We start from the raw sequence: 55379 nt of genomic DNA on the forward strand, positions 1-55379 counted from the left end.
CGTGTTCGGCATCATCGACTTTGTCGTGCAGGCGGGCGCCCTGCTCTGTCAGCTGTTCATCACTGGACGCCTCGCGCAAAAGCTCGGCGTCGGCGTGCTGTTGGCCATGGTGCCGCTGGTCATGTGCGCGGGATTTATCGGGCTGATCTTCGCCCCCGGCTTTGGTCTGATCGCCGCGCTGATGATCGTGCGCCGCATCGGTGAGTACGCCTTCGTGCGCCCAGGCCGAGAGATGCTGTTTGCCCCGCTCGATGCCGAAAGCAAGTACAAGGCAAAGAACTTCATCGACACCGTGGTCTACCGCGCCGGCGATGCCATCAGTGCCTGGGCGAAAAGCGCGCTGGACGCCCTCAGCCAAGGTGCAGGCGTGGCGGCGCTGGTCGGCGCATTGTGTGCACTGCTGTGGGGGCTGCTGGGATGGCGACTCGGCGAACGGGCGGACCGCCGAGCCAGTTTGTCGGCGGCGCGGCAAAACCCCGCCTAGCGTTCAACGATCATTGACTGAGACAGGCATTGCCGTAGAATCGCCCGCCCAAAAATCAGCTTGCAGAGCGAGAAGGAGCTTCGATGCAACGGGTGATGATTGTTGGTCAGCCTGGGTCTGGCAAAAGTACGTTGGCGCGCAGGCTTGGTGAGTGCACGGGGTTGCCGGTCGTGCATATCGACACGATCCATTGGCAGCCAGGCTGGATCGAGCGAAGCCCGGATGAGAAGACCCGACTCTGCCTGGAGGTCGAGGCGCGTGATCGCTGGATATTCGAAGGTGGCCATTCAACCACTTGGGAAAATCGCGTCGCCCGTGCAGATCTGCTGATCTGGATCGATCGTTCGCCACCGCTTCGATTCTCGCGCGTCTTGCGTAGAACGCTGCTCAACCACGGTCAGTCTCGGCCCGACTTGCCGGAAAACTGCCCCGAACAGCTGGCGAACCTGCCGGAGTTTCTAAAGTTCATGTGGCGGACGAGAAAAACCTCGCGAGCCAAAATGCGCCAATTCGTGTCAATGGCGCCATCGGCTTGCCGGGTAGTTCATCTGCGGTCGAATCGAGAGACGAGGATTTTTCTCGAAAACATTCGCCATGCACAGGGCCAGACTTTGCAGACTGACTGACGGCTGACCGCTCCACCAGGGAACTGCCGGTGCCAGGCATCGTCCGAGCTTAAGCGTTTAAGCAAACAGCTCGTCGCGAGGTTTCCGTTTGAAAGCTGCCATCGTCAAAAAATACCGTTTGATCATCAAGACCCTGGGTTACGTGGGCTGGTCTTTGTTCTGGTTGCTGCTCTGGGACATCGCCGTCACCGTCGACTTCATGCTGTTTCTCAACACAAAACTCAACCTGCCGTTGATGCCGCTGACCTTGCTCGGTTCAGCGTTGATCGTGTTGATCAGTTTTCGCAACAGCAGCGCTTACAACCGCTGGTGGGAAGCGCGGACGCTGTGGGGGTCGATGATCAACAATTCCCGCAGCTTCGCCCGGCAAGTGCTGACGCTGCTGGACGACGCAGGTGGCGAGGTTAATCCGGTCAAATCGACGCTGTTGCGCCGCCACGTGGCCTACGTGAATTGCCTCGCCGCGCACCTACAGGGCCAGCCATGTCCCGACGAGGTGCGGGCGTTTATTCCCGCCGAAGAATTCGCCCGCAGTGGCACAACCAATAACTTTGCCAACGATATTCTCACCGGCTCGGCGACTTTGCTCGCTCGCGAATACAAGGCCGGGCACCTGGACAGTATTCGCCTGGCGCGGCTTGAGTCGACGCTGGTGGATCTGTCCAACAGCCAAGGCGGCATGGAGCGGATCGCCAATACCCCGCTGCCCTACCCTTATGTGTATTTCCCACGGTTGTTCATTTCGCTGTTCTGCCTGATCGTCCCGATAGGTCTGGTGGAATCCCTCGGTTGGTTCACGCCGCTGGCGTCGACCGTGGTCGGGTTCATGCTGCTGGCCATCGAACGCATCGGCACCGACCTGCAAAGCCCGTTTCGCCACAGCGAACACCAGATTCAAATGGAAGCGCTGTGCGAAACCATCGAAAAGAATTTGCAATCGATGCAGCGCGATTCGTTGGGGGATGTGCGCAGGGTTGAGGAGCCCGCTTGAGGCGCTGCTTTGGCAGCAGCGCTTTTCATCAGATGCGCAGCGGCTATTGACGAGTGTCCGCCGCCTCGGCCGGGTAAAACTCGCCCTGCTTGCCCATTCCTTCGAGTCGTTCGCGCGCTACCGCCTCAACACGGGCCACTGCGTCTCGATCGTCAGGGTCAACCAACTGCAAGCACAGGCGTCGAACATTTTGGTCATGGGTCCCCTCACTGAGCATTTCGTGGGTGAAGACTTGTTCAGCACGCCATAGGCATAACTGGGTATGGGTCCCGCCGAGCCATATCTCGTTGATTGATCCAAGATCAGTGGTTGCCAGTTGATCCACGGTGATTGTCTTATCCATTGCGCCGTACCTTGAAAATGCTTGTACAGGTACGACTGGCAGGCATAGCGAGTCGTTCAAGTCGTCGACAGTCCACCCACGCCCCACTCTCACTTGTGCGGAAGATTCTTATGAAATCGCCAAAAATCGAAGATTACATCGCTCAATGGCCATTACTGGGCGTGGACTCCGCTGCCCCTTGGGCGGTGGTTCAGGATTGCGAGAGCCGGATTCTGGAATTGCTTGAAACGCTCGGCCCGGGATACCGGCGCCACGATTATTGTGCGATTCATGAAACCGCTATCGTTGAGCAAGGCGCCGTTCTCAAAGGCGCAATCATCATCGGCGAAGGCTGTTTCGTGGCGGCGGGCGCTTACCTCCGTGGAGGCGTTTACCTGGGCAGAAACTGCATTGTTGGCCCCAGCTGTGAGCTGAAAAGTACCTTCATGCTCGATGGCAGCAAGCTTGCCCACTTCAACTTCGTCGGCGACTCATTGATTGGCGAAGCGGTCAATATTGAAGCCGGCGCGATCATCGCCAACTACCGTAACGAACTGGACGGAGCCGATATCAAGATCCGCCACGAAAATCGGGTGATCGAAACAGGCGTCAGCAAATTCGGAGCTCTGGTGGGTGACGGCTGCAAGATTGGCGCAAATGCTGTGATTGCTCCTGGCGCTTTGTTGCGGCCCCACACACGTGTTCCTCGTCTGGGGTTGATAGATCAGTTTGCTTATGAGTGAAACCAATTTTGGCGAGAGTACGTCTTCGGCCAATGGCATCCATCTTCATAGGCGCGTCCGTTATGCCCGCTTTCATAACATCGATTTTTCCTGGCCCAGATCCCAAACACCTCTTGCACAAAGGATGACCGCTTTGGGCCGAAATCGGCCAATAGCAAAAATCCGACCTTCGCCACCCCACCGACTGACACCTTGTTCAATCAGAATGCTTGGGCAAAGTCTGCTTGTGCACGCGATTTCTTGGTTCACCTCGAGCCATTTCGTATGATGAGCAATCTAAGTTTGGGATGCTTGGCGTGAAACCGTCATCAAAAAAAGCTTCAACCACTCCGCCCGTACCAACCGGCGTCACCCAGAATTTAAGCGATGCTGTAAGTCAGCTTTCTTGGGACGACTTGCGAATCATCAAAACGCTAAGCGAATGCGGTAATAGAGCCACGACAGCGAAACGGTTGGGGATCAATGTATCCACCGTATCGCGTCGCGTGGCTCAAGTGGAAAAGACACTTGGGGTCGCCCTATTTGACCACCGTCGCTCTGGGTACATGCTCACGCCAGAAGGCATCGAGTTAAGGGCGCTCGCCGAACGCGTCGAGCTTGATATCGTCAGCGTTACACGTCGGGTTTCTCGGGCAGGTCAAGGGCCACAGGGAAAGCTTCGGATCACTACCAGCGACTCCCTGCTTTTGTATTTCCTCACGCCGATCATCGCCGACTTCAAGGCGCTTAATGAAGGAATTGCCATCGAGGTGCTGGTCGGCAACGAGACGTTAAGTCTCGCCCGCGATGAATCTGACGTAGCGGTAAGAGCGACCAAAAAACCTGCCGAAAGTCTCGTCGGGCGCAAGCTCGCTTCGATCGCATGGGCGCCTTATGGCAGCATAAAACACGCGACTACTACCCCCTTCGCAGAAGGCCAGCGATGGGTGTCGTATTCCGCAGGATTATGTGGACTGAAGGCCAAAAGCTACGTCGAAGACAGAATCGGCGCCGACTGTATTTCTTATCGTACGGACTCCGTCGCGGCCGCGAGCGTCGCCATTGCGGCAGGACTTGGTTACGGCTTTCTTCCGTGCATGCTGGGAGACATTACGCCTGGGTTAACACGCGTAGGGCCAGTTGTGCGCGAACTACAGGACGAGCTCTGGCTGCTTACGCATCAGGACATTCGAAAGTCATGGAGAGTCAAAGCATTCATGACTTTTTGTGCAGCAGCCGTAGCGCATCAAAAGCCTTTGATCGAAGGGCAATTGGATCTCCCGGTTGCGCAGGGCGAAACCGGGAGCGTCTCTTAGTCGGCGCGAGATCCGATGACAGCTTTGCAGACAATTTCAATCAGCTGTGAACGTTGAGCCAACCTGGATACACCGATGATATTGCTCGCGCACTGTGGCCGCTCAGTGCGATATGCGGCTTTGCGCACATCACCTACGACGGCGAATGCCGCGTCCATATCCAATACGTACAGCGTTTCTTCGACGACATCATCAAGGGTTGCTCCATAGAGCGCGAGCAGCTTGGCGATATTGTCGTAGGAGGCGCGCATTTGCTCTCCTATCGACGAGAAATCGCTGGGTTTACCCTCGCTATTCAGGGGCGCGGGAGCAACGAGATTACCCTCCTCATCGTGGTTGAACTGACCCGAGATATAGATCTCGTTTCCGACTTTTCTGGCCTGGGGATAGCCGTAGCCCTCCTCCCATGAGACTCCCCAGTAAGCGGTGTTTTTGCCGTGCGGTTGTGAGGCAGCCATTGCTTTCTCCTTGCAGATGACGAATCGAATGATGTCGATTCGAGTTGTCGGGAGGCAAAGGCTAGCATCGGGAACGCGACTGGGAATGTGCATTTTTGCGCCTCCAGTAGCGCAAAATTGCGCCCCCATCCCGTCGCGCCTTCCGTTAGATTTTTCCCATCGACTGACCGCTGGATTGAGCTGATCAACCGGCTAATGGGAAAAAGGAATCAGGATGAACAAGGAAACATGCGCGTCCTCACAAAAGGATCCGGCTAAACAAACCGGACAATTGAAACCCTGGCAGATCCAGCGCGCCAAGCAGCTGATGCTCGATAACCTGGACGCACATATCTCCGTGGCAGCTATCGCACAGGCGTGTGCGCTGTCGCGCAGCCATTTCACTCGTCAGTTCAAAAAAAGCACTCTCGTCTCACCCAAAGAATGGATGCGAGAGCAAAGGATTCTACGGGGCAAGCAGCTGCTTCAGACGTCAAGATTGTTGGTTGCAGAGATCGCACTAGAATGTGGTTTCTTTGATCAGTCTCACTTCAGTCGAACATTTGTGCAAACCGAAGGTGTGACTCCCAGGGCTTGGAAACAGAACAGTCAATCGCCTGCGCTGTGATTTGATGAGCTGCATAACGGGGCTAATTCGTACTTGCAGATTTAACCCCAGAATGCTGCGAATGGAGATAACAGAATCAGTCCGCCGACGACAACTGCCCAACCCCATGCTAAACCACTCTCTACCTTGAAACGGCCGTCATTCATTAAGTCCAACACGAACACGCCAATCCGATGACCTATCAAATCGATAATCAAGTCCATGGTCCTTTCTCATAACAATCTTTGCATGAGAAGTCAGAACCCGCTTTTAACTCATAGCTGCTGGTCAGGTCAGCAATTGCAACTCTGCGCAGACATTGCACAGGATGTGCGTTGGATTATATCCAGACGTCGTTCAAAGCCGTTCTTTCGCCATCTTCATGCCCCGTGTTCAAGATGCCTCGCGGCTCGATCATCATCAGCTTGGCTTCACCTTGGGCAGCCGTGCGATGTTCCACGCCGCGGGGTACCACATAGAGTTCACCTGGATTCACATAGACACAGCCTTCCAGCAGATCAATGCGCAAGGTGCCTTCCAAAACAAGAAATGCTTCATCGGTCTCAGGATGCGAGTGCCAGATGAATTCGCCTTCGATTCGCACAACCTTGAACTGGTAGTCATTCATCTCTGCCACAACCCTGGGACTCCATTGTTGTTCGATCAGCGAAGCCTTATGTGCCAGGTTTACAGGAACTGATGAATATTGATGACGGAGCTCTGCCATGACGAATCCTCTGTGGTTGAAGTCGCCAGCCTATAGAGCAAGGAATAGGGTCTCTTGTACGATCCTGCAACTCAGCGTGCGGCGCGCAATCGTTCCAGCCAGCGCATGGGCGGGATGCCGTAACAGCGGGTGAAATGTCGCGTCATATGACTTTGATCGTGAAACCCCGCGACGAGCGCTGCATCGACCAGGGTAAAACCTTCAACCACCAATGAGCGGAACCGGTCCAGGCGGCGCAGGGTGACAAATCGGTAAGGACTCGTACCGTAAAGCGTTCTGAAGTCGCGTGACAGGCTCCAGCGTTCGCGCCCGCTGGCACACTCGAGCATCTCCAGCGTGATGCATGAATCCAAGTGTTCCAGGATGAACGCTCTGGCACGCTCGGCTGCGCGGTAATCCAGGCGCTTGCGCCCGCGCGGCTTGCCCGCGACGGCACGCAACGCCATTGCCAAGTCATACAGCGCGTCCTGTTGCTCCAATGCTTCCAGCGGATGATCCACTGCTTGCACAAATGTTTCACTGGCATGTAACAGCCGTGGGTCGTTTGAAAGCCCCCCCGTGATAAAAGGCAAGGGCTCGCCACCCAGGATGTTTTGAATCATTGCCGGATCAATGTAAGCCATCCGATAACGAAAGCCTGCATCAGTCCCGGCCATGCCATCGTGAAGTTCGTCTGGATGAAGCACGAGCGTATTGCCGGGGATACCGTGGCGCAACGAGCCTACATAGTGAAAGCTCTGGACGCCCGCCAACGTGCGGCCGATGGAGTAGGTGTCATGTCGATGAGGATCGTAGCCGTGGCTGCCGAACCACGCTTCAATACGCTCGATTCCTCCTGGTTGAACACTGCGGATGACCCAGTCAGTGCTGTCTGGTTGGCCTTTTTTCCTATCCATGAATGCGTACGTTCCCGAGCCTGTTCGGTCGTGGTGATCTGTATGCCGGGAATATACAAGTGCGAGTATTGGCTGTCTGCTTTTGCCTGAAAGCAGTCCATGGTTCCAGCCTTGTCACTGAACCGTCACACCCGCCTCCTACGCTCGACCGATCTCGACCGTCGCCCCAAGAGCCCGCATTCCAAAATGCCGCCCATCACCGCCACCTCCCCACTCCGCCAAAAGATCATCCTGCGCTCCGACAACCTCACCTCTTCCGACTTCGGCGCCCTGTTCTCCAGGCTCTTCGGCAACCGCTACGCCGATACTCCGCCGCCACCTTCCAACATCATCATCGGCGGGGTCTACGGGCGGCACGACGGGGTGAGTTTTCGGCGTATGCATTACCACGGCGACTTCAGCGTCGCCCTCCCCGATCCGCAGAACGAAATCACTTTCGTCATCCCCACCGCCGGCAAGATCGTTTTCAACCACGCCACCGAGTCCATTGGCATGGCGCACATCGGTCTGGCAATCGACAAGGCGGATATCCGTTCGATGCGCTTTGTTGATGATCACGCGCACCACGGGATTTCAATCAACCGTCAACAACTCACCGAGCGGTTGTCGGCGCTGCTGGAGAAACCGGTCGTGCAGAAGATCGTGTTCGAGCCAAGCGTGGATCTGAATACCCCGGCATTTCAGGGCCTCAAGGCGTTGATCGATCTGGCCACGGGCACTGAGTTCGATGCCTTGATCAACAGCGGCACGTTGATGCCGTCACGGTTGCGCGAGATGTTGATCGATGCGGTGCTGGAGGCGTGGCCGCACAACTTCACCGAGGCATTACGGGGACCGGCGCCGTGTGTGGCGCCGCGTCATGTGAAGGTGGCGATGGAGTTTATTCAGGCGCATCCGCAGCAGTTGGTCAGTGGCGTGGATCTGGCGCGGTTGAGCCATGTCAGCCAGCGCGCCTTGCAGGAAGGTTTTCGGCGTTTTGTCGGGATGTCGATCGTGGCGTATCAGCGGCAGGTGCGTTTGCAGCGCGCCTATGAGGCGTTGGCGCGAGGGCATGCAAGCTCTGTGACGGAGGTGGCGTTGAGCTTTGGCTTCAGTAATGTCGGGCGCTTTTGTCAGTATTTTCAGAGTGCTTACGGCGTAAGCCCAGCGGAGTTGAAGGCCAGGCGTTGACCATTCAGTCCGGTGAAACCTGTATTTGATTGAACAGCAGGAATCTCACGGCGACTAACCCAGACAGGTCGTTTGACGGCACCACCGATTCAAGCGGCGTTTACCTGGCTGCGACCGACGGTGCGTTTCTGCACGCGTCGATGCTGGCTTCGCAAGGGGGTTTCCATGACCGAGGATTTCATCGGCTTTTTCACGGCTCACACGATTTTAGGCATTTCACTGGCGAACTGGGTGCTGGCATTTCTCGCCGCGACGCTCAGTTATCTGCTGACCACCACGGCGATCCGCTTCGTTTTCCGCAAGGTGCAGGCGCGGGCCAGCGCCGGCAACGGGCATCTGACTTACATGGCCAGCGAAGTGCTGGCGGCAACCAGCACCACGTTGCTGCTGTTGGCATCGATTCTGGTCGGCATCGGTTTGCTGGATTTGCCCGAGCGCTGGCTCGGGCGGGTCAGCAGTTTATGGTTCGTGGTGGCGGCGTTGCAGGTCGGCCTGTGGACCAACCGCGCGCTGGCGCTGGGGTTGCATCGGTATTTCTCGCGGCATAACGCGACCGGCACTTTTCAGGCGAGCGCATTGGCGACCCTGAGCCTGTGGGGCGTCAAGGTATTGCTGTGGGCGGTGATTCTGCTGGCGATGCTGTCGAACCTGGGCGTCAACATCACTGCATTCGTCGCCAGCCTCGGTGTCGGCGGTATCGCGGTGGCGCTGGCGGTGCAGAACATTCTCGGCGACGTGTTCGCCTCGCTGTCGATTGCCGTCGACAAGCCGTTTGAGGTGGGCGATTTCATCGTCGTCGGCACGCTGGCCGGTACGGTCGAGCACGTCGGCCTGAAGACCACGCGCATCCGCAGTCTCGGCGGTGAGCAGATTGTCATGGCCAACGCCGACATGATCGGCAGCACCATTCAGAACTACAAACGCTTGCAGGAGCGTCGAGTGGTGTTCGAGTTTCGTCTGACATACGAGTGCACCAGCGAACAGATCCGCCAGATCACTCAACGCGTTGAAAGCATCATCAAGAACGAAAAACAGGCCCGCTTCGACCGTTGCCATTTCCGCAGTTTTGGTGAGAGCGCTCTGGAGTTCGAAACGGTGTACATCGTTCTGGACGCTAGTTACAACGTCTACATGGACGTGCAGCAACGCATCAATCTGGCAATCATGGAAGCGGTGGCCGAGCTGGACGCGACGTTCGCCTTCCCGGCGCGCACCGTGCATGTCGCCTCCCTGCCCGAACCCAGCGCGCAGCCGGCACGCACACAGCAACCTTCGCGTGCGCAGCATGCTTGAGCGCAAGAGCCCGGCAATTTGCCGGGCTCGCTGTGTTCAAAACGCGTAACTGGCCTTGAGTCCGCCATTGAAACCATGGCTGTCACCGCCACCGTTGGCGCCGACCTCAGCGCCCACACTCAGGGCGCCGAGGTTGGCCAGCAGATTAACGCCGCCGCTGAACTGGTCGCGATTGTCGAACGCCGCGCGCTGCTCGATATCCAGCCCCAGCAGGTGGCCTTCGCTGTCGACTTGCTGATTGCCGAGCGCACGTTCATAGCCCACGCGAACACCCGGGACCAACTGCCACGCACCCATGGCCACTGGTGCGAATGACACGTCGAGATTGGCTACCGCGCTACGGCGGGTCTGCTTGATGCCATCGACGTCGAGCGCCAGCTCACTGCCCTTCTCTTTGAAACCTTGCAAGTCGAGATGACTGACGCGAAAGCCCAGGCTCGGTTCGACAATCACGCTGCTGAGCGGCAGGCGATAACCCAACGCCACGGTCGCGCCAGTGAGATTGCCGTGAGTGTCGCCCTTGGCAGTGCCGAGGCCACCGCCAAGCTCGCGTTTGCTGTCGTAGTCGACATAACCGGCGCTGGCGTTGGCGTCGACAAACAAGCCGCGCTCAAGGCTGATGAAGCCGTAACGTGCACCGAGGTTGAGGAAGGTGAAGTCAGTATCGGCCTCGCCACCCGCGCCGCCCACGCTGCCCTTGCTGTAGCCAAAGCCGCCGCGTGCGCTGAGTTGTTCGTTGAAGCGCTGGGTGATGCCGAGCATCAGGCCCTGGCTGTGTTCGTTGCTGCTCTCGGCGTGGGCCGAGCCGTCCGTGCCGAGGTAGCCGGCAAGCGCGGTACTCCAGAGGCGGTATTGGCCGACCTTCAAATCGCTGCCGCTGGCGAACGGTGCGGCGGCTTGTTCGATCATCGCGTTCTGCCGCAGCAGGTAGCTGGCCGCATCAGCGTGGACCTGACCGCCGACTTGAGATTCGACACCGCCCAGAGTGCCGGCGTCGATCGCCGATTGCAGGTAGTAGTTGTAGGCGCTGTAGGTGCCGGACAGCTCGGAGTTCTGCAACTGCCGCAGCAATTCGGCACCAGCGGCGGCGTTGCCGACCAGCCCGGCCTGCCCCGGCAAGCTGTTGTACTCGACCAGTTTGCCGCGCAGTACGTAAATGGTTTCCTGGGACAGACCGAGGCCCTGCTTGAGGTAGTTGTCCATGCTGCCGTACTCGGCGGCGACCTGGTCGAGACCGGCCTGCAAGTAACTGGCCTGCACCCCGAGTAGCGGCTCGTAGACAGCGGCCATGCTCGGCGGCAGCGCTTTCAAGGTCGCGGCGACACGGGCGGCGGTGTAGTCGTTGGTCGCCAGATAATTGGCCATGATCGTCGCCTCATCGACGCCAGCGATGCTCTGCAACACGGCGGCGGTCCAGCCGGTGCGGTCCTTGCCGGCGGTACAGTGGAACAGCTGCGCGGCGTCGACACTGGCCAACTCATTGAACAACTGGCCGAACTGCCCGCGCATGCCGGCATCGCTGACGAAAGCGCGGTTGGTGTCCTCCATCATCGCCACGGCCTCGGCGGCGCTGTGGAACGAGATATTGGTGATGTCCGCACCCGAGGTGGTGCTACCGATGATGTCGATATTGCGATAGGCCGCGCCGCTGATCATCGTGTCAGGCGTGGCGGCAATTTCGCTGGGCGTGCGCAAGTCGTAAATGGCTTTGATGCCGAGACCATTAAGCGTCGCCAGATCCGCCGCCGACGGCGTCAATGCGTTGGAGCGGTAGAACACGCCGCTGCGCATAACGCCGTCGTGGGCGGTGGAGTACGCGGTGGTGATGCCGGCGATGTCGCGAAAGTTGTCGATGCCGGACAAGCGCGGCGTATCAAGGGTGACAGGCTCGGCCGCGTGGGCAGCGGCGATGGACAGGCTTAGAACGGACAGCGAACACAGAAGACGTTGGAACACAGTGCAGCCTCATGAAATCAGCGTTGGGCTGGTCACTATGGGCAGACGAGTGGGAGGGAATATGACAGTTTCGGCTGGCTACAAAATGCCTGCGCGAATGGGCCGTGGAGTGCGTGATCGGTCCATCAATCCTGCTTGGATATGTTGAAGATCCCTGTGGCAGCGAGCCTGCTCATGAAAGCGGCGTGTCAGCCGATTATATTCAAACTGAAAAAAAGCTTTCACGAGCAGGCTCGCTCCCACAGGGTTTGGGGAAGTATCCGTTTTTTCAATTTGTCGCGCGCAATGCCAACCCCTTATAAGACTGCCATCACTTTCAAGAACAAGAGGCTGTACCCATGAGCAACGCCTGGAACGAAGGTTATTTCACCGACGAAGGCTACACCTACAGCTATAGCCGGGAGATCAATCCGGTGTTCCTGCGTTACTGCCTGTTGTTGCGCGGGTTCGCCACGCTGGAAAGCAACGACGGTATGCACTGCGAACTGGGCTTCGGTCAGGGCGTGTCGATCAACATCCACGCCACCGCCAACCCGGGCTCGTTTGTCGGTACGGACTTTCATCCGGGTATGGCGGCCCATGCCATCGACCTCGCGACTGCCGCCAACAACGGCGCCCGCCTGTACGACGACAGTTTCGAACAGCTGCTCGCACGCAACGATCTGCCGCAGTTCGACAGCATCAGCCTGCATGGCATCTGGACCTGGGTCAGCCGCGACAATCAGAAGCTGATCGTCGAATTCGCCCGCCGTCACCTTAAACCGGGCGGCATGCTCTACGTCAGCTACAACTGCTTCCCCGGCTGGTCGCCGTCGGCGCCGCTGCGCAATCTGTTCAGCCTGCATGACCGTTTCGCCAACGCCTCGGCGCGCTCCGATGAGCGTATTGACGCCGCACTGGAGTTTTCCGAAGCGCTGATCGCGGCCAATCCGAAGTATGCCGCTGCGGCACCGAGCCTGGGCGCGCGGCTGCAGAGCATCAAGGGTCAGGATCGTCACTACGTCGCCCACGAATATTTCAACCGCGACTGGAACTGCATGTACTTCGCCGACATGGTCGACGCGCTGGCCCCGGCCAAACTCGACTACGCCACCACGGCAGTGCCGCTGGACTCAATCGACCCGCTCAACCTGAGCGCCGAAGGCATGGACTTTCTCGAAACCATCGAACACCCGATCATGCGCGAGCAAGCGCGGGACTACTTCGTCAACCAGCACTTCCGCCGCGACCTGTACGTGCGTGGCGCGACGCGCCTGTCCGCTGCCGAACGCCGGGCGAGGATGCTGCACAGCCGTTTCGCGTTGCTGCAACCATGGGAAACTGTCGCGGGTTCGGTCACCGGTCCTGCCGGCGAAGCGACCCTGCAAGCGGAAATCTACGGCCCGGTGGTCGATGCCTTGGCGGCGCAGAACTATGCGGCCAAATCGATGCGCCAATTGCTGTCCGAGACTGCGATGGCTTACGACGACCTCGAACAAGCCCTGGCCGTGCTGATCGGTATGGGCGCGGTCGCTCCGTGCCAGAGCGAGGCCGCCGAGTCGCAGGTCAGCGGTCGCTGCGCCGCGCTCAATCTGCAACTGTGCAAACGCTCGCTGTACGGCGCCAACATCCAGACCCTGGCCAGCCCGGTCACCGGTGGTGGCGTGACGGTCAGCCGCTTCCAGCAGCTGTTCCTGATCTCGATCAAACAGGGCAAACAGCAGCCGGCCGAATGGGCGCAACTGGCGTGGGGGGTGATCAGCGAACAAGGTGAAGTGCTGGTCGACAATGGCCAACCGCTGCTCACTGCCGAAGCCAATATCGCTGCGTTGACCGCACAGGCGCAGGTGTTCGCCGAGCAGACACTGCCTGTGCTGAGGGCGCTTAAAATCGCTTGATTGCAAACGAACCAAGGTGGGAGCGAGCCTGCTCGCGAAAGCGCTGGATCAGCCGCCAAATCGGTGACTGACGTACCGCATTCGCGAGCAGGCTCGCTCCCACATTGGTCGAGGAACGTGGCTAAGCCAACCGTCCTGTTTGCGGAACTTTCCGCGCTCTGCCGCCCGTCCTGCCACTCGGCAAAAAACGAAATTTCTGCTGCGCGCCCTCCTCACAAACTATGCATGCGCCAACGCCCACAAGGGTCGAGGCGCGATAGCCTGGTCTGAGGAAAATTTGAATGTTCATACATAACAAGCGACTTCAGTACACCGTTCGAGTGGCCGAGCCCAACCCGGGTCTGGCCAATCTGCTGTTGGAACAATTCGGGGGCGCCAATGGCGAATTGGCCGCGGCAGCGCGCTATTTCACCCAAGCCTTGGCTGAAGAAGATCCGGGGCGCAAAGACCTTCTGCTGGACATTGCCACCGAGGAATTGAGTCACCTGGAGGTGGTCGGCTCGATCATTGTCATGCTCAACAAAGGCGCCAAAGGTCAACTCGCCGAAGGCGTTCAGGAGGAAGGCGAGCTGTACCGCGCGCTGAATGGCGCCGGTAATGACTCGCACATCACCAGCCTGCTCTATGGCGCAGGCGCGCCTCTGGTCAATTCGGCTGGCGTACCGTGGACGGCGGCGTATGTTGACTCGATCACCGAGCCGACCGCCGACTTCCGCTCCAACATCGCAGCCGAAGCGCGGGCAAAAATTCTCTACGAACGCTTGATCAACATCACCGATGATCCGGGCGTCAAAGAGGCGCTGGGCTTTTTGATGACGCGGGAAATCGCCCATCAACAGTCCTTCGAAAAAGCCCTGCATTCGATCCAGCCCAACTTCCCGCAGGGCAAACTGCCGGGCATGCCGGAGTTCACCAACAAGTACTTCAACATGTCTGGCGAGCCCAACGTTCGTGGTCCGTGGAACGAGGGCGGTGCGTGGGAGTACGTGGAAACTCCAGAGCCGGCAGTTGACGGCGGTGACGGTCTGGCGACCGTCAGCCTTCCGGCAGAAGACGAACAGGTGCTGGAAGCGATGAAGACCCGTACAGCCTCTGACCCACTCAGCGAGCCGGTGACCGGTGCTGATCTGGGCTCCGGTTACGTGCAAGGCAAAGATGTCTGAACCCCGTCCGGCGGCCCCGGATCGGGGTCGCCACTTGCTCAAGGTGATCAACATGAAAAACAGCAAAGTCTCGGCACTGACCTCTGAACATTTTCAACGTTTGATGGAGCACGCATACGCCGGTTTTGAGCTGGACTGCAAACAGGCCTGTCGGGGATTGAAAGTCAGCATGGCGGTGAATGTATTTGGCCTGGGCACACTGCTGCCGAATAATTTCGCTGAAGAGACTGCCGTTCCGCCAGCAGGCGAACATCCAGCCGTCGACGACGCCTTGCCCACGATGCCGGTGGTCGCCAAGCGCGTATTGGCGCAGCGCAACCGTTCCATCGACGGGGCGGAAAGTTTTCATCGGTAACAGGAGCACGACATGAGAACTTATAAAAACCTGAGTTTCCCCTCAAGCCTGGGTGTCGCCCCGGGACTCCAGTTTATGCTGGGCTGTGCGATATTCGCCGGCGGAACGCTGATCCTGATGAGCGAACTGGCGGGAACCTTCTTTGCGATGTGAGCTTTGGTTCGCTATCGGCCATTCAAAACAGCACCGGCGCCGCTTCCCTCATGAAGATCTCGACGGTCTTTGGCCCTATTCCTTCAAACTCGGACAGGCGCTTCTCCAGCGCCTTACGATCCGCGCTCGCCGCCACGATGTTACTCACCTTACCGGCGTACTCGCTGTTGAGCTTGTTGGCCAACGCGAGCAGTCGCGACGCCGTGCTTTCATCGTAGCGCGCGTAACGCGCCTGCCCCAGCATCGACACCAGTTGACGGTGTGTGCACTGCGCGAGCTTTTGCGGGGTGTCGTTGTGATGCTGCTCTACTATGACCTGATACGCCTTGGCGGCGATGGTGCCCTGAATCCTTTTGCCCATCAGAAAACTGGCCAGCAGCCATTGGAACAGGCCGGTTTCGTTGGCATTGCGCAGGTCGATGTTCAAGTCACCGGCGGTGATGATTTCGCTCACAAGTCTCACCTCAAGGCGCGCTTCAATTACAGATGTTGACCCGGCACGGCTTTGAACGATCCAATCGCAACCGCCCAGCCAAGGCAGTAAATTGAATTCCAGGTGGAAAAGGATGGTCATCTTTCAAGAGATGAGAGATGACAAGCATAAGGACCCTCAAATGCTCGGTCGTAAGATGCCCAAAACCAAGGGGCATGACGCCGCACAAACCGCTCCCATCAAAGCTGCCAGCGAGATCGCCGCTTTCCGCCTGACAGTCATCTTCATGCTGACGGTCATTCTGGCGTTTCTCGGCGTGGAGGGATGGCGAACCTGGCGTGACTATCATGCAGCCTTCTCGTCGGCGCGCGATTCAGTCACCAACCTCGCGCGGGCAACCGCGCAACACGCTGAAGACGCCATCCGCCAGGTCGATGTGCTGACCGCCGCCCTGGGCGAGCGCGTCGAAGGTGATGGCCTGCAAAACATAGACGTACCGCGCATCCACAACTTGCTGGTGCAGCAGGCCAAATTGATGCCGCAGTTGCATGGACTGTTTATCTACGGCCCGGACGGCAAATGGATCGTCACCGACAAGGAAATGATCCCGGACCCGGCGAACAACGCCGACCGCGACTACTTCCAATATCACCGCGCCAACACTGATCGAAACGTGCGTATCGGTGATGTCGTCAAGAGCAAATCCACAGACGACCTGATCATCCCGATTTCCCGCCGCTTGAATAACCCGGACGGCTCCTTCGCCGGCGTGCTGCTTGGCACCATCAAGGTCAGTTATTTCGTCGACTATTACGGCGATTTCAAGATCGACGACAAGGGTGCCCTGGTGCTGGCGTTGCGCAACGGCACCATCCTCGTGCGTCGTCCTTTCATCGCTTCGGTCATCGGTCAGAGCCTCGCCGACAGTGAGGTGTTCAAAAACTACCTGCCCTTTTCCAGTCAAGGGATCGCCGAGGTCCGAGCGGTCGTCGACGGCACCCAGCGTCTTTACGGTTACAGAGCTTTGAGCACCTATCCGCTGGTGGTCGAAACCGGCCTTTCCCGCGAATCGATCATTGCGCCGTGGCGCTGGGACCTGATCAAAACCGGTTTCGTGCTGATGTCGGTGATTACCGCGTTCACGGTCTTCGGACTGATTGTCTTGAGGCAACTGCGTCAACGGATGGTGATGGAAAAGGATCTGCGCCGGGCACATCAGGCCATGAAGGACATGGCGTTGACCGACAGCCTGACCGGGTTGGCCAACCGTCGGCGACTGGACACTGCCTTGGTTGACGAAATTCGCCTGGCCAGACGCCAGGGTTCGTCGATCTCACTGATCATGATCGATGTCGATCACTTCAAGCTCTACAACGACAGCTACGGGCACGCGGCGGGTGACGATTGCCTGAGCGCTGTCGGACAGGCGATTGCGCAAGCAGTAAAACGGCCGGGTGATCTGGCCGTGCGCTATGGCGGCGAGGAGTTTTCCGTGCTGCTGCCCAACACCGATATTCGCGGGGCGGCGCTTGTGGCGCAGGAAATTCTTGAGGCCATTCGATCCTTGCGGATGGAGCACAAAGCCCATCCGCTGGGTCACGTCACCGCCAGCGCAGGTATTGCGGTTGACAAACCGGCCGAACAAGAAGTGAGCCCCGCCACCCTTATCGAGTCGGCTGACAAACTGCTTTATGCCGCGAAGCAGAAAGGCAGGGATCGCTACTGTATCGGCGAGGAAGTGCTCGGCGCCTAGCCACCGTTCCTCAACGGGAGCGCAGCATCACGGCAGCGCGAACCCGCTGGACGCCAAACACCGTCATGCGCAGAAATTCCTGGTGACTGACTGGCAAGTGCTGGCAGTCCAGCCCGCGCTTGAGTTTGCTGTGGTCGACATCAGGATCGTGCAAGTAGACGAAGTCCTCGTCACACCCCGTGATGATGACCCAATGCGGCGCTTTCAAGCGGGTGAATCGGTAGCTGCTGATCAGCACCAGCGGTTTGTATCCGGCCGCCAACGCAGCGCCGATCTGCAGATACTCACCCAGCACCTGCTCGACTTGCGTGGCCGCCAGGTCTTGGGCAAAGCCGTCCTCGACCAGTTTCATGATCGACTTCTTCTCCGTGCTGCGTACGCCGTGAAGAAAAAGCGAGCCCGCGTGACTGACCTCAAGGCGCACATCGAAACCGCGCCGCCAGGCCGCCAATGCCAGACCCTGAGGACTACAGCCACCGTGCCCCGCCGTCATGAAAATGGTGGTCGCCTCGCGCCATAGCTGGATTTCCTCCGCTCGGGTCATGGCGCGGCTCGAATCGATGGCAGACATGGCCATCAGCAAGCACGCGGCGCCGCAGGTGAACTCGGTGGTTTGCTGGTAGTAAGGCACTTGGCGCGCGGGCGCTGGTGTTTCGCGCAGGATGCGTTTCTCGTAGCGCAACGCCTCGCAGTGGTCCTCGTAGTAGTCCTCGACACTGGCAAAGCGCTGATAGCCGTTGGCTTCGTAGAGGCGAATGGCAGCGCTGTTGTCAGCGCGCACCTCCAACCGCAGCCATGCGCAGTTGCGCGCCAATGCGCAGGCCTGGGCCTGTTCCAGAAGACGCTGGCCAAGCTCATGTCCGCGCCACGCAGGGCTGACGGCAATCGAATACAGGCGTCCAAGAGAGGTGCCTCGGTGAAAAAGCACCAGCGCGTAACCGCAAAGAGTTGCGCCCGAGGTGACAACAATCAACGCGGCATTCGCTCGACTGAGCATCCAGCTGAAGTTGCGCTGATTCAACCGGTCGAGGGTAAAACACACCCGCTCCAATTCGACCAGATCGTCGATATCGTCAGTGGATGCAAAGCGAAAATCAAAAGACATGACCGCACCGTAAAGTTTGAGTAACGAACCGGGACAGACCGAAAGGCCCGTGATTTATTGAAGCGGCGTCTTCTTCAACAGGGATTCATTACTCATGTCAGCGGTGCAAGCCAACGTGAACGAAGTATTAGACAAAACCGAGCATTCGACAATCTCCCTCAGCGAGGAACCTCCCAGTATCAAGCCCTCGGGAAGTCGATTGCTCATACTGGTCGAACGCAAGGATGACTGGGCCGATTACCTGCCCAGCGAGAGCCTGATGCTCGCTCAGGATTACCTTGAACACAGCGATGATTTTCCTCATCGCACCCAGGTCATCAACCTCTGCCGCAATTACAAATACCTCGGTCAGGGCTATTACTGCTCATTGCTCGCCGAAGCGCGCGGACACAAGGTTTTTCCCTCGGTGCGCACCGTCAGCGAGCTGGCGCGCAAAGCGCTTTACGGGGTCGGGCTGAATGATCTGCAACGCACCCTGGAGCGGGCGCTGGCCAACCATCCATACGGCGAAACGGAAGCCTTCACGCTGTCGCTGTACTTCGGCAAGGCCTCGATCGAGCCGCTGCAAGAGATCGGCCGTCAACTGTTCGAGGCGTTCCCCTGCCCTATCCTGCTGGTGGAATTCCGCCGTGGTGAGAGCTGGCAGATCGCAGGCATCAAAGCCGGAGCGCTGCACAAGCTTCGCGACGAACAGCAGCATGTTTTCGCTGACGCACTGGACGCATTCAATCGCAGGACATGGCGTCAGCCCGCTTCCAAACGAGTGGCCCGCTACGACCTGGCCATCCTGCACGATCCTGACGAAGCCCTGCCGCCGTCTAACCCCGAGGCATTGCAGCGCTTCATCGCGGCAGGCGCACAGCTGGGTATCGATGTCGAACTGATCGAGAAAAAGGACGCACGTCTCGCCGAATTCGACGCGCTGTTCATCCGCGAAACCACGCGAGTGGATGATCACACCTATCGGTTCGCGAAAAAGGCTGAAAGCGAAGGCCTTGTGGTGATTGACGATCCGTCGTCGATCCTGCGCTGCACCAACAAGGTTTATCTGGCCGATTTGCTGAAGCGTCGCGGGCTGGGCATGCCGGCAACGGAAATACTCTACAAGGATCGTCCGCAGGAGCTCGAAAACGCAGGGCGTCGCCTCGGTTTTCCCTTGGTGCTGAAAATCCCCGATGGCTGTTTTTCACGGGGTGTCATCAAGGTCACCGATGCACAAGCGCTGGCCACTGCCGCACAGGAGTTATTCGAACACTCGGTGCTGCTGCTCGCGCAGGAGTACTGCTACACCGAATACGATTGGCGCGTCGGCGTGCTCAATGGCGAAGCGCTGTATGCCTGCCGATACTTCATGTCCAAGGGGCATTGGCAGATTTACAACCACAAGGCGCTGCCCGGCGAGATCAACGGGATGTGCGAGGCGGTGCCCGTCGAGCAAGCTCCGCCGGCAGTCGTGCAGCTCGCCGTACAGACGGCTCGACTGATCGGCGACGGCCTCTACGGCGTCGACCTCAAGCAGGCGGGCGATCGGGTCCTGGTCATCGAAGTGAACGACAACCCCAACCTCGATGCGGGTATCGAAGATGCGGTGCTGGGCGACGAACTTTATCGGCGCGTGCTGCAAGCGTTCACGCAAAGGCTCGAGCTCAAACACCGTGGCCAAGCGTGGTGAGCAATGATTGAAGGCTATTGCATTGATTGCGGCGCCCTGCACAGGACACCGGAGGACCAGGCGACTGTCTGGCTGTGTGTCGCCCCCGACGCAGCTGAGCAACTGGATTTGCACAGACGCCTGGGCATTGGCCCACAAGCGATAGAGTCGTCGCTGGACCCTGACGAAGTGGCCCGCATCGAGGTCAAGCCTGATCACCTGTTTATGATCTGGAAGCGCCCGGAAAGCTTCGACGGGCGCGCATTCAACGTTTCGTCCTTCGGAGTGGTGCTGAGCGAAAAACGCTTGGTGGTCATCTGCGCGAGCAACTCGCTGCTTTCGGGGCTGGAGCACGATGCGCAAATGACCGGGCCGCTGGACGTGCTGATGGCGTTACTCGCCGAAAGCGTTCACCACTATCTCGGGCATTTGCGCGTGGTCAAACAGATCGCCCGGGAGATCCAACAGCAATTCACCCGGGCGATGGACAATCAACAATTGGCGCAGATGTACAACCTGAGCGAAAGCCTCGTGTACTACGTCAATGCGATTCAAAGTAACGGTGCGGTGCTGACGCTGCTGCGCAACCACGGTCAGCGTCAGGGCTTCAGCGACGGTCAGCTGGCTGCGCTGAACGATCTGATCGTGGAAAACGAACAAAGCTTCCAGCAGGCCAGAATTCACGCCAAGGTGTTCGCCAACCTCATCGAATCCCACGGCAATCTTGCCAACAACAGCATGAACCGGGCCCTGCGCAAGCTGACGCTGATCAACGTCGTATTCCTTCCCTTGAACCTGATCGCCGGCATCGGTGGCATGTCGGAGTTCAGCATGATGACGTCCGGCGTTCCGTGGTGGATGTCCTTTCCCGTGCTGATCGCCTGCATGGGCCTCGTGGGCGCGGGGATGGTGCTGGTATTGCGGCGCATGGCCTGAATCCAGAGCACATTTTGCTGACGCCTGCGCCGCATCCGAAGGTCAATTGGTCCGGCTGACCACCCGGATATGTGTAATCCCTACCCGCTCGGCCTGCTCGAGAATCTGCTCTGGCGTCGAATCCGCCGTGGGCATGACCAGGCTGTTTTCCGCATCGCCCAGATGCAGTTCCAGCAGATGCATCGCCGCGTCGTGCTCGGCCAGTTGCGCTTCCTTGAGTTCGAGCAGATAAGTACGAGGCTCGCCGTTGAAACGGTATTCGATGTGATAGGTGTACATGATGTCGTCCGCGTCGGTGGGAAAAGGCAGTGTTTATCCTGACGCGACGGTCAGCTTTTAGTTCAACCTGACTGCCATTTTGCGTTTGCAAACAAACTTTTTGCGCAGCGAAGCGTCCTCTTCTTAACTCTCCATAACAGCTGATCACAGCTAAGGACTGGCAATGACCTTTTTCATCTTCCTCTTGGCCTGCGCGGCGGCGGCAACCACTGGCGTGATGTTCAAACCCGGCCCGTGGTACGAATCGCTGACCAAACCCTCTTTCACCCCGCCGAACTGGGCCTTTCCCGTAGCGTGGACGATCATCTACCTGCTGCTGGCCTGGGCCGGTTATCGCCTGAGCCTGATCCCCGGCAGCCAAACGGTGCTGGCTTTGTGGGCCGCACAGATCGCCCTGAACACGCTGTGGACGCCGGTGTTCTTCGGCGCGCATCAGGTGCTGGCGGCGCTGGTGATTCTGGCGGTGCTGTGGGTGGTGGTCGCCGTGATGGTGGTACTCGCACTGCAACTGGACGTGGTCACCGGATTGATTCTGTTCCCGTATCTGGCGTGGCTATGCGTCGCGGCGGCGCTGAACGCCTCGATCCTGATGAAGAATCGCCTGTGAGCGACTTCCCATGGCCGCAAGGCGAGCGCGAACTGGCGCAGGTGCGTGGGTTCAACAAAAAGCTCGCCTGGCTGCCGCGTTTCAAGATCCGCAATCGCCTTACCCCGAGGTTGATTCAGGCGTTGCTGCGGGCGGGTCAGCTCGGCGGCGACGGTAAGCTGCGCCAGCATGGGCTGAGCGCCGAACGGGAGATCATCGACACGGTGCCGGTACGCATCATTCGACCCAAGGGCAAAACCAGAGGCGTGGTGCTGGATTTCCATGGTGGCGGCTGGGTGATCGGCAATGCGCAGATGAACGACAACTTCAACATCGCCATCGTCAACACCTGCGACGTGGCGGTGGTGTCGGTTGATTATCGGCTGGCCGTGTCGACGCCAATCGAGGGCTTGCTGGACGACTGTCTGCGCGCCACTCGCGGCATCTTGAACGATGGCGAATTTGCCGGACTGCCCGTGGTTGTCGTCGGTGAATCGGCCGGCGGGCATTTGGCGGCGGCCACCCTGCTCGCGCTCAAGTCTTCGCCGCAACTGCTGCAACGGATCTGCGGCGCGCTGCTTTATTACGGCGTCTACGATCTGACCGGCACGCCCAGCGTGCGCACCGCATCCGCCGATACTCTGGTGCTCGACGGCCCCGGCATGGTCGAAGCGTTGCGCCTGCTCACGCCGGACATCAGCGACGAACAACGACGCCAGCCACCGCTGTCGCCGCTGTACGGCGATTTCAGCGGGCTGCCGCCAGCGTTGCTGTTTGCCGGCGACCTCGATCCGCTGCTGGATGACACCCGGCTCATCGCCGAGCGCTGGCAACACGCGGCGCCGGTGGAGATGTACGTTCTGCCGGAATGTCCGCATGGCTTCATCCACTTCCCGACCGCCACTGCTGACCATGTGCTGGCTTACAGCAGGCAGTGGATTTCGGCACGAGTGGCAAGCTACTCAGCGAAATCCGCCGAAATCAGCCCGGCGCTTTCGTAGCTGCCGATCAACTCATCAAACAACGCAATATCCCCTCGGCTGCGTGCAATCAACTGCGCACCAGCCACTGCCGCGTAAATCGCCCGCGCCCGCGCCTTGCAGCTGTCTTCGTCGGCAGCTCCTGCAGCGATCAACACTTGGGTCAGCCACTCGATGTTGACCTCTGCGAACTTCTTCACCTGGTCCTTCACCGGGTCTGGCAGATCCTGGTATTCGGCAGCCATGAAGCTGACCAGGCACAGCCGGTTACCGTTTTCCAGCGAAGTGCGGAAGATCGACGGGTACAACTTCAGGGATTGATGCGGCTCGGGATTGGCCTCACGAATGCCGTCCAGCGCCTTGGCCGCGTCTTGCCAGTAACGCTCGGCGACTGCCGCGCCGAGGTCGGCCTTGCTGGGAAAGTGGTAGTAGATGCTGGCGTTCTTGATACCCACCACTGCACCGATGCTACGGAAGTTGATGCCGTTGTAGCCGTGGGTCTGCGCCGCTGTTTTGGCGGCGTCCAGAATCGCTTCGCGTGCGTTCACGCTCATGTCTGTGTCCTCGCTGACTATCGGTCAATGGGGCGGAGTGTACCCGCGAAAGATTTACCTGCCAATTGGCAGGTAGGGGATTGACAGGAATAAATTCTGGTCGCAGTCTTTGCCTACCAACTGACAGGCAGGGCAACTGAAATGACCGCTAACTCGACTCAAAACGACGCTCACTCCATTTCCGCATTGAAAATCTACGACTGGTACAACGGCCCTTACCCGGCCCGCGTGCGCATCGCCCTGGCGGAAAAATCGCTATTGGCCCGCACCGAATTCGTCTCGGTAAATCTGTGGAAAGGCGAACACAAGAACCCCGAGTTCTTGCGCTTGAACTACTCCGGAACGCTGCCAGTGCTGGAACTGGAAGACGGCACGCTGCTCGCCGAATGCACGGCCATCACGCAATACCTGGACGTTCTCGATGGCAACCCTGTCCTCACCGGCCGCACACCGGTTGAGCAAGGACGGATCCACATGCTGACCAAGCGTGCCGAGATTGAATTTCTCGATGCCGTCAGCGTGTATTTCCACCATGCAACCCCGGGACTTGGCCCGGAAGTGGAGCTGTACCAGAACGCCGAATGGGGCATGCGCATGCGGGACAAGGCTGTGCGCGGCATGCGCTATTTCGACGACTTGCTGCGTGATCAGCCGTTCGTGGCCGGCACCAGTTTTTCCATGGCGGACATCGCCGTGTTGGGCGGGATGATCTTCTCGGCGCTGGTTGAGCTGGAAGTCCCGGAAGACTGCACGGCACTGCGCGAATGGCACGCGCGCATGCAGCAACGTCCGAGTGTGCAGCAATGGCGCGCGATGGTTGAGCGCGGCGAACCGTAAAAAACCAGACCAGCAAAAAGGCGCCTTGATCGGCGCCTTTTTCGTTGTCAGCTTACCTTGATCACAACCTTGCCAAACGCCCCCTTCGCCAGATGCTCATAGGCCTCGCGCGCCTGTTCGAACGGATACACATGGTCGATCACCGGCCGAATGTCGTGCTCGGCGAGGAACACGTTCATCCGGTCGAACGATGAACGCGGTGCCACCGCGATGCCGCGAATGGTGGTCTGGCGGAAGATCAGCGGCATCAGGTTCAGCTCGACAGTCTGCCCTGTCAGAAAGCCGATCTGCGCTATCCGCCCCGAGGCCTTGGTCGCTGCTACCGACTGATTGATGCCATTGCCTCCCGCCACATCAAGGAGCAGGTCCACACCCTTTCCCTCGGTGAGTTTCAGCACCTCGTCCGCCCAGTTCGGCGTGCTGCGGTAGTTGATACCGGCGACCGCACCCAGACGTTTTACCGCGTGCAGGTTTTCATCGCTGCTTGAGGTTGCGATGACTTTGGCGCCCAGCGCGGTGGCGATCTGCACGGCGAAGATCGATACGCCGCCGGTGCCCTGTACCAACACGGTCTGCCCCGGTTGAATAGCGCCGAAATCCACCAGCGCATACCACGCAGTAAGTGCGGCGATCGGCAGCGTCGCCGCCTCTTCATCGCTGATGTTGGCCGGCGCGCCGACGGCGCTGTCCTGATGAATGATCATGTACTCGGCGAGGCCACCGGGCAGCGGCGAACCGAAGCAGTAATCCGGCTCGTTCGGCCCCGGCTCGCCGTCAAGCCAGCGCGAGTACAGATGCGAATTGACCCGGTCGCCGACCTTGAAGCGTGTCACGCCGTCGCCGATCGCAACCACCGTGCCGACGGCATCGCTGACCGGAATCAACGGTTTTGGCACCATGTGCGGCTCATAGATGCCGTCAACGATCGCCTTGTCGCGAAAATTCAGCGACACCGCGCCGACCTTGACCAGCAGCTCGCCGGGCTTGGGTTGCGGCGTTTCCGTCTCCCCGAGTTGCAGATTGTCGAGCCCGAAATCTTTCAGTAACCATGCTTTCATGGTGAGTCTCCAAATGCGTTATTGGCCGCAAACCCTCAGCAGGTTTGCCTTGGGGCCATGATTGGCTTTTACACCAGCGCAATAAATGCTTGGAAACAGACAGGATTGTTCTATTCTCAGGCAACAAATCCAGATACTGAAGCTCAGCGGAAAAGTCATGGAATTACTGCAATCGATGCGCCTGTTCGCCCGGCTGGCGGAGCTGGGCAGTTTCACCAAAGCCGCCGAGTCGCTGGATATCGGCCGGCCGCAGGTCACTCGCTATATTCAGGAACTGGAAACATCGCTGGGCGTGCGCCTGTTCCAGCGCACTACGAGGAAAGTCGCACTCACCGCCGAGGGTGAACTTTTCTATCAGCGGGTACAGGAAATCCTCGCCGAGATCACCGCCGCCACCACGATGTTCGATCGCACCGGAGCCACGCTGTCCGGCCGCCTGCGCATCGATATCCCCACTGCGTTCGCGCAACTGGAATTCATCAAAAGCTTGCGCGAATTCACCGACACCTACCCCGGCATCGACATGGTGCTGGGCGTCACCGATCGTGCGGTTGATCTGGTCGGCGAAGGCATCGACTGTGCGCTGCGCATCGGCGAGCTGCCCGACTCAACCCTGATCGCCCGCCCTATCGCCTTGGCGACCATGGTCACCTGCGCCGCGCCCGAATACCTGCGCGACCACGGCACGCCGGAAACGCTTGGAGATCTGGCGAACCATCAAGGTGTGAACTTTCTCTCGGGCCAGAACAACCGCACCTTGCCCTGGCAGTTTTCAGTTGAGGGCAAACAGAAAAGCTACGTCAGCCGCAAAGGCATTACCGTCACCGAGTCGAACGCTTACGTGCAGTGTGGCGTGTCGGGCTTCGGCATTATCCAGGCGCCGGGCATCGCGGTCGCCGAGCATCTGGCTAGCGGTGCTCTGGTGGAAATTCTGCAACCGCTGCGCCCGACGCCTCGGCCGGTATCGCTGCTGTACCCGAGCCGCACGCATTTGCCGGCGCAGGTGCAGGTGTTTATCGAATGGTTGCAGGTGCGGTTTGTGCAGTTGTACGCGGGGTGGGTGGAAGGTTGAATCTGGCTTTATCGCGCAGTTTCTGCAGCGTGCGCACCTAAGACTTAACACTGATCCCGCGAGCAGCAAAGACTTCACGCGCAGCCGTTATACCGTTCAAGGCACTGGGAAACCCTGCGTATACGGTCATTTGCAAGATCACATCGACCACCGCCTCCGGTGTGCACCCGACGTTCAGGGCGCCGCCGATATGCACTTTCAGTTGTGGCTGGGCATTGCCCAATGCGGTCAGTGCCGCAACGGTTGCCAGCTCACGAGTGCAGTGATCGAGCCCGGGGCGGGCGAAGACATCGCCGTAGGCAAAACTCAGAATCCATTCCGCAAGCTCTGGAGCAGTATCCTTCAATGAATCAACCACTGCCTGACCAGGTCCGCCAGTAATCTGCGTCAGAGCGGCTTCTCCGCGCGCTCGACGATCAGTCATCTCCACGGGCGCTGCCACACTGGTCACGCTGGCGCCGATCAATGTGGCGGACAGCAAACGATTGAAACCGGGAAGTTTACGGATCATGGTGATGCTCCTTTTGCTCGAGTTGGTGGTAGATCTGAATCTTGTTATCCAGAACCTCCAGGGACTGGCTCAACTGGCTGATCTGCGCTTGCACGTCCCGGCGATGCTGCTCCAGAAGCTCGCGGCGTTCTGCCAGGGTCGAGTCGCCTGAACGGCGCAGTTCGGCATACCGCAGCATTTGCTGGATCGGCATTCCGGTCGCCTTCAGCCGGAGCAGAAACTCGGCCCACAGCACATCCTTCTCGGCGTACACCCGGTGGCCATTGCCACCGCGCCCAACCGGATCGAACAGCCCGATGCGCTCGTAATAGCGGATCGTGTGAGCGCTCAGATCAAGGCGTTTGGCCAACTTTGAAATTGTCAGTTCTGGATTCATGTCATCACCGTAAAGGTTTGAGTGCGCTCTAAGTCAATGGCTATTTTCCATCGTGCAGAATCAGGCAAATCGCCAACAGTATCCGCCTAACGCCGACACCGCCCTGCCCCCTAATCTGAACCCATGCAGAACACACCACTGCAACGGGTTAACCAGAGACTGATCTGAACGACCCGGACCTCAATCGAAATTTGACCGGAGTCACCGCCATGAAAACTGTAAGCCAACTGATCGCCGTCGCCACCTTCGCCCTCAGCGCCAGCGCATTCGCCGTACCGAGCAATCAGGAAGATCGTTTCTTCACCCAGGTCAGCGAACCACAGCAGACTGTTGCTGCCGATGGCTCGGAACGTACGCCCCAAGGCCAGGCTCTGGCTGAAAACGGCCGCAACCGCCTCGAGGAACACGGCCTGGTTGAAGACGGTTATGACAAGACCCCACAAGGCCAGGCCATCGCTGCCGACGGCTCAGACCGCACCCCGCTGGGTGAGGCCCTCGCCGCTGATGGATCGGACCGTACACCGGGTCGTCGCGCAGCTTAAGCGCGTGTTGCCGAGACAAGAAAAGTCCTGCGGGTTTGAAACCCGCAGGACTTTTCCTTTTTTTGAGGCAAGACCTGGAAAACCCTATTGATAGGAACAGGCAATACTTCGATCCGATTCGGCATCGTCCGCCAGCGTTATCCGCCCTAGCATGGCCTCTCCAATTGCCTCCAGGAGTACAAATCCATGAAGACCCTTTTCATCACCGGTGTCAGCAGCGGCTTCGGCCAGGCGCTGGCCAAGGAAGCGCTCGCTCAAGGTCACAGGATTATCGGCACAGTGCGCAGTGAATCCGCTCTGGCAGCCTTCGAAGCGCTGTCGCCCGAGCGCGCGCATGGGGTGGTGCTGGACGTTACCGATTTCGATGCCATCGATGGGGTGGTTGCGGCTGTGGAGGATCGTCACGGCCCGGTGGACGTGCTGGCCAACAACGCAGGTTATGGCCATGAGGGGATTTTCGAAGAGTCCTCTCTGGAAGAAATGCGCCGCCAGTTCGACGTCAATGTGTTCGGCGCGGTGGCGGTGACCAAGGCTTTCGTCCCGTATTTCCGCCGGCGCCGCGCGGGGCATATCCTCAATATCACTTCGATGGGCGGCCATATCACCATGCCCGGGATCGCGTACTACTGCGGCAGCAAGTTCGCTCTGGAGGGGATTTCTGACACCTTGAGCAAGGAGCTTGCGCCCTTCAATATTTTTGTCACCGCTGTGGCGCCGGGATCGTTTCGCACCGACTGGGCAGGCCGCTCGATGCAGCGCACGCCTCGTAGTATCAGTGATTACGACGCAAGCTTCGATCCGGTGCGCAAGGCCCGGAAGGAGAAAAGCGGCCATCAGTTGGGCGATCCGCAGAAAGCTGCACGGGTCATGCTGACGATCATCGACAGTCCAAACCCGCCGGCTCACCTGCTATTGGGCAGTGATGCGCTGGCGCTGGTGCGTGACAAATTGCAGCGCACGGCGGAGAGTATTGAGCAATGGGCAGCGCTTAGCCGCTCGACGGATGGCTGAAGGATCAAAAGCACCCTCACCCCAGCCCTCTCCCGGAGGGAGAGGGAGCCGATCGCGGGTGGATTCAACTCCTGAGCCTGCCTCGAAGATTTCCGCAGGGCTTATTACTCTAGAACAGCGCGGTCAGCATTCGGCGCGATATTTCAGGTCGGCAGATCCCGATCAAACACCACGGTCAGTCCCCTCTCCCTCTGGGAGAGGGCTAGGGTGAGGGCTCTGTCTGACACCCCGCCAATCAGCCAGACAGGTTCAAACCCGCCTTTTCACAAGGAAACCCACAGCCCATGCCGAAACCGAAAGACCCGCTCACAACGCGCATGGTCCAGCTAATGAGCCAGCTCGCCCCGCTGGAAGGTTACAACCTGAGCCCGCTGGACGATGTGCGTTTCCTGCGTTCCAATCGACCGCTGACCCGCACGCCGGTGTTGTACGAGCCGGGCATCGTCATCCTTTGTCAGGGGCGTAAACGCGGTTATCTCGGCGATGAAATCTACGTCTACGACGCTCAGCATTATCTGGTGGTGTCGGTGCCGGTACCCTTCACCATGGAAACCGACGCCAGCGAAGCCGAGCCAATGCTCGCGGTGTACGTGCGCCTGGATTTCGCTTTGGCTGGCGAGCTGATCCAGCAAGTGGACGAGCGGTGGGATTTCACCACAGCGCACCCGATGGGCATGTACGCCTCGCCGCTCGACGAACCGCTACGCCGGTCAACCCTGCGTTTTCTTGAAGTGATGAGCGACGATGCCGACGCGCAAATCCTCGGTCCGGCGATGCTGCGCGAGCTCTACTACCGCATCCTCACCGGCGAACAAGGCGGCACCCTGCGTGCCGCCATCGCCCAGCAAGGTCAGTTCGGCAAAGTGACCCGCGCCATCCACAAGATCCACAGCTGTTATCACCAGCATCTCGACGTAGAAACCCTGGCCGAGGAAGCGCAGATGAGCGTGCCGAATTTTCATCTGCACTTTCGCAAGGTCACCGACTCCTCGCCGATGCAGTATCTGAAGTCGACGCGGCTGCACCAGGCGCGATTGCTGATGCTGCGTAACGACCTGACCGCGGCAAAAACTGCATTTCTGGTCGGCTACGAAAGCGCCTCGCAATTCAGCCGCGACTTCAAACGCCTCTTCGGCCGCACACCGCTAGCGGAAGTTGCGTGGATGAAACAGGCCTATGCGCTGCCGGCACCGACGACTGCTTCGCCGTTTGTGTCGTCGCACTGACTTCACCCGCGTATTGAACACACAGAAATTCACATTGAAGGGAAGAAAGTGAATCTTAGAGCTGAGATCGAAAACGCATTTGGACCCCAGGCATTCGCCCGCCCGCTTTTCTATTCCTGGCCGGGAGGATTGCGTTTCGAACTCTCCGAAACGGGCGGAATGATCGAGCAATTCCTGACCGCTATGCGCAAATCCATAACCATCTGCGGCGACGTTTTCCAAGGGGACGAATCGTTTGTCGCATGCCTGCGCATTCATTCCGGTCGCAATCGATTCGCCCATCGCAGTACTCTTCGCGCCCTTAAATCTGCTGGCATCGATACTCCATCAGCGCTGTGCATCTGGAGCGAAGAAATAGATAACGAGGAATGGTTCAGTGAGGAAGAGCCGGAATATTGGGTCAACGTCGCCTTCGAAGCGTCTGTGGCGAGCATTCAAGCATTACTCTGGTGCGCATTGGCCAAGGACTTCGGTGCTATCCAACCGCGTGCGAACTGTGCTGTCTACCTGTTCAATCTGCCCAAGCGAGTCATGGTCTTTCCCTATGACGACCGAGGCATGGACGTGGTTGGAGCCAACACCGAACTACTTTTGCAGCTTTATCAACGACATCATGCCTGGTTGCTCGACCATGACCGCGCAGCGATGGAAGCCACATTCGGCAGGCTGAAACGTTAGGTGAACGCTATCGTTTCAACTTCTTCGCCATGATGATCGTGCGCTCCGTCTGATGAAACTCATCTCTGATTTTCTTGAAGCCGAGCGAAGCATAGAAGCCTTCTGCGGTGACTGAGGAAGGAACGCGCAGCAGATTGAAACCTGTGTCCATGGCGAGTGATTGAATGCTCTTCATCAGCTGTCTTCCGACACCCATTCCTTGAAAGTCCGGGTCGACAAAAACGCTTCGAACAACGTCTCGATCGAGACTTGCCGTTGCGACGATTTGACTGTCGAGCGTAGCGACCAGCACCTGACGCTCAGTCAAAAAACGAAGGATCTTCGAGGGCGAAAAACTTTCAATCACTCGATCGATGATTTCGGGAGGATAGTCCCGAGCATTGCTCTCACGGAGCGTCTTGATGATCGTTTCACTGATAGCCGATGCATCCGCATCTCTCGCGATGTGAATTTGAATATCCACCCAGTAGCTCCTTGCTTGTCCGCTCCGTGTACAGCACTTATCGCAGCAAATTCCCCATCCGCATAGTGCTTGCCCCCTTCTGTGTTTCCCCGCCCAATCAAACAGGTCAGCCACCTGCATCAGGATGGGATCATGAACACCACGGCCATTCCCGAAGGTTTCACACCATTCACCCGCAGCAGTCCGTTGCTGGATCTGCTCGGCCCGATCTACGCCAGAGGCCACGGCCTGCAATTGGAACTGGGCTTGCTGACCGACTCCCGCCACGCCAATGGTCGCGGCACTTTGCATGGTGGTGTATTGGCGACTTTGGCCGATGTCGGGATGGGCTACGCCATGGCCTTTTCCAGCGATCCGCCGCAGCCGTTGATTACGGCGAGCATGACCCTGGATTATCTCGGGGCGGTGCAAATCAACGAGTGGCTCGAAGTGCGTCTTGAACACTCCAAAAAGGGCCGCCAACTGGCGTTTGCTGGCGTCAGTCTGCACGTAGGTGAGCGAACGGTCGCGCGCGCCAGTGCCGTGTTCGCGGTGCCGCTGAGCTGAAGCGCGAAACCTCAGTCTGACGCTTCAGAATCATCCCGCGCTGGAACAGGAATTTGCCATGAGGGTTTCTTGCCGACCTGGCTATCGAACGTGCGTCGCGCTTGGCGGAAACCCTCGACGTTTTCCACCACCCAAGTCCAGATCGGCGACATCCGCACCAGCAAGCCCATGCCCAATGGCGTCAGCTCGTACTCGACGTGCGGCGGCACCTGGTCGAGCTCGCGCCGGGTCAGCAGGCCGTCGCGTTCCAGTGCACGCAGGGTTTTGGTCAACATGCGCTGAGTCACGCCGGTCATCTGCCGTTTGATCTCGGCGTGACGCATCGTGCCGTACACCCCCAAGGCATGCAGGATGCCCAAAGACCAGCGACTGCCGGCGTGCGCGAGCACTTCGCGGCGCACGCCATCATCGTCTCGTCTGAGCGTCTGGCAGATTGCTTCTGCCTCACTGAGCGCTTGCTGATCAGTCATTTCTTCCCCTGGTATCACGCGTGTGCCTTCTTCTGAGTGCTGCCCGATCGTGCCAGCATTTGCCGATCTTACATGCAGATCTCAGGAGACATCATGACCGAATCGAACCACCCTTCCCCGCAATCCATTCTCGTCCTGGGCGCAGGTGAGCTCGGCCTGCCGGTTTTGCGCAACCTTGCGCGAGTGGCAAAGCGCTCGCCCGGCAGCACGATCAGCGTCCTGCTCAGGGCCTCGACGATCGACAGTCAGTTGCCGGCAAAGAAAGCCGAAATCGATGAACTGCGCAGTCTCGGCGTGCAGATGGTGGCGGCAGATCTGGTCAACGATTCGATCGACCAACTGGCCGAAGTCTTCGCACCTTTCGATGCCGTCATCGGCTGCGCCGGCATGGTCGCTGGTCGTGAGACGCCGATGAAGCTGGCGACCGCTGCGCTCAAGTCGGGCATCAAACGCTACTTTCCCTGGCAGTTTGGCGTGGACTTCGAAGTGATCGGCCGGGGCAGTCCGCAGGATCTGTTCGATGCTCAGCTCGACGTGCGCGAACTGCTGCGCGCGCAGGACAAAACCGAATGGGTGATCATCTCGACCGGCATGTTTACCAGTTTCCTCTTCGAGCCGGTGTTTGAAGTCGTTGATTTCGACAACGACACCGTTAACGCCCTGGGCAGCCTGGACACCAGCGTGACGCTGACGACCCCGGACGACATCGGCAAACTGACTGCAGAAATCGTTTTCTTCGAACCGCGTTTTCGCAACGAGATCGTGTATCTGTCGGGCGACACGCTGACCTATGAACAGGTCGCGGGCCTTCTCGAACGCGTGCTCGGACGGCCCTTCAAGCGTAACGTCTGGACAGTGCCGCACCTGATGCAGGAACTGGAAAAAGACCCCACTCACCACATCAAAAAATACCGCGCTGTATTCGCCCAAGGCCGAGGTGTGGCGTGGCCGAAAGCGGGCACGTTCAATGAGCAGCAGACGATACAGGTCACGACGGCCGAGCAGTGGGCGCGGGAAAATCTTGCGAACGAGTGAAAGCAGATTTTGCGCAGCGGGGCGTTGTGGGCGCTTTATACTCCTGCAAGCACCAGCTCCGCTGCCCGCTCACCAATAACGACGCACGGCGCCATCGTGTTGCCAACGGTGATGCGCGGCATGATCGAGGCATCTGCAACGCGCAGCCCGTCGATCCCGTACACGCGTAATTGGTGGTCAACCACCGACAGCGCATCGCGGCCCATTTTTGCCGTACACGACAGGTGCCAGTAGGTCATCGCCGAGTTGCGGATGAACTGTTCCATAGCGCGGTGTTCTCTCGGCCCGGGCACGACTTCGCGCTTGATCAGCCCATCGAAGGCCTGGCTGTTGCCGAGCGCCCGGCACAGTTCGATCGACGCATGGGCTGCGGCCATGTCCTCGGGCTCGCTCAGGGAGTTCGGCTCAATGATCGGTGCATCCAGCGGCCCTGCACCTGACAACCGCAAGCGTCCGCGACTGGCAGGTCTGGCCAGCCCGGCGAACATGGTCCAGCCATGCTCCGGCGGCTCGATGGCGACCTCAGGCGGAGACGGTACCGCGAATGCCAGCTGACACTGCAAAAGATCCGGGGCTTCCAGGCGACTGTCGCTTTTCCAGTACAAGGTGGTTTCGCATCCGCTGCCAGCGACCGCTTGGGGTTGTTGGTATTCCCACGTGCAGCCGAAAGCCAGATGATCCTGCAAATTTTCGCCGACACCGGGTAAATGAACGACCGGTGCGATGCCGTGTTTTCGCAGTTCATCCGCCGGGCCGATGCCCGACTGCATGAGCACTTTCGGTGATTGCACCGCGCCCATGGACAGAACGACTTCAGCTGCGGCATGAAAGCGGCACCGCTCGCCGGCGGTCAACACTTCGACACCGACGGCCCGGGTGCCGACCAGCAACACGCGGGTCACCAACGCCCCGGTCAGCACCGTCAGGTTCGGACAGTGCAAGCGTGGCCGGATGTAGGCGTCGTAAACCGACTCGCGCTTGCCCTGTTTGATGCGCAAGTCGGTGACAGCGATCCCTCCTGCCCCTTCCATCATCTCGCCATTGGGGCTGTCGAATCGGGGGATGCCCAGATCGCCGGCCGCCTCCAGCGTTGCCAACGCAAGGGGTTGAGGTGTAGCCGGCTGCTCGACATGTACCGGCCCACCTGAACCACGCCGGGTGGCGTCCGGGCTGCCTTGCCAGTTTTCGATCCTGCGGTAGTAATCGAGCACCGATGCGTAGCCCCAGGCCGGGTCGCCAGACTCGGCAGCAAAATGCTCCCAATCGGCGCGATGGCCGCGCGACCAGACCATCACGTTGATGCTCGAACCTCCGCCGAGCCCCTTGCCCATGCTCAGCGGGAGCCGGCGACCGTTCAAGCGTGGATCGGCTTGGCCCTCGAATGCCCAGTCGCGCGTGGAGCCGAGGTTCAGCGGCCATTGCGCCGGTTCTGTCACCTCGGGGCCAGAATAGTCTTCGCCGGCCTCAATCAGCAGAACCCGTGCGCCTGACTCATCGGCAAGCCGCGCAGCGACCACGCAGCCCGACGTGCCGGCACCACAGACAATGAAGTCATAGTCGTGATCGCTTTGAGGGTTCATACGCCCGCTCCCCTTCGATGCCGCGATCACTGCTCAGCAACGCTGTGCACGGCCTTGAGAATCACTGCGGCGACCTCGGCCGGCTGCGATTGCTGCGGGACATGGCTGGCGTGCACCTCTGCAAGGGTCGCACCGATACGCTTGGCGGCAGAACGCTGGACGTCGGGATGAATCATCCGGTCTTCGGTAGCGAGCAGGTACCAGGACGGCTTGGTTTTCCAGGACGAAACGGTGGTTTTATCTTCGAAAGCCGAGGCCTTGATCGGCCCTTGCGTGGCAGTCATGACGGCAGTTTGCGCGGCCGGCAGATCCTGAGCGAAGTCCTTGGCCATGCCTTCAGCGGTGAGATAGAGGAAGCCGTTACCGTCAGCCTTGATCTGACTGATGCCCGGCGGCGTCGGCGCGCCTTTACCCTGTTCGCCACTGGTTTGCCCGGCCTCTGGCGCGAAGGCGGCGACATACACCAGCGCGCTGACTTTCTGGTCGTTACCGGCTTCGGTGATCACCGTGCCGCCCCACGAGTGACCGACCAGCACCACTTTGCCCTGCTGGTTGTTCAGCACGCGGCGCGTGGCGGCAACGTCGTCGGCCAGCGAGGTGAGCGGGTTTTGCACAACGGTCACGGCCACGCCTTTGGCTTGCAGCAGTGGCACGACTTTGGCCCAGTCGGAACCGTCAGCGAAGGCGCCGTGTACGATCACCACCGAAGGCGTTGTATCCTGCGCGTGGCTGGCGCCAGCCATGAAGGTACTGGCCAGGGCAAAGGCGACGGTGGCGAATTTCGATTTGATTGTTTTCATTGGATGAGCTCCTGTTCGGGAGTTCAGATTCTGCTGACTGGCCTGCGTTGTGGGCATCGGTCAATTATCCGACCCCGAGGCATTTTTCATGGATAGTGGCTTGCAACTGGACATCTCACTGGACGGCGCATTGGCAACCATCGCCCAGGTCGGTGACCTCAGCATGGGGCAACCGCTCGGTCATTCCCGGCGCGTTGCCGCTTTGGCGCGGATGCTCGCGCAGGCATGCCACGGCGCCGGTGAGCATTTGCAGGTTGCAGAGCAGATTGCCTTGCTGCGCTGGTCTGGGTGCACGGCCAACGCCGAAGGCTTTGCCGACCTGCTGGGCGACGACGTCGATGGTCGCCGCGCAATGCTCGATCTGACCCTGGGCAATGAACAGATGAACGCGGTGCATCAGGCAACCCCGCTGGCCGTGGTGCACTGTGAAGTGTCCGGTGCAATCGCCAAAACCCTCCAGCTCGGGGCCGCCGTTGAGGCGGGCCTGTGTCGAGTGTTCGAAACTTACGACGGCACTGGCCGACCACTGGGCGTAAGTCATGAGCACATCCCGGAAGTCGCCTATCAGGTGGTCATGGCCGGAGATCTGGACATTCTCACCCGCGCCCATGGCCTGGACGCGGCGCTGCGCTGGATCAGCGAGCAGTCGGATCGGCGCTACCCTGCGTCGCTGGTGTCGTTGCTGGTGGCTAATGCCAAGGACTGGCTGGCGGATCTGGAAACGCTTTGCACAAAAGTTGAACCCGCGCCTGAGCAGCGTCATGTCTCACTGACTTTGGTCGGAGACATCATTGACTTGAAGCTGCCATGGCTGGCCGGGCATTCGCGTCAGGTCGCCCATGTCGCCGTGGAAGCTGCGCGCCTGTGGGGGCTGGATGAGCCGACTTTGGCAAACATTGGCAAGTCCGCGCTGATTTACGGTCTCGGCCGCGCAGCCGTTTCCAATCACCTATGGAATAGCCCAGGGCCGCTGCCCTACGGTGCGGCAGAGCGAGTGCGCCTGGTGCCTTACTGGACGCAACAGGCGCTCAGGCCGGTAATGGAACTGGCCGCGCCCGCCGAGATAGCCACCCACGCGTATGAACGGCTCGATGGCAGCGGCTATTTTCGCGGCGTGGCGGGTGATGCACTGAATGCCGAACATCGGCTGTTCGCCACCTCGGTCGCCTGGGTAGCGTTGGGGCAAGCCCGGCCATGGCGATCAGCCCACGACGAAACCGCAGCAGCCACGCTACTCAAACAGGATGCCGGCCGTGGTCTGTTCGATAACGATGTCTGCGAAGCGGTCATTGCTGCCGCCACTGGCGAGCGTCGCCTGCGGCAACCCAAGCCTTCGCTGCTGACAGCCCGTGAGTGCCGCATTCTTCTGGAAATCAGCCGCGGCGCCAGCAACAAACAAGTCGCGCAACTGTTGGCTATCAGTCCGAGCACGGTACGTACGCACATGGAAAGCATCTTTCGCAAACTGCAATGTTCGACCCGGGCAGCCGCCACCCTGAAGGGGCTGACACTGGGCTTGATCGCCTGAGCCCTGCGCCGGGTCAAACCTGATCAGCCTGCCTGGCGCGAGCCAGTTCGATGAATGCCCTGGCGGCCGCAGAGGGATTGCGGCGGTTCGGGTAGTACAGGCACAACCTGTCTCGGGGCGGGGTCCAGTCCTCGAGTACCTGCACGAACTCGCCGCTGCGGATTTCGTCACGAACGTCCTGCTCCATGAAAAAGCCCAGCCCCATGCCCGCCTGCACCGCGACCTTGACCACACTCGATTCATCCAGCGTAAGCGGACCGTTCACATCCAGACGGGTAACTTCTCCGTCCCGTTCGAAATACCAAGGGAAAATCGCCCCGTTCGGCAGTCGCACGCGGACGCATCGATGACCGGGCAGATCGGACGGCGTGCGCGGTTTGCCGTGTTGTGCAAAATACCCCGGCGAACCGACCACCGCGTAACGTTGCGGCGGGCCGACAGGCACCACAATCACGTCGTTGGGCACCAGGCCTGCCGAGCGCACGCCGAAATCGAAGCCGTCAGCCACGATATCCACCAGCCGGCCTTCGGTTACAAGGTCAATATGCACTTTCGGATGCTGCTGCAAAAACTCGATCACCAGTGGCAGCAACGCCGAACGCGCAGCACTGGCGAAGGCGTTGATGCGCAACGTGCCCGAGGGCCCGGCGTTCTGCGAGCGCACTGCGTCGAGTGCCGCACGCAAATCCTGCAAGGCTGGCCCCACCTGTTCGAGAAACACTCTCCCCGCTTCGGTGATGGCGACGCTGCGGGTGGTGCGGTTGAACAGGCGCGATTCGAGGCGCGCTTCCAGTTGCGCAATGGTGTTGCTCAGCGCGGTGGTGGAGACGTCGAGATCAATGGCGGCCTGGCGAAACGACCCCCTTCGCGCCACGGCTATGACGGCGTCCAGTTCATTGAGGGCCAAGCGATCCTGAACCATGGATTGTCCTGATTTCCGGGATAGGTCATTAAGTTTTGTCCCAGTTGAACAAACTATCTGCGGCCCAGCAAGATGACTCCAGTTAATCAATCAGGAGTCAGCCAATGAACCTTCAACATCCCGCCGTCGTGCAGACGTATGTCACGGTCATCGACGAGAAAGAAATCTACGACGCGATCCATCAATTCCGAGCGCTGGAGATCTCGCCATGCTGAATTCAGGATTGACTGGCAAGCGGGTCCTCGTCACTGGCGGCACCAAGGGAATCGGCAAAGCAGTGGTCGAGTGGTTCCTGGCCGAGGACGCAAAGGTCATCACTTCGGCTCGGCAAGTGGACGTCGAAATGCCGGGCGCACTGCTGGTTGCGGCTGATCTTTCGACCCGGGAAGGTTGTGACGTACTCATCGCAGCGGTCCAACAGCAACTGGGCGGCGTCGACATAGTGGTTCATGTCCTGGGTGGCTCGTCGGCCCCCGGTGGTGGTTTTTCAGCGCTGGACGAGGAGCAGTGGCAACGCGAGCTCAATCTGAATTTGCTGCCAGCGGTGCGCCTCGATCGCGCCCTGCTCCCGGGCATGCTTGAGCGTCGGGATGGCGTGGTGATCCATGTCACCTCCATCCAGAGTCGACTGCCACTGCCGGAATCCACCACAGCGTACGCGGCGGCCAAGGCTGCGCTGTCGACCTACAGCAAGAGCCTGTCGAAAGAGGTGTCGCCCAAAGGGGTCCGTGTGGTTCGGGTTTCCCCGGGCTGGGTCGAAACCGAAGCATCGGTGGCATTCGCCGAGCGACTCGCGCAGGAGGCAGGCACTGACTATCAGGGTGGCAAGGACATCATCATGCAAGCCTTGGGCGGTATCCCGCTCGGCCGCCCATCGACGCCAGCTGAAGTGGCTGAGCTGATCGGGTTTGTGGCGTCGCCGCGAGCGGCTTCGATCACAGGAAGTGAATTTGTGATCGACGGCGGGACCATCCCGACAATCTAGCCGGCAGTTTGCGGGTCAGGGATGACTCGCTGAATCCGACCGGCACCCTTACATCCGATGCTGCTCCAGCAAAAAATCCACAAACAAGCGCACCCGCACCGGCATCGCCGCGCCGCCGACGAACACCGCATGAATCGGTTCCTCATCGCCCGGGTTGAACGCTTGCAGCAGCGGGATCAGCGCGCCGCGCTGCAAGTCTTCCCTGACGGTGAACTCGCCAATGCGCGCAACGCCTGCGCCGAGTCTGGCGAACTGGGCCAGTGCTTCGCCGCTGCTGCATTCGATGTTGCCGCTGACTTTCAGCGAGAACTCCTTGCCGTCGCGGATAAACGGCCAGTTGGCTTCGGCGCGGCGGAAGTTGAAGCGCAGGCAGTTGTGCTTGAGCAGGTCTTCCGGTTCGAGAGGTGTGCCGTGGCGTTTCAGGTAATCGGACGATGCGACCACGACTTGGCCGGTGTGGCCGAGCCGGCGCGCGGTGAGCGGGCTGTCGGGCAGATGGCCGAAGCGGATGGCGACGTCCGCCTGACCGGCAAGGATGTCGACTACTTCGTCGCCAAGGCTGAGGTCGACGACGATGTTCGGGTAACGGGCGGTGAAGGCTGCGACCAGCGGCACAATGGTCAGCCGTCCATGGCCAAGGGCGGCACTGACACGCAAGCGGCCCTTGGGTACGCCTTGGTCGGTAATGGCCCCTTCCACTTCGTCCATGTCGGCGAGAATCCGCCGGGCACCGCGCAGGAAGGCCTCGCCCTCGGCGGTAAACGTCAGCGCGCGGGTGGTGCGCAGCAGCAAGCGGGTGCCAAGTCGTTGTTCAGCGCGGGCGATGATCCGACTGACCGCCGAAGGCGTCAGCCCCAACGCACGCGCAGCCGCTGAGAGGCTGCCCTCCTGCGCCACGGTGACGAACACGCTCATTTCCCCTGACCTGCCGTTGAAGTCCATTCGTGCCTCTTACGCAAAGGTGATTGCCAAAATCGCCATCTACCGTCTGAAAACGATGGATCGTAGCATTGGCGGCATAGATGAGGAGACTTTCCATGCGTATCAATCCACCACTTGTTGCACTCGCTGTCGGCGCCTTTGGCATCGGCGTCACCGAGTTCGCGCCGATGGGCATGTTGCCCGGCATCGCCGCCGATCTCGGCGTTTCCATTCCCGCTGCGGGGTTGCTGGTCAGTGCCTACGCCTTGGGCGTGCTGCTCGGCGCGCCGCTGATGACCCTGACCACTGGCAAGATCCCGCGGCGCTATCTGCTGATCGGGCTGATGGCGATTTTCACCCTGGGTAACCTGATGTCGGCGCTGGCTACCGACTACTACAGCCTGATGGTCGCCAGGGTGATCACCTCGCTCAATCACGGCGCATTCTTTGGGGTCGGCTCTGTGGTCGCCGCCAGTGTGGTCGCGCCGGAAAAACGTGCCGGCGCCGTGGCGGCGATGTTCATGGGCCTGACCTTGGCGACCATCGGCGGCGTGCCGCTGGCGGCGTGGTTTGGTGAGCTGTTCGGCTGGCGCACGGCGTTCTGGGGCATTACCGGTCTCGGCGTGCTGACCATGATCGCCTTGTGGTTCGCCCTGCCCAATCTGAAAGCAGAGCAAGGCGCGGGTGCACTGGCGGAAATACGAGTATTGGGCCGCGGTCCGGTGCTGGCCGCACTGGCCCTGACCGTGGTCGGCTCGAGTGCGATGTTCACCGTGTTCACCTACATCGCGCCGATTCTCAGCAGCGAAACCCACGCCTCAGCCGCGTTCATCACCGCCATGCTGGTGTTGTTCGGAATCGGTTTGACGCTGGGCAATATGTGGGGCGGCAAGGCTGCCGACCGCTCGATCGACCGCACCCTGATCGTGTCGCTGAGCGCATTGATTGTGGTGTTGCTGGCGTTCACGGTGCTGATGCGCTGGCCGCTGCCGGCCGCCGTGGCCATTCTGATCTGGGGTATCGCCAGCTTCGCTCTGGTGCCGCCGCTGCAGATGCGCGTGATGGAAGCCGCCAAGGACGCGCCGAATCTGGCTTCGGCGGTGAACATCGGCGCGTTCAATTTCGGCAACGCGATCGGCGCGGCGCTGGGTGGCGCGGTGATCAATGCCGGGCTGGGTTATCCGGCGATTTCCCTGGCCGGCGCGGCGATGGCTGGTCTGGGCCTGCTGATGGTGCTGACGTTCGCCTGGCGCTCCAGAGCCAGTGCCGCTGCGCTGGCGTAAGTCTTCGCAGCGCTACGCCCCGCCCTGCTGATATTCGCGGGGCGTGCAGCCGAACTCGCGACGAAACACCGTGTGCAGATATTGCGCAGACTTGAAGCCGCAGGCCTGGGCAATGTCGGCAATCGCAGCATCGGTGTTCTTCAAACCGCTGGTAGCCGCCGCCAGTTTGAAACGCAGAATCTCGTCATGCACGCTGCAACCGCGCTCGGCGCGGAAATGCGCTTCCAGCGATGAGCGCGACACCCCGACATAGGCCGCCACTTGCGCGGTCTTGATGCCCTGACAGGCATATTGGCGGATGAACAGCAGCGCTTGCATGACGTAGGGATTGCCCAGTGGTTGGTGCAGGCTCGACACCTGCACGTTGACCGCGTCCGGCGGAATCAGAATCTGCGTACCGGTGGACGGCATGCCGTGGAGCATCTGGTGCAGCAATTGCGCGGCGGTGCGGCCCATGGTTTCGGTGCCCTGAATCACCGAACTCAGCGGTACGCGAGTCAGGCTGCGGGTCAGCGGGTCGTTGTCGATGCCGATCAGCGCGACCTGCTCCGGCACGGCAATGCCGGCGGTCAGGCAGGCTTGCAGCAACTGCCGGGCACGGGCGTCGCTGACGGCGATGATGCCGATCGGTTTGGGCAGGCTGTGCAGCCAGGCGATCAGTTGTTCGACGGCGCTGTCCCACAGCGGGGCGCTGGTGCCCATGCCGCGATAGATCTCGGCGTGGAGGCCGTCGCGTTGCATCAGTTTGCGAAAGGCTTTTTCCCGCTCCTGCGCCCAGCGATTGGCCTGCGCCTCGGGCAGGCTGAAACAGGCAAAGCGCTGCAACCCCGCCTCGACCAGATGCGAGTAAGCCAGAGTGATCAATGCGTTGTTATCGGTGGCGACATAGGGAATCGCTTTCGGATAGGCGCGTGCATCCTCGTAGGAACCGCCCACCGCCACCACCGGCAAATGAATGTCGGCCAGCGCCTCGCCGATCAGCGGATCGTCAAAGTCGGCAATGATCCCGTCACCCTGCCAGCGCTCGATGCCTTTCAAGCGGCAGAGAAAATCCTCTTCCAGAAACAGGTCCCAGGAAGCGCGGGTGCTGCTCAGGTAATTGCCGATGCCGCTGATGATGCCACGGTCGTAGATCTTGCTGCCGTTGAACAACAGGGCGATGCGGTGCACGGGCGGTAGGCTCTTCATTCAGTATCCGGATTTTGCGTCAAGCCATTCGCGAGCAGGCTCGCTCCCATACGGGTTATGTGAACAACACGAATCAAATGTGGGAGCGAGCCTGCTCGCGAAAGCGGCCTCAAATTATTTTTGTTCCGGGCCGCCATGTCGCGGCGACGATGGACACAGACTAGGCCTGCGAGCGCTGAAGCTCAATACGCAAAATCGCACTCGCAGTTGAGGCTTTTCATAATCAGCGGGCACGGGGCCGTTGCTAGTATCGAGACACCGCCAAGAACAACAAGGACAAGGTCCATGCAGTATTTCCCCAATATCGAGCCGGTTCGCTACGAAGGCCCGAACAGTGATTCGCCCCTCGCTTTCCGCCACTACGACGCCGACAAACTGATCCTCGGCAAACCCATGCGTGAACACCTGCGCATGGCCGCCTGCTACTGGCACACCTTCGTCTGGCCGGGCTCCGATGTGTTCGGTGCCGGCACCTTCAAACGCCCGTGGCAACGCAGTGGCGAACCGATGGAACTGGCTATCGGCAAGGCTCAAGCCGCATTCGAGTTCTTCAGCAAACTGGGCATCGATTACTACTGCTTTCACGACACGGACGTCGCCCCCGAAGGCAACTCGCTGAAGGAGTACCGCGAACACTTCGCGCAAATGGTCGACCGCCTCGAACAGCATCAGGAACAAAGCGGCATCAAGCTGCTCTGGGGCACCGCCAACTGCTTCAGCAATCCGCGTTTTGCCGCCGGTGCCGCGAGCAATCCCGATCCGGAAGTGTTCGCCTGCGCCGCCGCGCAAGTGTTCAGCGCGATGAACGCCACCCATCGCCTCAAGGGTTCCAACTACGTGCTGTGGGGCGGTCGTGAAGGCTACGAAACCCTGCTCAACACCGATCTGAAACGCGAGCGCGAACAACTCGGGCGTTTCATGCGCATGGTGGTCGAGCACAAGCACAAGATCGGTTTCACCGGCGACCTGCTGATCGAGCCCAAGCCGCAGGAGCCGACCAAGCACCAATACGATTACGACAGCGCCACGGTGTTCGGCTTCCTCCAGCAGTACGGCCTGGAGAAGGAAATCAAGGTCAACATCGAGGCGAACCACGCGACCCTGGCCGGCCACAGCTTTCATCACGAAATCGCCACCGCCGCCTCGCTGGGAATTTTCGGCAGCATCGACGCCAACCGTGGCGATCCGCAGAACGGCTGGGACACCGACCAGTTCCCCAACAGCGTCGAAGAAATGACCCTGGCGACCTATGAAATCCTCAAGGCCGGCGGTTTCAAGAATGGCGGTTTCAATTTCGACTCCAAGGTGCGCCGGCAGAGCCTCGACGAGATCGACCTGTTCCACGGTCACGTTGGCGCCATGGACGTTCTGGCCTTGTCGCTGGAACGTGCCGCCGCGATGGTCGAGAACGATCAACTGCAAACCCTCAAGGATCAACGCTACGCCGGCTGGCGTCAGCCGTTCGGGCAAGCGGTGATGGCGGGCGACTTCAATCTCGAGTCGCTGGCCGAGCACGCGTTCAGCAACGAGCTGAACCCGCAAGCCGTCAGCGGCCGCCAGGAAATGCTCGAAAACATCGTCAACCGTTACCTGTATCGCTGATCGCCAAGGGAAGCTGCCGACGCAAAAACGCTGTGACAATTGCACGACAATTCTGTGCCTGCTGCGTCGGCAGATTCTCTACAGTTCTACCAGCCCGATTCATCGTCAGGCCGTGTCTTTCCAACAAAAATAAAAGGACGCACCACCATGAAGAACTTGAAACGTACGCTGTTGGCCAGTGCCCTGGCGTTGTTGGCCCTGCCGGTAATGGCCGACGCTACCCACCCGAAAATCGGTTTTTCCATTGACGATCTGCGTCTGGAACGCTGGTCGCGCGATCGCGATTACTTCGTCGCGGCGGCAGAAAAAATGGACGCCAAAGTCTTCGTGCAATCGGCGGACGCCAACGAGCAGAAGCAGATTTCGCAGATCGAAAACCTCATCTCTCGCGGCGTCGATGTAATCGTCATCGTGCCGTTCAACGCGACAGTGCTGACCAACGCCGTGGCCGAGGCGAAGAAAGCCGGAATCAAAGTGGTGTCTTACGACCGGCTGATTCTCAACGCCGATGTCGACGCCTATATCTCCTTCGATAACGAAAAGGTCGGCGAAATGCAGGCCGGCGGCGTGCTGAAAGCGGCGCCCAAGGGCAATTACTTCTTGCTGGGTGGCGCGCCCACCGACAACAACGCCAAGATCCTCCGTGAAGGCCAGATGAAAGTGCTGCAACCGGCCATCGACAAGGGCGATATCAAGATCGTCGGCCAGCAGTGGGTCAAGGAATGGAACCCGACCGAAGCGCTGAGCATCGTCGAAAACGCCCTGACCCGTAACAACAACAAAATCGACGGCATCGTCGCCTCCAACGACGCTACCGCTGGCGGCGCCATCCAGGCACTGGCCGCGCAGCAACTGGCCGGCAAGGTGCCGATTTCCGGTCAGGACGCCGACCTCGCAGCCGTCAAACGCGTGATCGCCGGCACGCAAACCATGACCGTGTACAAACCACTGAAACTCATCGCGTCCGAAGCGGCCAAGCTCTCGGTGCAACTGGCGCGCAACGAAAAACCGGCCTACACCTCGCAGTACGACAACGGCAGCAAAAAGGTCGACACCATCCTGCTCACGCCAACGCCGTTGACCAAGGACAACATCGACTTGCTCGAACAGGACGGCTTCTACACCAAGGCGCAGATTGCCGGGCAGTGATCCGGTCGTAAATCTTGATCAGACCTGTGGGAGCGAGCCTGCTCGCGAAAGCGGAGTGTCAGTCAGTAAAGCTCTGGCTGAAAAGGCCCCTTCGCGAGCAGGCTCGCTCCCACACAGGTTCAGTGGTGTTTGAGTCCCTGGTATACGAGCCTTTTCCATGTCCGACTATCTGCTGCAAATGAACGGCATCGTCAAAACCTTCGGCGGTGTCAAAGCGCTGAACGGCATCGACATCAAGGTCCGGCCCGGCGAATGCGTGGGCCTGTGCGGCGAGAATGGCGCCGGCAAGTCGACGCTGATGAAGATCCTTTCGGCGGTCTATCCCCATGGCACCTGGGACGGTGAAATCCTCTGGGACGGGCAACCGCTTCGGGCGCAATCGATCAGCGAAACCGAGGCCGCCGGCATCGTCATCATCCATCAGGAACTGACCCTGGTGCCGGACTTGTCGGTGGCGGAAAACATCTTCATGGGCCATGAGCTGACGCTGCCCGGCGGGCGCATGAACTACCCGGCGATGATCCACCGTGCCGAAGCCTTGATGCGTGAATTGAAAGTGCCGGACATGAACGTTTCGCTGCCGGTTTCGCAGTACGGCGGCGGCTATCAGCAACTGGTGGAAATCGCCAAGGCCCTGAATAAACAGGCGCGTCTGCTGATCCTCGACGAACCTTCCTCGGCCCTGAGCCGCTCGGAAATCGAAGTGCTGCTGGACATCATCCGCGACCTCAAGGCCAAGGGCGTCGCCTGCGTCTACATCTCGCACAAGCTCGATGAAGTCGCCGCCGTGTGCGACACCATTTCGGTGATCCGCGACGGCAAACACATCGCTACCACCGCCATGGCCGACATGGACATTCCACAGATCATCACGCAGATGGTCGGGCGCGAAATGAGCAACCTCTACCCCAGCGAGCCGCATGCAATTGGCGAGGTGATTTTCGAGGCGCGCCATATCACCTGCTACGACGTCGACAACCCCAAGCGCAAACGGGTCGACGACATTTCCTTCAGCCTCAAGCGCGGCGAGATCCTCGGCATTGCCGGGCTGGTCGGGGCCGGCCGCACCGAACTGGTCACCGCACTGTTCGGCGCTTACCCCGGCCGCCATGAAGGCGAAGTCTGGCTGGACGGCCAGCCAATCGACACGCGCACGCCGCTGAAAGCGATCCGCGCCGGCCTGTGCCTGGTGCCTGAAGATCGCAAGCGCCAGGGCATCATTCCGGATCTCGGTGTCGGCCAGAACATCACCCTCGCCGTGCTCGAGAGTTATTCGAAAATGACCCGCATCGATGCCGAAGCCGAGCTGGGCTGCATCGACCGGGAAATCTCCCGTCTGCATCTGAAGACCGCAAGTCCATCCCTGCCGATCACCAGCCTGTCTGGCGGCAATCAGCAGAAAGCCGTACTCGCCAAGATGCTCCTGGCGAAACCGCGCGTGCTGATTCTCGACGAGCCGACCCGAGGCGTGGACGTCGGCGCCAAGTACGAGATCTACAAATTGATGGGCGCGCTCGCCGCCGAAGGCGTGTCGATCATCATGGTTTCGTCGGAACTGGCCGAAGTACTCGGCGTCTCCGACCGCGTGCTGGTGATCGGCGAAGGCCAGTTGCGCGGCGATTTCGTCAACCATGAGCTGACCCAGGAACAGGTACTCGCCGCCGCCCTCAGTCAGCCGGGCAGCCATAACAATAATGATCGGAAAACCGCGTAAATGAATCAGGTCAAACAACTGTTCACCCGCTACAAGATGCTCTCGCTGGTATTTGCCGTGGTGCTGATCTGGCTGTTCTTCAGCTGGCAGACCGAAGGCGGTTTCCTTACCCCGCGCAATCTTTCCAACCTGCTGCGGCAGATGTCGATCACCGGAATTCTCGCCTGCGGCATGGTGCTGGTGATCATCAGCGGCGAGATCGATTTGTCGGTGGGTTCATTGCTCGGCCTGCTCGGAGGCCTCGCGGCGATACTCGACGTGGTCTATCACATTCCGTTGCTGGCCAATCTGAGTCTGGTCGCCCTGTGCGGCCTGATGATCGGCCTCGCCAACGGCTACATGGCGGCGTACTTGCGCATACCGTCGTTTATCGTCGGCCTGGGCGGCATGCTCGCATTTCGCGGGATTTTGCTGGGGATCACCGGCGGCACCACCATCGCCCCGGTATCGCCGGAGCTGGTCTACGTCGGCCAGGGTTATCTGCCCCACGCGATAGGCACCGGCCTGGGTGTGCTGCTGTTTGTGCTGACGGTGTTCCTGACCTGGAAACAACGACGCAATCGCGCCCTGCATGGCCTGGCGGCGCATTCGCTGGTGCGTGATGTTGTGCGCGTGCTGGTGATCGGCGCGGTGCTGGCCGGTTTTGTTCAGACCCTCAATAGCTATGACGGCATTCCCGTGCCGGTGCTGCTGTTGCTGATTCTGCTCGGCGTGTTCAGCTACGTCACCAGCCAGACCGTGTTCGGCCGCCGGGTCTATTCGGTCGGCAGCAACATGGAAGCCACGCGCCTGTCAGGCATCAATGTGCAGGCGGTCAAGCTGTGGATTTTCGGCATCATGGGCGTGATGTGCGCCCTCGCCGGCGTGGTCAACACCGCACGCCTCGCCGCCGGCTCACCGTCCGCCGGCAGCATGGGCGAACTCGATGCCATCGCCGCCTGCTTCATCGGCGGCACCTCCATGCGCGGCGGCTCCGGCACCGTCTACGGCGCCCTCCTCGGCGCGCTGGTGATCACCAGTCTGGACAACGGCATGTCCATGCTCGACGTCGATAGCTACTGGCAGATGATCGTCAAGGGCAGCATTCTGGTGTTGGCGGTCTGGGTGGATGTGAGTACGCGTACGGCGCGGCGTTGATCGCCGCGAGCCTGGAGGGATCTGCTTCAAAAGGGAGCAAGAACGCAAGCCGCTGCTACGCTACGTAACACAATATTATGGAATACCAGATACCACAAAACATTGCTTTGAACGCTTGGTCCGCTCTGGCTCAATGGCTTCGAAGGTCTTGCACAGCTTGGCCCGTATCTTGCTCCTCCAGTGCATATCGCGCTCAAGGTCTATGGCCATGCCTGCATCCTCCGCACAATTCGGCAACGCTCACACCCGCTCTTCAAGCGCGGCGTGTGCGTTGCCGTGCGCAGCCATGGCGCGTTATCTCCGTCGATTTCGCTCTTCGTCCTCCATCGTGCTGCCGCAGCTGCCATCCTGCGTGAGCGCAAAGCAAAACGGTTTCTGGCAGATAGTCAGGTAACACCTCCCCACGAGAGTCTCTCTCGATCTCTCGCAGTTTCCGCCTTGGCGGATCGCTGCGCACCGTCATTACCGAGTTTCCTGGTGAGTCCCTCCGGCTCGCCCGGCGCTCTGCATCCGGAACAAACCTCATGAACCAAGATACCGCCTTGCTTGTGATCGATATGCAAAAGGAAGATGGCTTCCCGCTCGAACGCTTCGATCAAGTGGTCGATAACGCCGCATCCCTGATCGATCGCGCTCGCCAGTTGCACATCCCGATTTTCTACACCCGCCATGTCAACGACGCTCCGGGCCGCGATCTGGCGCTGGGCGAACCGGTAGACGACCAAGGCAGGCCAACGACTTACCGCGCCGGCACATTTGCGATCGAGATCATTGACGCCCTGGCGCCTCGAGACGCTGACGTCGTCATCGATAAACGCCGCTACAGCGCCTTCCACGGCACCCGTTTGGCTCAGATGCTCAACCGCCGAGGCATCAAACACCTGGTGGTCATCGGCGTGCTGACGGATGTGTGTGTCATGAGCAGTCTGTTCGACGCCTATCAGCACGACTTCCAGGTCAGCCTTGTCGCTGACGCCTGTAGTGCGACTACAGAGGGAGCGCATTACTCGGCACTGTTCATCCTTTCCAACTGGCTGTACGGGCTGGAGCTCTTCACCACCGAGCAGTTGTCGAGACGCTGGAACAACGAGCCGGCAACATCGCTTCGAACCGCCGAACCCGATCACCTCGCCTTCCAGCCAGATGAATTCCCACAAGTCGTAGCGCGCTTTCAACGCCGCCTCGTCGACCCCTGCTGAACGGAGAACAGACATGAAAGTTGAAAAACGCAGCATCGACTTTATCCCTGAGAGCGAGCGTCACGGTCGGCCCCGTTCCTTGTTCTTCGTCTGGTTTGGTGCCAACGCCAACATCACCACGGTAGCGGCTGGAGTGTTGCCCATCAGCCTGGGACTCAATCTTTTCTGGAGTGCGCTATCGATTCTTATCGGTTCGCTGATTGGTGCAATCTTCATGGCTTCGCACTCCGCACAGGGGCCGAGACTGGGTATTCCGCAGATGATCCAGAGCCGGGCACAATTCGGGGTTTTCGGCGCTATCGTACCGCTGCTGTTCGTCATGCTTATTTATTTGGGCTTTTTCGTCAGCAACACGCTGTTGGCTGCTCAGGCGGTGAGCGACCTGAGCCCGTTGAGCACCGCTGGCAACATCGCTCTGCTGGGCGCGGCATGCTTCCTGGTCGCGCTGTTCGGCTACCAATTGATTCATCGCGTACAGAAGCTGCTTTCGCTGATTTCGATTGCCGTGTTCGGCATCGCCACCCTGCTCGCTCTCGCGCTGCCGATAGAGGCCGGCCAATGGACCGCGCAGGGTTTCAATCTGGTCAGCTTCCTCGCCTCTGTCAGTATCGCGGTCACTTGGCAACTGTCCTACGCACCTTACGTGGCGGACTACTCTCGCTATTTGCCGAGCGACACTTCCGCCCGCCAAGTGTTCTGGTACAGCTATGCCGGTACCGTTATCGGCGGAAGCTGGATGATGTTGTTAGGCGCCGTACTGGCCAAGGGCATGGTGGGGTTCTCCGATAACGTCGGGCTGCATCTTATAGGCCTGCTCGGAGGAGGCACGCTGCTGATGGTGGCATTCGTGCTATACGGCCAGATCGCCATCAATGTGTTCAACCTGTATGGCGCTTTCATGTCGACGATCACGATGATCGAGCCTTTCTCTGCGCTCAAAATCACCCCGTCTGTACGTGCGGGATTCCTGCTGATCATCTGCACGATCGCAACCGGTTTATGCACATTGGCGCAGGACGACTTTCTGCAGTTCTTCCTGAATTTCATTTTTTTCATGAGCTACTTTCTGATCCCCTGGACGGCGATCAATCTTGTCGACTATTACGCGCTGCGCAAAGGCGTTTACCGGATTGCCGACATCTTCGATCCGGCAGGCATCTACGGTCGGGTGAACTGGACAGCAATCGCAGTATTCCTTTGCACCATTGCTCTGGAAATTCCGTTCATGAACACCTCCATGTACGTCGGGCCTGTTGCCACCAGCCTGCAAGGCGTAGACCTGGCGTGGGTCGTTGGCTTGCTGTGCCCTGCGTGCGCTTACTACGCCCTCATGCGCCGGCGCGGTTCGCTGTTGATCAAGGCATCGCAAGTTTGATGTTCGCAGGCTGAGAGCGTTTGTGCTCTTCTATCGGAACAGTACTGAGGCCCGTATTCACGGGCCTCTTACTTCCTGTGCAAGTTTGTGTAACATCCGGGAAACTGGACGATTCGATTTATACGTAAGTCAAAACAATTACTGGCAGTGATTTATTGTCAGGGACATGATCAACGGCCCAACCCAACTCTCTGCAGTTGTACAAGCGCAGCGGTAATCGTTGAGTCTTGCCGAATTTCATCAGCCGCCTCGTTTGCGAGCTGAAGCGAACATCAGCGTTTCGCTGATGGCTTGAACTGACGATCAATGTCCAACATCTTCGCGACGCACAAGGCCAGGCGCTCATTGATCACCCGCTCCTGCTCGTTTTTGAGACACTTCTCACAAAGCCCGGCATGGCCGGCGCTTGCCTTGCAACGCTCCGCTTGCGGCGAGGTTTTGTACAGCCTATTGCATTTTGTACAAGCATGACGCAGCTCGTCGTTTTCCATGGCCCTTCTTCCTGTCAAGGCACAAACGGGTCATTAACCATTACATGAGCTTCGCTGAATCTGTACAGGAAATAGTTCGTTTATCGCCTCGCTTGCGAAGCTTGCTAACTAAAATCTTCCACTGGACTAACTGCACCAACGTACTAACTTGAAAGTATCGGCAGCGATCTACAGATTACGCGCTAGTTAAACGCAGCGATAATCCTCGTCAACATAAAATGACATTCAAATGCCATGACACCGGGCAAGCGCCGATATATTTTGCCGTTTCGCTTAGTTGCGCTGATCAAACTTTCGCAATCACAGGAGGAGCGTTGTTATACCGCAAGCGCATGCTTGTATAAGTAATTTTCAACCGGTGCGGACGCATGTCGAGATGTTAGAAAAAACTGTGAATTTCCTGGCGCGAGGAACATCCCTCTTTCATGAGTAAAGGGAGAGCCTCATGAGCCAGACAGATTTGTACATGATTAAGTACCGACTTCACGGTGTGCCCAAATCCTTCATTATCCGCGCCAAATTGATGAACAACGCAGAAGCCTGGCAGTCGGCGAGTTGTGATGCCGGGTTGACGCCAATTCCCAAGCCAGGCCGGCCTCCATTGAAGCGCTTCTCGAAACCGATGGCCGAGCGATTCGGCGTCACCGACGTGCAATGGCACGAATCAAAGGCCGTGTGTTGGGACGAGGACCTGGCGATATGAGAATCCCGCGCCGCCAACCCGAGGCCTATCTGCCCGGTTCACCTTCAGCAGCGGGCACTTGAAATTCAAACACCACTCATTGCCGGGTAATCCCCATACCGTTCACGGCCCTGACGGAACCACGTACTCAGTTCACTCGCCACTGTTTTGCGGTTTTCTGGTCAATTCCCCGGCAAATCAGATATTTCTGCCTAGACTTGAACATGTCTCGGCACTTGAACGCGTTCAGCGCGTCGAGCGGTCATCACAATAAAAACAAGAGGAATCACCCAGATGCTCAGATCTCTGTTCAGCGCACTTGCCTGCGCTTTGGCGGTAAGCAGCATGAACCCGGCCATGGCGGCAGACCCGGTGATCATCAAGTTCTCGCATGTGGTCGCTGACCAGACGCCCAAGGGGCAAGGTGCGTTGCTGTTCAAGAAACTGGTCGAGGAACGTTTGCCGGGCAAGGTCAAGGTCGAGGTGTATCCCAACTCCTCGCTCTTTGGTGACGGCAAGGAAATGGAAGCGCTGTTGCTCGGCGATGTGCAGATGATTGCGCCGTCGCTGGCCAAGTTCGAGCAGTACACCAAGACCGTGCAGCTGTTCGACCTGCCCTTTCTTTTCAATGACATCAACGCTGTCGACCGCTTTCAACTGAGCCCGCAGGGTCAGGGCCTGCTCAAATCCATGGAAAGCAAAAACATCACCGGCCTGGCTTATTGGCACAACGGCATGAAACAACTGTCGGCCAACAAGCCACTGCGTGTACCGGCGGATGCGCGCGGCCTGAAGTTCCGGGTGCAGGCCTCGGCGGTGCTGGAGGAGCAATTCAAGGCGGTGCGCGCCAATCCGCGCAAGATGAGTTTTGCCGAGGTATATCAAGGCCTGCAGACCGGTGTGGTCAACGGGGCGGAAAATCCTTACTCGAACATCTACAGCCAGAAGATGCATGAAGTGCAGAAATACATCACTGAATCCAACCACGGTGTACTGGACTACATGCTGATCACCAACACCAAATTCTGGAACGGCCTGCCACCCGACGTGCGCAGCGAACTGGACAAGATCGTCGTGGAAGTCACCACCCACGTGAACAAGGAAGCCCAGCAACTGAACGAGGGTGACAAGCAGCGCATCCTTGCCGCCAAAACCACGGAAATCATCACGCTTACGCCAGAAGAACGTGCGCAATGGCGCGACGCGATGAAACCGGTGTGGAAGAAGTTCGAAGGCGAAATCGGCGCTGAGCTGATCTCTGCCGCCGAAGCCGCAAACCAGGCGCAATAATCGCAAGGCAGGCGCCGCTGCGTCGGCGCCTGCCCGTCTTCACTCGACGTGAGATGCCATCCATGAAAGCGCTTCGGCGAATCTGGGAACACTTCGAGGAAGGCTTCATCGTCTTCCTTCTGGCGGCCATGACCCTCGTCACGTTTGTCTACGTGATCCTCAATAACTTCTACAGCCTGTTTTACTGGCTCGCCGATCATTGGCCGGCGGCCAGTGTTCCGCTGTTCGCTGTTGGCGATCAGATCATGGGCATGGCGCAGGCCATGACCTGGAGCACTGCCCTGACCAAAGCGCTGTTCGGCTGGCTGATTTTTTTCGGTCTGGCTTATGGCGTGCGCACCGCCGGGCATATCGGTGTCGACGCACTGGTCAAACTGGCGCGCAGATCGGTACAGCGTTACATCGGCATCCTCGCCTGCCTGTGCTGTCTGGCCTACGCGGGGCTGCTCGCCGTCGCCAGCTTCGAATGGATCGAAACCTTGATGAACGCCGGTATCGGTGCCGAGGATCTTGGCCATTTCGGCGTCATGCAGTGGCATATCGGGTTGATCGTGCCGCTGGGCTTCGCGCTGGTGTTCATCCGCTTCGCTGAAATTCTCCTGCGCATCCTGCTCAATCGTCAGACCGGCCTCGGGCTGGCCGATGAGGCGGCCGACGCGCTGAAACTTGCCGAACACGAGGATGACAAGCCATGACCATCGCCTTCCTGTTCGTGGCCCTGTTCGCCTTGATGTTCATCGGCGTGCCGATCGCCATTTCGCTGGGCCTGGCCGGCTCCTTGACGATCATTTTCTTCAGTCCCGACTCGGTGCGCTCGCTGGCGATCAAACTGTTCGAGACCTCGGAACACTACACGCTGCTGGCCATTCCGTTTTTCCTGCTGGCCGGGGCCTTCATGACCACTGGCGGCGTCGCCCGCCGGCTGATCGACTTCGCCAACGCCTGTGTCGGGCATATTCGCGGCGGCCTGGCCATTGCGGCGGTGCTGGCCTGCATGCTGTTCGCCGCCCTCTCCGGTTCAAGTCCCGCCACGGTCGCTGCGGTGGGCTCGATTGCGATTGCCGGGATGGTCCGTTCCGGCTATCCGCAGGCGTTCGGCGCAGGGATCATCTGCAACGCCGGTACGCTGGGCATCCTGATCCCGCCGTCGATCGTGATGGTGGTTTACGCCGCCGCTACAGAAACCTCCGTGGGCAAGCTGTTCATGGCCGGCGTGGTGCCTGGCCTGCTGCTGGGCACGGCGTTGATGGTGGCGATCTACATCGTCGCGGTGAAGAAAAATCTCCCCGCCTTGCCGCGTGCGACGCTTCGCGAGTTTCTGAGTACAGCACGCCAGGCAATATGGGGCCTGTTGCTGATGGTGATCATCCTCGGCGGCATCTATTCGGGCATGTTCACCCCGACCGAAGCTGCCGCAGTGGCAGCCGTCTATTCGGCCTTCATCGCTTTGTTCGTCTACAAGGATCTGACCTTTCGCGAGACCCCTAAGGTTCTGCTCGACTCGGCCAAGCTGAGCATCATGCTGATGTTCATCATTGCCAACGCCATGCTGTTCGCCCACGTGCTGACCACCGAACAGTTACCTCAACAAATCACTGCCTGGGTGATCGACGCCGGCCTGACGCCGGTGACGTTCCTGCTGGTGGTCAACATTGTGCTGTTGATTGCCGGCGCGTTCATGGAACCGTCAGCGATCATCCTGATCCTGGCGCCCATCCTTTTTCCTATCGCGATGAAACTGGGCATCGATCCGATTCACCTCGGCATCATCATGGTGGTCAACCTTGAGATCGGCCTGATCACGCCACCGGTGGGCCTGAACCTGTTCGTGACCTCGGCGGTGACCGGCATGTCCTTGCCCGCCACAGTCAAAGCCGCGATGCCGTGGTTGTCGATTCTGCTGTTGTTCCTGATCCTGATCACTTACGTGCCATGGATCTCACTGGTGCTGCCGAACTGGCTGGGGATGAACTGACGTCGTGACGATCACGTTCAGCCGGGACCGGCTAGAGTGCAATCACTCTGCTTAAAACCATAACAAGACGGAGAAGTGCCCCCATGCGAGTCAAAACACGCTTTGCCCTGCTGGCCGCCGCCACGCTGACCCTTAGCAGTGCTGCGCAGGCCGCGCCCGTGTTCATCAATATCCTCACCGGCGGAACCAGCGGGGTTTACTACCCGATCGGGGTCGGTCTGTCGCAAATCTACAGCGACGGTATTGCCGGCTCGAAGACATCGGTGCAGGCCACCAAAGCGTCGGTAGAAAACCTCAACTTGCTACAGGCCGGTCGCGGCGAGTTGGCCCTGGCTTTGGGCGACTCAGTGGCCGACGCCAA

Annotated in this window: 59 protein-coding genes (2 of these 59 cut by a window edge); 39 read left to right on the forward strand and 20 right to left on the reverse strand. The window is 59.4% G+C overall.

The genetic code is table 11. From position 1 onward, the window contains the following. The 3 genes from D8U71_RS14340 to D8U71_RS14350 all read left to right on the forward strand — a co-directional run. A protein-coding gene (locus D8U71_RS14340; RefSeq protein ID WP_125926137.1) for an MFS transporter crosses the window boundary here: on the forward strand, window positions 1-484 show its 3' end. Its footprint begins 827 nt before the window's first position; only the last 484 of its 1311 coding nucleotides appear in the window; its start codon lies off the left edge, out of view; it ends in the stop codon at window positions 482-484. Window positions 485-567: 83 nt separating this feature from the next. Beyond that, window positions 568-1110 carry an AAA family ATPase gene (locus D8U71_RS14345; RefSeq protein WP_130888023.1) on the forward strand — a complete coding sequence of 181 codons (543 nt, stop codon included), beginning with the start codon at window positions 568-570 and terminating at the stop codon, window positions 1108-1110. Window positions 1111-1198: 88 nt separating this feature from the next. Further along, window positions 1199-2101, forward strand: coding sequence for a bestrophin family ion channel (locus tag D8U71_RS14350; protein WP_130888024.1), 903 nt, complete (start codon window positions 1199-1201; stop codon window positions 2099-2101). 43 nt (window positions 2102-2144) lie between these two features. Here the strand turns inward: D8U71_RS14350 and D8U71_RS14355 are convergent, their stop codons facing one another. Continuing rightward, entirely contained in the window at window positions 2145-2444 is a 300-nt protein-coding gene (locus tag D8U71_RS14355; RefSeq protein ID WP_125926134.1) for a hypothetical protein, read from the reverse strand. Window positions 2445-2554: 110 nt separating this feature from the next. On the opposite strand from D8U71_RS14355, the gene D8U71_RS14360 reads away from it, so the two are divergent. Further along, window positions 2555-3166, forward strand: a complete 612-nt coding sequence (locus tag D8U71_RS14360) for a transferase (RefSeq protein ID WP_130888025.1) — start codon at window positions 2555-2557, stop codon at window positions 3164-3166. Window positions 3167-3453: 287 nt separating this feature from the next. Beyond that, the gene (locus D8U71_RS14365) at window positions 3454-4461 is read left to right on the forward strand and encodes a LysR family transcriptional regulator (protein ID WP_125926186.1); all 1008 of its coding nucleotides are present in this window, start codon (window positions 3454-3456) and stop codon (window positions 4459-4461) included. On the opposite strand, the gene D8U71_RS14370 is transcribed toward D8U71_RS14365, so the two are convergent. Then, complete coding sequence (locus tag D8U71_RS14370; RefSeq protein ID WP_039759017.1) at window positions 4458-4919, reverse strand: Rid family hydrolase; 462 nt, start codon at window positions 4917-4919, stop codon at window positions 4458-4460. The two genes, D8U71_RS14365 and D8U71_RS14370, sit on opposite strands and share 4 nt — an antisense overlap. A 214-nt stretch (window positions 4920-5133) precedes the next feature. On the opposite strand from D8U71_RS14370, the gene D8U71_RS14375 reads away from it, so the two are divergent. Continuing rightward, a complete protein-coding gene (locus D8U71_RS14375) occupies window positions 5134-5526 on the forward strand; it encodes an AraC family transcriptional regulator (RefSeq protein ID WP_039758866.1) in 393 nt (130 codons plus the stop codon). Between the two features lie 319 nt (window positions 5527-5845). Here D8U71_RS14375 and D8U71_RS14380 read toward each other — a convergent pair whose 3' ends face one another. After that, on the reverse strand, window positions 5846-6232 hold the full coding sequence (locus tag D8U71_RS14380; RefSeq protein ID WP_125926132.1) for a cupin domain-containing protein: 387 nt from the start codon (window positions 6230-6232) through the stop codon (window positions 5846-5848). A gap of 71 nt (window positions 6233-6303) precedes the next feature. Continuing rightward, window positions 6304-7128, reverse strand: coding sequence for an AraC family transcriptional regulator (locus D8U71_RS14385; protein WP_129998497.1), 825 nt, complete (start codon window positions 7126-7128; stop codon window positions 6304-6306). Window positions 7129-7314: 186 nt separating this feature from the next. Here D8U71_RS14385 and D8U71_RS14390 point away from each other — a divergent pair, with 186 nt between their 5' ends. Next, window positions 7315-8298 carry an AraC family transcriptional regulator gene (locus tag D8U71_RS14390; protein WP_130888072.1) on the forward strand — a complete coding sequence of 328 codons (984 nt, stop codon included), beginning with the start codon at window positions 7315-7317 and terminating at the stop codon, window positions 8296-8298. Between the two features lie 165 nt (window positions 8299-8463). Further along, on the forward strand, window positions 8464-9591 hold the full coding sequence (locus D8U71_RS14395) for a mechanosensitive ion channel family protein (RefSeq protein ID WP_016774365.1): 1128 nt from the start codon (window positions 8464-8466) through the stop codon (window positions 9589-9591). A gap of 36 nt (window positions 9592-9627) precedes the next feature. Here D8U71_RS14395 and D8U71_RS14400 read toward each other — a convergent pair whose 3' ends face one another. Beyond that, window positions 9628-11547, reverse strand: coding sequence for a tyrosine-protein phosphatase (locus D8U71_RS14400; protein WP_130888026.1), 1920 nt, complete (start codon window positions 11545-11547; stop codon window positions 9628-9630). 338 nt (window positions 11548-11885) lie between these two features. Here D8U71_RS14400 and D8U71_RS14405 point away from each other — a divergent pair, with 338 nt between their 5' ends. The 4 genes from D8U71_RS14405 (at window position 11886) to D8U71_RS28385 (ending at window position 15095) form a co-directional block, all read left to right on the forward strand. Next, window positions 11886-13424 (forward strand): class I SAM-dependent methyltransferase, encoded by a 1539-nt coding sequence (locus D8U71_RS14405; protein WP_130888027.1) that lies wholly within the window; start codon window positions 11886-11888, stop codon window positions 13422-13424. A 281-nt stretch (window positions 13425-13705) separates the two neighbouring features. Continuing rightward, window positions 13706-14587: a manganese catalase family protein gene (locus tag D8U71_RS14415; protein WP_130888029.1), complete on the forward strand. Its 882-nt coding sequence runs from the start codon at window positions 13706-13708 to the stop codon at window positions 14585-14587. Next, on the forward strand, window positions 14580-14942 hold the full coding sequence (locus tag D8U71_RS14420; protein WP_130888030.1) for a hypothetical protein: 363 nt from the start codon (window positions 14580-14582) through the stop codon (window positions 14940-14942). The genes D8U71_RS14415 and D8U71_RS14420 overlap by 8 nt, the downstream gene beginning before the upstream one ends. 12 nt (window positions 14943-14954) lie before the next feature. Continuing rightward, entirely contained in the window at window positions 14955-15095 is a 141-nt protein-coding gene (locus D8U71_RS28385) for a hypothetical protein (protein WP_160768933.1), read from the forward strand. A 22-nt stretch (window positions 15096-15117) separates the two neighbouring features. Here D8U71_RS28385 and D8U71_RS14425 read toward each other — a convergent pair whose 3' ends face one another. Next, on the reverse strand, window positions 15118-15549 hold the full coding sequence (locus tag D8U71_RS14425) for a DNA methylase (RefSeq protein ID WP_130888031.1): 432 nt from the start codon (window positions 15547-15549) through the stop codon (window positions 15118-15120). A gap of 160 nt (window positions 15550-15709) precedes the next feature. Between D8U71_RS14425 and D8U71_RS14430 the strand changes: the two genes are divergently transcribed. Further along, window positions 15710-17281, forward strand: coding sequence for a sensor domain-containing diguanylate cyclase (locus D8U71_RS14430; RefSeq protein ID WP_130888032.1), 1572 nt, complete (start codon window positions 15710-15712; stop codon window positions 17279-17281). A 10-nt stretch (window positions 17282-17291) separates the two neighbouring features. On the opposite strand, the gene D8U71_RS14435 is transcribed toward D8U71_RS14430, so the two are convergent. After that, window positions 17292-18386: a GNAT family N-acetyltransferase/peptidase C39 family protein gene (locus tag D8U71_RS14435; protein WP_130888033.1), complete on the reverse strand. Its 1095-nt coding sequence runs from the start codon at window positions 18384-18386 to the stop codon at window positions 17292-17294. A 94-nt stretch (window positions 18387-18480) separates the two neighbouring features. Between D8U71_RS14435 and D8U71_RS14440 the strand changes: the two genes are divergently transcribed. After that, on the forward strand, window positions 18481-20058 hold the full coding sequence (locus D8U71_RS14440) for a RimK family protein (protein ID WP_130888034.1): 1578 nt from the start codon (window positions 18481-18483) through the stop codon (window positions 20056-20058). Between the two features lie 3 nt (window positions 20059-20061). Then, the gene (locus D8U71_RS14445; RefSeq protein ID WP_130888035.1) at window positions 20062-20973 is read left to right on the forward strand and encodes a magnesium transporter CorA family protein; all 912 of its coding nucleotides are present in this window, start codon (window positions 20062-20064) and stop codon (window positions 20971-20973) included. A gap of 42 nt (window positions 20974-21015) precedes the next feature. Here the strand turns inward: D8U71_RS14445 and D8U71_RS14450 are convergent, their stop codons facing one another. Continuing rightward, window positions 21016-21252: a hypothetical protein gene (locus D8U71_RS14450; protein WP_016774354.1), complete on the reverse strand. Its 237-nt coding sequence runs from the start codon at window positions 21250-21252 to the stop codon at window positions 21016-21018. 163 nt (window positions 21253-21415) lie between these two features. Here D8U71_RS14450 and D8U71_RS14455 point away from each other — a divergent pair, with 163 nt between their 5' ends. Together D8U71_RS14455 and D8U71_RS14460 are read left to right on the forward strand one after the other, a co-directional pair. Next, window positions 21416-21859: a TspO/MBR family protein gene (locus D8U71_RS14455; RefSeq protein WP_016774353.1), complete on the forward strand. Its 444-nt coding sequence runs from the start codon at window positions 21416-21418 to the stop codon at window positions 21857-21859. After that, window positions 21856-22839, forward strand: a complete 984-nt coding sequence (locus tag D8U71_RS14460) for an alpha/beta hydrolase fold domain-containing protein (RefSeq protein ID WP_241664228.1) — start codon at window positions 21856-21858, stop codon at window positions 22837-22839. Before D8U71_RS14455 ends, D8U71_RS14460 begins: the two co-directional genes overlap by 4 nt. Here D8U71_RS14460 and D8U71_RS14465 read toward each other — a convergent pair. Continuing rightward, complete coding sequence (locus D8U71_RS14465) at window positions 22797-23372, reverse strand: TetR/AcrR family transcriptional regulator (protein ID WP_130888036.1); 576 nt, start codon at window positions 23370-23372, stop codon at window positions 22797-22799. The two genes, D8U71_RS14460 and D8U71_RS14465, sit on opposite strands and share 43 nt — an antisense overlap. 141 nt (window positions 23373-23513) lie before the next feature. On the opposite strand from D8U71_RS14465, the gene D8U71_RS14470 reads away from it, so the two are divergent. After that, complete coding sequence (locus tag D8U71_RS14470; protein WP_130888037.1) at window positions 23514-24209, forward strand: glutathione S-transferase; 696 nt, start codon at window positions 23514-23516, stop codon at window positions 24207-24209. A 47-nt stretch (window positions 24210-24256) separates the two neighbouring features. Here D8U71_RS14470 and D8U71_RS14475 read toward each other — a convergent pair whose 3' ends face one another. After that, window positions 24257-25267, reverse strand: a complete 1011-nt coding sequence (locus tag D8U71_RS14475) for an NAD(P)-dependent alcohol dehydrogenase (protein WP_130888038.1) — start codon at window positions 25265-25267, stop codon at window positions 24257-24259. A gap of 157 nt (window positions 25268-25424) precedes the next feature. Here D8U71_RS14475 and D8U71_RS14480 point away from each other — a divergent pair, with 157 nt between their 5' ends. Further along, the gene (locus tag D8U71_RS14480; RefSeq protein ID WP_130888039.1) at window positions 25425-26339 is read left to right on the forward strand and encodes a LysR family transcriptional regulator; all 915 of its coding nucleotides are present in this window, start codon (window positions 25425-25427) and stop codon (window positions 26337-26339) included. 37 nt (window positions 26340-26376) lie between these two features. Here the strand turns inward: D8U71_RS14480 and D8U71_RS14485 are convergent, their stop codons facing one another. Both D8U71_RS14485 and D8U71_RS14490 read right to left on the reverse strand, forming a co-directional pair. After that, window positions 26377-26763: a carboxymuconolactone decarboxylase family protein gene (locus D8U71_RS14485; protein ID WP_123442795.1), complete on the reverse strand. Its 387-nt coding sequence runs from the start codon at window positions 26761-26763 to the stop codon at window positions 26377-26379. A 76-nt stretch (window positions 26764-26839) separates the two neighbouring features. After that, window positions 26840-27226 (reverse strand): MerR family transcriptional regulator, encoded by a 387-nt coding sequence (locus tag D8U71_RS14490; RefSeq protein WP_016774345.1) that lies wholly within the window; start codon window positions 27224-27226, stop codon window positions 26840-26842. 209 nt (window positions 27227-27435) lie between these two features. Here D8U71_RS14490 and D8U71_RS14495 point away from each other — a divergent pair, with 209 nt between their 5' ends. From D8U71_RS14495 to D8U71_RS14510, 4 genes are all read left to right on the forward strand, one after another. Next, the gene (locus tag D8U71_RS14495; RefSeq protein WP_016774344.1) at window positions 27436-27768 is read left to right on the forward strand and encodes a hypothetical protein; all 333 of its coding nucleotides are present in this window, start codon (window positions 27436-27438) and stop codon (window positions 27766-27768) included. Window positions 27769-27954: 186 nt separating this feature from the next. After that, the gene (locus D8U71_RS14500; protein WP_130888040.1) at window positions 27955-28779 is read left to right on the forward strand and encodes an oxidoreductase; all 825 of its coding nucleotides are present in this window, start codon (window positions 27955-27957) and stop codon (window positions 28777-28779) included. A 284-nt stretch (window positions 28780-29063) separates the two neighbouring features. Then, a complete protein-coding gene (locus D8U71_RS14505) occupies window positions 29064-30005 on the forward strand; it encodes an AraC family transcriptional regulator (RefSeq protein ID WP_024012610.1) in 942 nt (313 codons plus the stop codon). 48 nt (window positions 30006-30053) lie between these two features. After that, window positions 30054-30683, forward strand: coding sequence for a DUF3885 domain-containing protein (locus D8U71_RS14510; protein ID WP_038861559.1), 630 nt, complete (start codon window positions 30054-30056; stop codon window positions 30681-30683). 7 nt (window positions 30684-30690) lie between these two features. Here D8U71_RS14510 and D8U71_RS14515 read toward each other — a convergent pair whose 3' ends face one another. Beyond that, complete coding sequence (locus D8U71_RS14515) at window positions 30691-31146, reverse strand: GNAT family N-acetyltransferase (RefSeq protein ID WP_024012608.1); 456 nt, start codon at window positions 31144-31146, stop codon at window positions 30691-30693. A gap of 132 nt (window positions 31147-31278) precedes the next feature. On the opposite strand from D8U71_RS14515, the gene D8U71_RS14520 reads away from it, so the two are divergent. Then, window positions 31279-31692: a PaaI family thioesterase gene (locus tag D8U71_RS14520; RefSeq protein WP_130888041.1), complete on the forward strand. Its 414-nt coding sequence runs from the start codon at window positions 31279-31281 to the stop codon at window positions 31690-31692. An 11-nt stretch (window positions 31693-31703) separates the two neighbouring features. On the opposite strand, the gene D8U71_RS14525 is transcribed toward D8U71_RS14520, so the two are convergent. Beyond that, window positions 31704-32162 carry a helix-turn-helix domain-containing protein gene (locus D8U71_RS14525; RefSeq protein ID WP_016774338.1) on the reverse strand — a complete coding sequence of 153 codons (459 nt, stop codon included), beginning with the start codon at window positions 32160-32162 and terminating at the stop codon, window positions 31704-31706. Between the two features lie 93 nt (window positions 32163-32255). Here D8U71_RS14525 and D8U71_RS14530 point away from each other — a divergent pair, with 93 nt between their 5' ends. Next, a complete protein-coding gene (locus D8U71_RS14530; RefSeq protein WP_130888042.1) occupies window positions 32256-33197 on the forward strand; it encodes an aromatic alcohol reductase in 942 nt (313 codons plus the stop codon). 35 nt (window positions 33198-33232) lie between these two features. On the opposite strand, the gene D8U71_RS14535 is transcribed toward D8U71_RS14530, so the two are convergent. Beyond that, window positions 33233-34777 (reverse strand): GMC family oxidoreductase N-terminal domain-containing protein, encoded by a 1545-nt coding sequence (locus D8U71_RS14535; protein ID WP_130888043.1) that lies wholly within the window; start codon window positions 34775-34777, stop codon window positions 33233-33235. Between the two features lie 26 nt (window positions 34778-34803). Next, window positions 34804-35577: an alpha/beta hydrolase gene (locus D8U71_RS14540; protein ID WP_130888044.1), complete on the reverse strand. Its 774-nt coding sequence runs from the start codon at window positions 35575-35577 to the stop codon at window positions 34804-34806. 88 nt (window positions 35578-35665) lie between these two features. On the opposite strand from D8U71_RS14540, the gene D8U71_RS14545 reads away from it, so the two are divergent. Continuing rightward, complete coding sequence (locus D8U71_RS14545; RefSeq protein WP_130888045.1) at window positions 35666-37105, forward strand: HD domain-containing phosphohydrolase; 1440 nt, start codon at window positions 35666-35668, stop codon at window positions 37103-37105. Between the two features lie 13 nt (window positions 37106-37118). Here D8U71_RS14545 and D8U71_RS14550 read toward each other — a convergent pair whose 3' ends face one another. Next, entirely contained in the window at window positions 37119-38027 is a 909-nt protein-coding gene (locus D8U71_RS14550) for a LysR family transcriptional regulator (protein WP_130888046.1), read from the reverse strand. Window positions 38028-38235: 208 nt separating this feature from the next. On the opposite strand from D8U71_RS14550, the gene D8U71_RS14555 reads away from it, so the two are divergent. After that, entirely contained in the window at window positions 38236-39012 is a 777-nt protein-coding gene (locus D8U71_RS14555; RefSeq protein ID WP_130888047.1) for an SDR family oxidoreductase, read from the forward strand. Between the two features lie 48 nt (window positions 39013-39060). On the opposite strand, the gene D8U71_RS14560 is transcribed toward D8U71_RS14555, so the two are convergent. Beyond that, on the reverse strand, window positions 39061-39954 hold the full coding sequence (locus D8U71_RS14560; RefSeq protein ID WP_130888048.1) for a LysR family transcriptional regulator: 894 nt from the start codon (window positions 39952-39954) through the stop codon (window positions 39061-39063). A 95-nt stretch (window positions 39955-40049) separates the two neighbouring features. On the opposite strand from D8U71_RS14560, the gene D8U71_RS14565 reads away from it, so the two are divergent. Further along, a complete protein-coding gene (locus D8U71_RS14565; protein WP_016774330.1) occupies window positions 40050-41216 on the forward strand; it encodes an MFS transporter in 1167 nt (388 codons plus the stop codon). Between the two features lie 12 nt (window positions 41217-41228). Here the strand turns inward: D8U71_RS14565 and D8U71_RS14570 are convergent, their stop codons facing one another. Continuing rightward, window positions 41229-42404, reverse strand: coding sequence for a DNA-binding transcriptional regulator (locus D8U71_RS14570; protein WP_016774329.1), 1176 nt, complete (start codon window positions 42402-42404; stop codon window positions 41229-41231). A 285-nt stretch (window positions 42405-42689) separates the two neighbouring features. Here D8U71_RS14570 and xylA point away from each other — a divergent pair, with 285 nt between their 5' ends. The 6 genes from xylA to D8U71_RS14605 all read left to right on the forward strand — a co-directional run bounded on the left by xylA (window position 42690) and on the right by D8U71_RS14605 (window position 50580). Next, the gene (xylA, locus tag D8U71_RS14575; RefSeq protein WP_130888049.1) at window positions 42690-44006 is read left to right on the forward strand and encodes a xylose isomerase; all 1317 of its coding nucleotides are present in this window, start codon (window positions 42690-42692) and stop codon (window positions 44004-44006) included. A gap of 147 nt (window positions 44007-44153) precedes the next feature. Then, entirely contained in the window at window positions 44154-45155 is a 1002-nt protein-coding gene (gene xylF, locus D8U71_RS14580; protein ID WP_016774327.1) for a D-xylose ABC transporter substrate-binding protein, read from the forward strand. 157 nt (window positions 45156-45312) lie between these two features. Further along, a complete protein-coding gene (gene xylG, locus D8U71_RS14585) occupies window positions 45313-46869 on the forward strand; it encodes a D-xylose ABC transporter ATP-binding protein (RefSeq protein ID WP_130888050.1) in 1557 nt (518 codons plus the stop codon). Further along, window positions 46870-48006 (forward strand): sugar ABC transporter permease, encoded by a 1137-nt coding sequence (locus D8U71_RS14590; RefSeq protein WP_130888051.1) that lies wholly within the window; start codon window positions 46870-46872, stop codon window positions 48004-48006. Window positions 48007-48530: 524 nt separating this feature from the next. Beyond that, entirely contained in the window at window positions 48531-49205 is a 675-nt protein-coding gene (locus D8U71_RS14600; RefSeq protein ID WP_130888053.1) for an isochorismatase family cysteine hydrolase, read from the forward strand. Window positions 49206-49218: 13 nt separating this feature from the next. Further along, the gene (locus D8U71_RS14605; RefSeq protein ID WP_125916004.1) at window positions 49219-50580 is read left to right on the forward strand and encodes a cytosine permease; all 1362 of its coding nucleotides are present in this window, start codon (window positions 49219-49221) and stop codon (window positions 50578-50580) included. A 272-nt stretch (window positions 50581-50852) separates the two neighbouring features. Here D8U71_RS14605 and D8U71_RS14610 read toward each other — a convergent pair whose 3' ends face one another. Beyond that, the gene (locus tag D8U71_RS14610) at window positions 50853-51071 is read right to left on the reverse strand and encodes a hypothetical protein (RefSeq protein ID WP_125926101.1); all 219 of its coding nucleotides are present in this window, start codon (window positions 51069-51071) and stop codon (window positions 50853-50855) included. 445 nt (window positions 51072-51516) lie between these two features. On the opposite strand from D8U71_RS14610, the gene D8U71_RS14615 reads away from it, so the two are divergent. The 5 genes from D8U71_RS14615 to D8U71_RS14635 all read left to right on the forward strand — a co-directional run. Beyond that, complete coding sequence (locus tag D8U71_RS14615) at window positions 51517-51774, forward strand: DUF6555 family protein (protein WP_130888054.1); 258 nt, start codon at window positions 51517-51519, stop codon at window positions 51772-51774. 324 nt (window positions 51775-52098) lie between these two features. Continuing rightward, window positions 52099-53043 (forward strand): C4-dicarboxylate TRAP substrate-binding protein DctP, encoded by a 945-nt coding sequence (gene dctP / locus D8U71_RS14620; RefSeq protein ID WP_225927696.1) that lies wholly within the window; start codon window positions 52099-52101, stop codon window positions 53041-53043. Window positions 53044-53105: 62 nt separating this feature from the next. After that, complete coding sequence (locus D8U71_RS14625; RefSeq protein ID WP_024012587.1) at window positions 53106-53738, forward strand: TRAP transporter small permease; 633 nt, start codon at window positions 53106-53108, stop codon at window positions 53736-53738. Then, on the forward strand, window positions 53735-55018 hold the full coding sequence (gene dctM / locus D8U71_RS14630) for a C4-dicarboxylate TRAP transporter large permease protein DctM (RefSeq protein WP_041480541.1): 1284 nt from the start codon (window positions 53735-53737) through the stop codon (window positions 55016-55018). Before D8U71_RS14625 ends, dctM begins: the two co-directional genes overlap by 4 nt. 83 nt (window positions 55019-55101) lie before the next feature. Then, window positions 55102-55379, forward strand: partial view of a TAXI family TRAP transporter solute-binding subunit gene (locus tag D8U71_RS14635; protein ID WP_130888055.1) — the 5' end (the start) only. Its footprint extends 673 nt past the window's final position; the window shows 278 of its 951 coding nt (coding positions 1-278); its start codon is at window positions 55102-55104; its stop codon lies beyond the right edge, outside the window.

It is taken from the genome of Pseudomonas sp. Sample_21 (genome assembly GCF_004307525.1).
GTDB classification, from domain to species: domain Bacteria; phylum Pseudomonadota; class Gammaproteobacteria; order Pseudomonadales; family Pseudomonadaceae; genus Aquipseudomonas; species Aquipseudomonas atacamensis.

Excerpts from the sequence above, each read along its gene's own strand:
- D8U71_RS14345 (WP_130888023.1), top strand. The coding sequence starts at position 568 with ATGCAACGGGTGATGATTGTTGGTCAGCCTGGGTCTGGCAAAAGTACG.
- D8U71_RS14355 (WP_125926134.1), bottom strand. The coding sequence starts at position 2,444 with ATGGATAAGACAATCACCGTGGATCAACTGGCAACCACTGATCTTGGA.
- D8U71_RS14360 (WP_130888025.1), top strand. The coding sequence starts at position 2,555 with ATGAAATCGCCAAAAATCGAAGATTACATCGCTCAATGGCCATTACTG.
- D8U71_RS14365 (WP_125926186.1), top strand. The coding sequence starts at position 3,454 with ATGCTTGGCGTGAAACCGTCATCAAAAAAAGCTTCAACCACTCCGCCC.
- D8U71_RS14370 (WP_039759017.1), bottom strand. The coding sequence starts at position 4,919 with ATGGCTGCCTCACAACCGCACGGCAAAAACACCGCTTACTGGGGAGTC.
- D8U71_RS14375 (WP_039758866.1), top strand. The coding sequence starts at position 5,134 with ATGAACAAGGAAACATGCGCGTCCTCACAAAAGGATCCGGCTAAACAA.
- D8U71_RS14380 (WP_125926132.1), bottom strand. The coding sequence starts at position 6,232 with ATGGCAGAGCTCCGTCATCAATATTCATCAGTTCCTGTAAACCTGGCA.
- D8U71_RS14385 (WP_129998497.1), bottom strand. The coding sequence starts at position 7,128 with ATGGATAGGAAAAAAGGCCAACCAGACAGCACTGACTGGGTCATCCGC.
- D8U71_RS14390 (WP_130888072.1), top strand. The coding sequence starts at position 7,315 with ATGCCGCCCATCACCGCCACCTCCCCACTCCGCCAAAAGATCATCCTG.
- D8U71_RS14395 (WP_016774365.1), top strand. The coding sequence starts at position 8,464 with ATGACCGAGGATTTCATCGGCTTTTTCACGGCTCACACGATTTTAGGC.
- D8U71_RS14405 (WP_130888027.1), top strand. The coding sequence starts at position 11,886 with ATGAGCAACGCCTGGAACGAAGGTTATTTCACCGACGAAGGCTACACC.
- D8U71_RS14415 (WP_130888029.1), top strand. The coding sequence starts at position 13,706 with ATGTTCATACATAACAAGCGACTTCAGTACACCGTTCGAGTGGCCGAG.
- D8U71_RS14420 (WP_130888030.1), top strand. The coding sequence starts at position 14,580 with ATGTCTGAACCCCGTCCGGCGGCCCCGGATCGGGGTCGCCACTTGCTC.
- D8U71_RS28385 (WP_160768933.1), top strand. The coding sequence starts at position 14,955 with ATGAGAACTTATAAAAACCTGAGTTTCCCCTCAAGCCTGGGTGTCGCC.
- D8U71_RS14430 (WP_130888032.1), top strand. The coding sequence starts at position 15,710 with ATGCTCGGTCGTAAGATGCCCAAAACCAAGGGGCATGACGCCGCACAA.
- D8U71_RS14435 (WP_130888033.1), bottom strand. The coding sequence starts at position 18,386 with ATGTCTTTTGATTTTCGCTTTGCATCCACTGACGATATCGACGATCTG.
- D8U71_RS14440 (WP_130888034.1), top strand. The coding sequence starts at position 18,481 with ATGTCAGCGGTGCAAGCCAACGTGAACGAAGTATTAGACAAAACCGAG.
- D8U71_RS14445 (WP_130888035.1), top strand. The coding sequence starts at position 20,062 with ATGATTGAAGGCTATTGCATTGATTGCGGCGCCCTGCACAGGACACCG.
- D8U71_RS14450 (WP_016774354.1), bottom strand. The coding sequence starts at position 21,252 with ATGTACACCTATCACATCGAATACCGTTTCAACGGCGAGCCTCGTACT.
- D8U71_RS14455 (WP_016774353.1), top strand. The coding sequence starts at position 21,416 with ATGACCTTTTTCATCTTCCTCTTGGCCTGCGCGGCGGCGGCAACCACT.
- D8U71_RS14465 (WP_130888036.1), bottom strand. The coding sequence starts at position 23,372 with ATGAGCGTGAACGCACGCGAAGCGATTCTGGACGCCGCCAAAACAGCG.
- D8U71_RS14470 (WP_130888037.1), top strand. The coding sequence starts at position 23,514 with ATGACCGCTAACTCGACTCAAAACGACGCTCACTCCATTTCCGCATTG.
- D8U71_RS14475 (WP_130888038.1), bottom strand. The coding sequence starts at position 25,267 with ATGAAAGCATGGTTACTGAAAGATTTCGGGCTCGACAATCTGCAACTC.
- D8U71_RS14480 (WP_130888039.1), top strand. The coding sequence starts at position 25,425 with ATGGAATTACTGCAATCGATGCGCCTGTTCGCCCGGCTGGCGGAGCTG.
- D8U71_RS14485 (WP_123442795.1), bottom strand. The coding sequence starts at position 26,763 with ATGACTGATCGTCGAGCGCGCGGAGAAGCCGCTCTGACGCAGATTACT.
- D8U71_RS14490 (WP_016774345.1), bottom strand. The coding sequence starts at position 27,226 with ATGAATCCAGAACTGACAATTTCAAAGTTGGCCAAACGCCTTGATCTG.
- D8U71_RS14495 (WP_016774344.1), top strand. The coding sequence starts at position 27,436 with ATGAAAACTGTAAGCCAACTGATCGCCGTCGCCACCTTCGCCCTCAGC.
- D8U71_RS14500 (WP_130888040.1), top strand. The coding sequence starts at position 27,955 with ATGAAGACCCTTTTCATCACCGGTGTCAGCAGCGGCTTCGGCCAGGCG.
- D8U71_RS14505 (WP_024012610.1), top strand. The coding sequence starts at position 29,064 with ATGCCGAAACCGAAAGACCCGCTCACAACGCGCATGGTCCAGCTAATG.
- D8U71_RS14520 (WP_130888041.1), top strand. The coding sequence starts at position 31,279 with ATGAACACCACGGCCATTCCCGAAGGTTTCACACCATTCACCCGCAGC.
- D8U71_RS14525 (WP_016774338.1), bottom strand. The coding sequence starts at position 32,162 with ATGACTGATCAGCAAGCGCTCAGTGAGGCAGAAGCAATCTGCCAGACG.
- D8U71_RS14530 (WP_130888042.1), top strand. The coding sequence starts at position 32,256 with ATGACCGAATCGAACCACCCTTCCCCGCAATCCATTCTCGTCCTGGGC.
- D8U71_RS14535 (WP_130888043.1), bottom strand. The coding sequence starts at position 34,777 with ATGAACCCTCAAAGCGATCACGACTATGACTTCATTGTCTGTGGTGCC.
- D8U71_RS14540 (WP_130888044.1), bottom strand. The coding sequence starts at position 35,577 with ATGAAAACAATCAAATCGAAATTCGCCACCGTCGCCTTTGCCCTGGCC.
- D8U71_RS14545 (WP_130888045.1), top strand. The coding sequence starts at position 35,666 with ATGGATAGTGGCTTGCAACTGGACATCTCACTGGACGGCGCATTGGCA.
- D8U71_RS14550 (WP_130888046.1), bottom strand. The coding sequence starts at position 38,027 with ATGGTTCAGGATCGCTTGGCCCTCAATGAACTGGACGCCGTCATAGCC.
- D8U71_RS14555 (WP_130888047.1), top strand. The coding sequence starts at position 38,236 with ATGCTGAATTCAGGATTGACTGGCAAGCGGGTCCTCGTCACTGGCGGC.
- D8U71_RS14560 (WP_130888048.1), bottom strand. The coding sequence starts at position 39,954 with ATGGACTTCAACGGCAGGTCAGGGGAAATGAGCGTGTTCGTCACCGTG.
- D8U71_RS14565 (WP_016774330.1), top strand. The coding sequence starts at position 40,050 with ATGCGTATCAATCCACCACTTGTTGCACTCGCTGTCGGCGCCTTTGGC.
- D8U71_RS14570 (WP_016774329.1), bottom strand. The coding sequence starts at position 42,404 with ATGAAGAGCCTACCGCCCGTGCACCGCATCGCCCTGTTGTTCAACGGC.
- xylA (WP_130888049.1), top strand. The coding sequence starts at position 42,690 with ATGCAGTATTTCCCCAATATCGAGCCGGTTCGCTACGAAGGCCCGAAC.
- xylF (WP_016774327.1), top strand. The coding sequence starts at position 44,154 with ATGAAGAACTTGAAACGTACGCTGTTGGCCAGTGCCCTGGCGTTGTTG.
- xylG (WP_130888050.1), top strand. The coding sequence starts at position 45,313 with ATGTCCGACTATCTGCTGCAAATGAACGGCATCGTCAAAACCTTCGGC.
- D8U71_RS14590 (WP_130888051.1), top strand. The coding sequence starts at position 46,870 with ATGAATCAGGTCAAACAACTGTTCACCCGCTACAAGATGCTCTCGCTG.
- D8U71_RS14600 (WP_130888053.1), top strand. The coding sequence starts at position 48,531 with ATGAACCAAGATACCGCCTTGCTTGTGATCGATATGCAAAAGGAAGAT.
- D8U71_RS14605 (WP_125916004.1), top strand. The coding sequence starts at position 49,219 with ATGAAAGTTGAAAAACGCAGCATCGACTTTATCCCTGAGAGCGAGCGT.
- D8U71_RS14610 (WP_125926101.1), bottom strand. The coding sequence starts at position 51,071 with ATGGAAAACGACGAGCTGCGTCATGCTTGTACAAAATGCAATAGGCTG.
- D8U71_RS14615 (WP_130888054.1), top strand. The coding sequence starts at position 51,517 with ATGAGCCAGACAGATTTGTACATGATTAAGTACCGACTTCACGGTGTG.
- dctP (WP_225927696.1), top strand. The coding sequence starts at position 52,099 with ATGAACCCGGCCATGGCGGCAGACCCGGTGATCATCAAGTTCTCGCAT.
- D8U71_RS14625 (WP_024012587.1), top strand. The coding sequence starts at position 53,106 with ATGAAAGCGCTTCGGCGAATCTGGGAACACTTCGAGGAAGGCTTCATC.
- dctM (WP_041480541.1), top strand. The coding sequence starts at position 53,735 with ATGACCATCGCCTTCCTGTTCGTGGCCCTGTTCGCCTTGATGTTCATC.